Origin of the sequence: Campylobacter subantarcticus LMG 24377, from assembly GCF_000816305.1 — a bacterium.
Taxonomy (GTDB): domain Bacteria; phylum Campylobacterota; class Campylobacteria; order Campylobacterales; family Campylobacteraceae; genus Campylobacter_D; species Campylobacter_D subantarcticus.
This window is the reverse complement of sequence record NZ_CP007773.1, coordinates 576716-634386: the sequence shown is the minus strand read 5'-3', so window position 1 is coordinate 634386 and position 57671 is coordinate 576716. Positions and strand designations below refer to the sequence as shown.

Here is a 57671-nt window from a genome sequence, read left to right as displayed (position 1 = left end):
TTTGGAAATCCAGTTACCAATCTTACTTGTATGACAGATAGTGTATCTTCTCAGGCTAATGTAGCGCTTGATCCGTTGTTTTGGTGCAAAGGCTCTTGGGGAAATGCCTATCCTTTATCAGGAAACACAGGAAATAAAGATTATGTTGAAGACGCCGCAAGTGTCGCTGCAAGCATGATTTATAAATTACATAGAGAATTAATTCTTTGGGGAAGTGCAGGAAAAGCTGGCTTATGCGGGGAATTCCCTATGCCTATTTGGAAAAAATCATCTTATAGGTTGCAAATATTAGCCCCTATTGCACACCCTATTGCTTCAGCCATAGGACAAAGTGGCTTATTATGGAGTTTTTTGAAAAATCTTCCAGCTGGGGGAGATAATTTTACTTTTATGCTCTTTAAAAAAAGAGAATGTTGCATGTTATAAACAAGGAAAAATCATGAAAAGAATATTTATTTCAATAGCTTTACCCATTATTGTATTTTCAAATGAAACAAAACAAGAATTATTTGAAGATAAGTATCTTAAAAACAAAGAACAAATTCAAAGTCAAATCTCTGTTGAAGAATTACATAAAAATTCAAAAGACTTAAACCTTTCATATGTTCAAGAAATAAAAAAAACTGATTTTAATAAAACATATGAAGATATAACATTTATGAAAGATACAAATACTTCAAAAAGTGCTGAAGAAATTTCTTCATTGAGAAGAAGTGAAAGAATGCAAAATGAAGTTTTAAAAAATGAAAATTATATTCTACATGATAAAAGCTTTGGTTTTAAACAAAATTTAGAAGAATATTCAGATTACACAAAAAATATGATAAAACAAATGGAAGAAACAAAACACCTTATCAGTACAAATAAATACCTTAATCCAAACGAAAAGATATTTATTATTATCAGCTCATCTTTAAAAGATGAAACAATACAAAACTATTTCAAATTGCTAGAAAATGTTAATACAGATATTACTTTTGTTTTAAGAGGCTTAGTTGGAAATGATTTAAGATATATAAAACCTACTCAAGAATACATACAAAAGCTTTTAATTAAAAATAAAAATTCTGATCTTTCTAATGAAGATAATCATTATAAATTTAATATAGAAATTAATCCAAAAATAACACAACGATTTGACATCAAAAAAGTACCAGCGATCTTATATATACAAAATTATAACCCCATAGTTCAAGATTATCAAAATGTAATAGGAAAACCTGATGAAAATGAAAAATATTTTATTGCATACGGCGAAGTAAGTGCTGATTATGCACTAGAACAAATTAATAAAGAAGCTAAAAGTAGTGGAATAGAAAGATTACTAAAAAATATGAAAAATAATTTTTATAAATAATCTAAAAGGCTTACAATGTTAAAAAAATCTTTATATGCAATTGGAATTTTATCTATATGTAGTTGTTTTGTATTTGCAGAAGCAGTTTTAAATAAGAATTCTCTCATCAAAGAACTATTGGTTAATTCACCTTCTTATGCACAAAAAAATCAACAAGAAGCGCTAAAAGAAAATATCACTCCATTACCAAATAATATGCCTTTATACAGACAACCTTTATTTGCACAAATGGTTGTTTTTCCTTATGTTAGTAGCAGTGGTGTATATCATGATTATACAGAACACTGGTTTAAAATAAAACAAGGAGATTTTCAACTACAAAATACAAAACAAACAATTGTAAAAAAGAAAAAAGTAGATACTATTATTAACTGCAAAGCCGATCCAAATCACGAATATTGTGCCAATAACAGCATAAGCCAAATATCAAATTACAAAGCTACTGTTAAAGCCCATCGTATAGTTTCAAGAAATGAACCAAGTGCAAATAGTAATCAAGTTGAAATTTACAAACAAGGAAGGATACTAGATATTGAAAATATCATAACTAATGAAACAGGCACTAAGTGGGCTAAATTAGCTAATAAAGAAGAATATATTTCAGCTAAGTGGCTTGAGTTTGAAGAAAATAATTTTGATACTATTGAAGAAAACAATCATTTACAAAATGATAATAATCAAACTAAAGAACCAATTGTCATGGCACAAACTCAAGAGGAAAATACCCAAAGCACAAACACTATTCAATCACAAGAAACACAAGTTAATGAAACTAGTGAAATTATAAATAATGAAATTATAAAAGAAGAAAAAGATAGTAAAGAACTTAGTGAGCAAGAAATCTATGCTAAATATGCAAAAATAAACAAAGAAATCAGAAGTATAGATAAAGAATTAAGTAATAATTCAAACAATAATGAATTAATTGCTAAAAAAGAACAACTAATTCAAGAAAAAAATAATCTTGATGATAATTTAAAAGAAATTAATAACGAAGAAGATAATACAAATTTTCAAGAACAAACTATAAGAAAAGCAAAAGTAAAAGCCCATCGCATAATCTCAAGAGAAAAACCAAATGTAAAAAGCAAACAAGTTGAAATTTATAGAGAAAATAGAATATTAGATATTGAAAATATCATAACTAATGAAACTGGCACTAAGTGGGCTAAGTTAGCTAATAAAGAAGAATATATTTCAGCTAAGTGGCTTGAGTTTGAAGATGAAAAAATCATTAAAGAATATCCTAATACTAATAATTTTAAAGATAAAGAAATTATTAAAGAACCTTTTGAAAGCATTTATCTAAAGCACCCTACAAATGCAAATTATTATAATGAAAATTTAAAAACACAAGAAGCTTTAAATGATAGTAAAAAAGATGATAATTTAAGCAAAGAAGATCAAGAATTTTCAAATAAAGTAATGAAAGTTATTCAAACAGCTGGTGCTATTTATGATAGTGAAGATAGCAAAAGCAAAGAAGAGATTGTAAAAAATATGGCAAGTTCTTATTTAAATGCAAGTGCAAATGAACTAGCTAAAGAATTTATTGATTCATTAAATACTTCTATTAATACAGATTTTTCATTTAATTACAACGAAAGAAGTGGTTTTAGTGGTAATGCTAAAGCACTTTTACCTATTGTAAGTGAAGATAATCCAAAAATATCTTATTTTTTACAAAGTGGTATAGGCGAATTTGCTAATGATAGAACCATAGGACACTTTGGTGGGGGTATAAGATATTATCCAAACGCAATAGCTTTAAATAATTCAGGTAATATTATGTTAGGATTAAACTCAGTCTATGATCATGATTTTAGCAGAGGGCATAAAAGAATGTCTTTAGGTGCTGAAGCTATGGTAGATACACTTGCATTTAATGCAAATGTATATCAAAGATTAAGTAGCTGGATAGATAGTTATGATTTTGAAAAAGATTATGTGCAAGAACGCCCTGCAAATGGTTGGGACGCAAAAATAAAATATGCCTTTCCTTCTCTTATTAATGTTTCAGTTTTTGCAAAAATGGGACAATGGTATGGCGATAAAGTAGGCGTTTTTGGAGCAAATAGCGTTGATGATTTAGAGAAAAATCCATTAATATATGAAGGGGGAATTTCATATTCTCCATTCCCTGCACTAACTTTTACTTTAAGTCATAGCAGAAGTGCAGAAAGTTCTAAAAAGAATACTTCAATTAATGCAAACATTAATATACCACTTGATGAAAAAGCTATGAAATTAGCATTTGAGCCAAAACTAGCAGGAATTAGTAATACTATTGAAGGCACTAGAACTCAATTAATTGATAGAGATTATTCTATGGTTCTTGAATATAGAGCAACTCAGGATAAATATCATATTTCTTATTGTGGGGATTTAGGTAATGATAAACATTGTATATTATTAAAAAATGGCTTTGATGAAGTAATAAAAAATACTCCTATGAGAGTTACACCAACTCATTCTTGTGTAGTATTTGAAAAAGGTTTTGACTATATCACAGACAATAGCGGAAAAGTTTATGTGCAAATTATTCGTTCTTGCACTCCAAAAACTGATTTAAATGCAGTAGCTGGCGAATCAAATGGTAAATTTCCTATTTCAATTATAAAGCTTGATTTTAAAATTAAAGCAGATCCTGAAAAAATAGAAAGATTTGAAGAAAGTCTTATCACTTTAGCAGGTGGAAATTTAGCTAATAATTTAAAAGTTGTTTGGAGATTAATAGGCAAAGGTGAATTAATTAAAACAAATACTTCAGATACAACTGATAACAATGGTGAAGCTATTATCAAATATAAAGCTGATGATACTATGAAAGATAAAGAAGAAGTTAAAGTTATTGCTAGTGTTAATGGAGTTGAGTTTAAAGCACCTGTACAAATTATGGTATTTGGTAATAACGATAATGATTTAAGTATTGATAAAGAAGTTATAGGAAATAAAGAAATAGCAATTGCTACTTATAAAAACTTACGCCCAAATAAAACTAATGTAAAGTGGAGATTAGAAGGCGAGGATAAAGCTTTATTTGTCTTAGAAAATGAAAACAAAAGCTCTACTGCTAAAGAATTACAACTTATTGCAGATAATAAAGGCGAAAGCAAAGTTAAAATTGTAGGTTTAGAAAATAATGGTAAGGTAAAAATCTTTGCTAAAAATACTAATGATGAATTAGTGAGTGAAAAAAGCAAAGAATTAGAGGTTAAAAATTATAAAGCCACTATGATTTTACCAACTCACAAGCACCCAATTACAAATACTCCATTTGAAAATGGAACAATTGATTATGTGAGTGAGTTTGAAGTTAAACTTACAGGATTAATGCCAAATACTAAAGTAGAATGGATAGCAAAAGATACACAGAATAATAAAACATTAAGAATTAGCAATAACAAAGAAACCACTTCAAATGAAAAAGGCGAAAGCAAAGTAGTATTTGAAGCAATCAAAGATTATAATGTTAAGAATTTAGAAATTACAGCTATTTATAATCAAAGTATCGCAAATAAAATTGAAGTTAAAGATAATATCAAACTTTATCAATATTCTTTAGCAATGGATAGTGAAAAAGATAAGCTTGACGCTTATAAAAATGGCTTACCTACAAAAGATTTAATCTTAGATCATACAGAAGTTAAAGTTATGGGTGGAAAACCTAACGAAAAAGTAGAATGGGATTTAACTGGCGATGGCACATTAAGCAATCAAGAACTAAGCTTTGATCAAAATGGAGAAGCTAAAGCCTTATTAACTTCAAAAACTCCATTTAAAACCCCTATTAAAATTGTTACTTCGGGTGTAGGTAAAAATTCAAATAAAGTTATAACATATGATTTAAGAACCTTTACCCCAACAATAGAATATCCTATTTTAAAAAATATCTATGGAACTTTCCAAAAAACTATAGACTATGATATAGATTACTCTATTAAGGTTAAAGGTTTATTGCCTGATAGTGAAGTTGAAATAGTAGAAAGTCCAAATGTAAGTGCTAAACAAACAAAATATCAGGTAAATTCAAGCGGAGAAGTTACACTGACATTTAATAAAATAAATCAAACAAATGTATTAAATATTGCTCCAAAATTTAATTTTATAAAAACTGGAGATATTAAAGAAACCTTTACTATGGAAAATATAGCAATTAAGCAATATCCATTAACAGCAAGTGCTTCAAAAGAAAAAATTGACGCATATATTAATGGAAAATCAAAAAATCTAATTAGAGATTTTTCTATCATCACTATAAGCGGAGGGAAACCAAATCAAGCTTTAACTTGGAGTGTAAGTGGGCATGGAACTTTAAGTGAAGAGCAAAGAACTTTCAATGCCCAAGGAGAAGCTACTGCTAAACTTAGTTCTAAAACACCTTATACAACTAATCCTAGTGTAACAGCCCAAAGTATTAATAAAAATATTTCAAAAGCAATTACTTATCAACTTAGAACATTTACGCCAAGTGTAAAAACATTTCCTAAATATAATGGAGAAGGAATTTATAGTCCTGTTGATAAACAAGTAACTTACGGAGAGAATTACAGTTTTGTAATACAGGGATTATTACCAAATTCTAATGTTACACTTCTTTCAAGTGGAGCATTTATTCCTACTACAACAAGTGTAAAAGCAAATGCCCAAGGAGAAGCTACTTTGACTTATAAAGCAATTAATGATTATTCAATTAAAGAAGTTAATCCTTTATTTAAATATATTCAAAAAGGAGATACTTATGTAAATTCTCCTGCAAACTTATTAAAAACACCTATTCATCAATATAGATTATCAATTCAAAGCGATAAAACTGAGCTTGTAGGCGATGAAACATTTGAGGTAACAGTGAGAGGTGGAAAGCCAAATGCAAGTGTAGAATGGACTTTAAGTGGAGATGGAAAAATTACCTCAAAAGATAACAAATTTAATACTAAAGGCGAGGCTTATTTAAGTGGACAAGGAAAATCACCCTTTAATAACAGCATTAATGTAGTTTTTAAAAGCTTAGGAAAAGAGCTAAATCAAGAAATTAAAATCATATTAAAACTTGTTAATCAAAATATTTATATTGAAGCTGGAACTGGAAAGCTACCTGAAAAAGTTATTATTAGTGGAGGTGTTTATCAAGAAAGTATTGAATTGAAAATAGTTGATTATAAAGGTGTTGGAGATCATATAAAGCCTGAACATTCTAATATATCAAAAGAAAAATTTTATTTTAATGAAAAAGGTATTATTGAAATACAATCAACTAATTCTTGTGTGGAAGGTAGCCATAGAAATGGTTTTATAAAATATGAATTTGAATACCATAAGAAAAAATATTATATTTTTGAATATTTTATTTGATTTTCTAGTGTTTTCTTTGAACCCTTTAAAAACGACATAGATGTAGAATTAAAAGCTATTAATCAAACATTGAAAGTAAATGCCAAGATTAGTGTAATTTTTACATTACCTGAAAAATTATATTTAGTAGATTTTTTAACTAGATATATTGGATACTATGAAAACAATGGACTTACAGCAGTTATTACGAGCTATACTTCGCATGGTGGTGTTCCTTATTTAACTATCGCTGGTTTTGATAAAAGAATGATTAATCAAAAAGTTATTGTTCAAGTAGATAGAGATGGGTTAGGTTTTAGAGAAAAAGAATTTGAAGTTAATTTATTATCTGCGTGGAGTGGAGATCCATACTATAATTTAGACGGAACTTATATGGGATACAATCCTATTGGTTTTCTTGTTCTTGGTAATCATTTTCCAAAGGGAACTTATAACTTTACTTTTAAATACAAAGGAATGATATCTAAAATGAAACTTATTAAAAATTTCTAGTGTTATCTTTGAACCCTTTAATAACAGCATTAATTTAAAAGTAAGTAGCAATAGAAGTGATGATAAACTTATAAAAAACATTTCTATAAAGCCTTATTTTCAACCAAATATACCGATAAATGCTTTTGCTAATTATACTTGTAATGGAGGTTGGTTGGCATGGCAACCAATAAGTTTAGGAGACTATAATATACCAAATCCTGAAAAAGTAAAATCAGTTACAATTAAATGGAAATATAGTGCAGTTGATGATTATTTTGCTATTCAAGTTCATGATATTTATACGCATAGCTATGATAGCCCTAAAGCAATGGAAAATGGATTTATAGGAGTTAATAAAAAAGTAAATTGGAAAGGAGTTAATAAAATTAATATAAAAGCAGGAGCTGTTAATACTCAAACTGTAAGATGTTATTTATATGGTGCTGAAGTTCAAGTGTTAATTAATTATGATAAATAAGCCCTCAACCCTGCTAATATGAAGGCTTATGTTTTAAGGATAAACTAAGCAGGGTTTTTCTAAAATGTTTTTTAAGAAATTAGAAATTAGTTCTTATCTTAGTTTTTAATGACTAAGATAAGAGTGATTAAAGTGATCATAAAGATAACAACTTCACTCATCTTAACCTCCTTTCGACTTTAATAAAGCCTCCATTTGGTTAAATCCTTAAAACAATAAAATTATAATTATTTTTGCTTTAGTTTGTGATTAAATTCTAATGTTTTCTTTTAACCCTTTAAAACCGACATAAATGTAGAATTAAAAGCTATTAATCAAACATTGAGAGTAAGTGCTAAAATACAAGTTTCAAATTTGTTTTTTACTATAGGAGAAACAAGTGTCTATGGTTGTAGTCAAGGGGGATTTTGTAATATAGGAGAATTTGGTAATAATGGTTATGGAGGGCAAGGATATTATAAAAATCATTATAGAGAAATACATATTACTAAAGCTTATAATTATCATCCTACTATGGAATTATATATTTTTGGTTTTAATGATAAAGAAGAAGCAAAAAATGCTTTAATGAATTTTACTTATCAACCAGCTTATGGAGGTAACGTCAAGTATCCATTTAAAAATGGAACAGAAGGGAGATTTTATATTTTAGAAGGCGATGGAAAAAGTGAACAATTTCCTTCAAATAAATGGGGAATATTGATTTGTAATTTTGGAAATAATCATGATACAAACCAAATTCCTGTTCACAAAAAACACAACGGAATATATACTTTCAAAACTACCTATAAGGGTAAAACCTATACGAGTATTTTGCACTTAAAATTGAGTGAATAAACATTTAGCCTATAAAAAATTAAATTTTATATAGGCTATTTTAAAATTCATATGATTTTCAAGGTAATTTCAAGTGCAAATAGGTGGGCTTTATGTATTTATTATTTAAATCTTCAAACTTATATATGCCGTTGTTTTGTTTGGTTGGAATAGAAGCTTCTTCTTTGCTAAATAATAAATAAGTATAATGATTCATATCAAAAGGAAAATAAGTATTTCCTAAATGATAAGATTTTGAATTAATAAAATAACTTAAATTCCATTTTTGACTACCTCCATAAGCTGGCGTATAGGTTATTTTCACATTTGCATTCCATATATCATTCGTGTTTTGATAACCATAAATTCCTAAATCAAAATTACCATTATGATTTGTTAATGTAAAAGTAGAATGTCCATTAGTATAATTTCCAAAAACTTGCCCATCTATCCCATTATTAGTTCCTAATAATGTAGTTCTTCCATTCCCTCCATTTCTATTTCCAGTAGGGTGTCCTAATATCCCCCTTGTTTGAAATACACTAATTTTAGCACTAGCTTTTAATACCTGATTAAAAGCTTTGGCTAGTATATTTATGTCGTTATTAAAGGGTTAAAACAAATCAATAAAAAATAGTCATGGTTGCGTTAACTCCTCCACCTCCATTATAATTTGCAACTCTAACTTTTATATTGTTATTTCCTTCTCTAATAAATTTAATTTGCGATGGAGTTAAAGTATAGGAAAAATATCCATGATTATTCCCTGATGGAAAATAACTATAAACTACTTTATCATTAATTTTTATTTCTATCCCTTCATCTCTAATTCCTGCAATTTCAACTTTTTTTATTAAATTTACATATCTAATATTTTCATTTATATCTACTAAAGTTTCATCAAAAATACATTCACAACCTTTCCATTTTTGCAATTTTATTTCATGATTTTCAAGTTTTATCACTAATGCTTTATTCATTCTTTGATTTAAAGCATTAAAAACTACATTAATGCTGTTATTAAAGGGTTAAAAGAAAACATTAGATTTTCAAGGTAATTTCAAGTGCAAATAGGTGGGTTTTATGTATTTATTATTTAAATCTTCAAACTTATATATGCCGTTGTTTTGTTTAGATAGTTTTAACCATGGCAATTCGGCAATTGATCGTCCAAATAAATTGCTTAAAAAACCATCTTGTCCATTTCCTTTTCTAATAACTACTAAATTTTCATATATACCTATCAAACTACCATTGTAAGCAGGAGTATAAGTTATTTTAATATTTGCATTTTGTGCATCTTCTATGCTTTTATATCCAAAAATGGTTAAAGTAGTATTATAATGGTCTCCAGTATTACAATAAGAATACATTTCAAATGAGCTTTTATTATCTATATATCTTCCATTAACACAATAAATTTTATCTAATGACAAAACTTCCTCGATAATATCTCCAAGTATCCCTCTCATCTCATAAACACTAATTTTAGCATTAGCCTTTAATACCTGATTAAAAGCTTTAGCTAGTATATTTATGTCGTTATTAAAGGGTTAAAACAAATCAATAAAAAATACAACTTATTTATTTAACTTCAAATGTAAAATACTCGTATAGGTTTTGCCCTTATAGGTAGTCTTGAAAGTATATATTCCATTGTATTTTTTTTGTCCATTTGGGCAACCCCCTAAAACATAATTTTCTCCACCAAAATCAACAAGAGTTATTCCAAATTTATTTTTTTCAAAATTATTTATTCCAGCACCATTAACAATAAAATAATCTACATCTAAATAGCATTTTATAGGATATTTGGTATTACCGCCATAGGCTGGTTGATAAGTAATATTTATATTATTCATTAATTCTGGTGTAATATCTTCTCGCTTCTCAAATCCAAAAATTATAACTTCTGTCGTTGGTGGAAAACTATTAAATACACTGGTTAAATGAACCTCTCTATCATAATTTGTATAATAACCTGTTTCTCCGTATCCACTTTTACCATATTTATCTGCTAATTTATTACTCCAGTTTAATGTTCCTAAAGTAAGCCATAGATCTGAAACTTGTATTTTAGCACTTACTCTCAATGTTTGATTGATAGCTTTTAATTCCACATTTATGTCGTTATTAAAGGGTTCAAAGATAACACTAGAAATTTTAATCGGTAATCCAACTTATTTCCACTTTAACTTCATCAAGTTTTAGCCATACTTGCCCCACCTCTTGACGAACATTTTCAGCTTCAAAGCTAATAATGTTATTTATGGATTCTAAATTTAAATTATTTAAAGATACCTTTAAAGGAGATAATATAGGGCTACATTTGATATTGTTATAATCTTGACATAAAGTCCAGCCTCCTTTATGCTTTGAAATAATTTTATTATCATTCAAATAAATATTGAGATAATCATCAACATAACCTTTAAAATTTAAAACAAGATTATAATCATTTGTTTTGTTTAAGTTAGGAATATTAAAATTTATTTTATATTTTGGAGAAAAAACATACCCGATTAATTTTCCACTATCATAAGAACCTTTTGCAAGCAACATAGAATATTTTATTCTAATTTTATTTTTACTTGTAACTAAATTTAAACTCTTAGCTTCCACATTAATGCTGTTATTAAAGGGTTAATTATTTTAAACTAGAAAAATCATACCTTTTTTGATATAAACAATCTTTATTTTACTAAAAGGAAACATCAATGATATATGCTTATATAAGAGTTAGCACTGATAAACAAAACACTGAAAATCAAAAATTTGAAATACTTCAGTGGAGTAAAAGAAATGAAATTAAAATCAATTATTTTGTGCAAGAAGTTGTTAGCGGAAAAATAGCAATAGATCATAGAAATTTAGGAAGATTATTTAAAAAATTAAAAAATGGAGATTCCTTAGTTGTCACAGAACTTTCAAGACTAGGAAGAAGTCTTTTAGATATTATGGAGAAATTGAACTGGTGTATTAAAAATAATATCACTATATATTCTATCAAAGAAAATTTTGCTCTTAATGATAATATTAATACAAAAGTAATTGCTTTTGCTTTTTCTTTATCAGCTGAAATTGAAAGACAATTAATTTCACAAAGAACTAAAGAGGCTTTAGCTAGAAAAAAAATGGAAGGTGCAATTTTAGGGCGTCCCAAAGGCAAAAAGAATAGAATTGAAGTAAATCCATGCTATCCAGCATTAAAACAAATTTTAAAATGGGACAAGCAAGGCTACTCGCACTCAAAAATAGCAAGAAGAATAGGTGTTCATAGGGATACTTTAAGAAAATTTCTAATTACAATGGGATATGCCCATTTATTAAAAAGATATAAAACTGAGATTTAATACAACATTTGACTACACATTACAACAAAATGCTATAATCAATAATAAATATAAAAGGATTTTTATGAAATTAAAGCACATTCTTTCTTCTTTTTTACTACTAAGTATCATATATAGCAACTTTTATGCAAAACCTATTATATACAATGATATTTTTACTGCCCAACAACAAGCATTAAAAGAGGCTAAAATCATGGTTTTCTTTGTAGTATCAAATACTTGCAAATATTGTCATAAACTTCTTAATGATGTAATGAATAACACAACACTAATGAGTTATTTTGATGAAAAATTTGTAGTAGCAATATCTGATTTAAATAATGGTGGAAAGATTCCAAGAGATTTATTGTTTGATGGCACAACACCTACAACATACATCATAACGCCAACAGGAAAAGTCATAGGAGAGCCAATAAAAGGAGCTATTGACTCTAATATGCTTTTAGGTTTATTAAAAGGATTAGAGGATTACAAAAAGACTAGATTAGGTTTTTAATTATTGACTTTAAACTGTAAAAACAATATAATCAATTGAATTATTTTTTAGCACTCTAGTTATCTTTTTTTTAGATAATTAGAGTTTATTAATTAAGATATTCTTTTAGCTTATCATTCCAGCCAAAAAAATATCTTGAATCCATTTTATTAAGAATTTTCAAAATAAGCTGTCCTGTGCAATCTTTTTCAAAATATGCTTTTTCAAAGACAATCAATCTAAGATTATCTTGTCCAACTATGTAAAATATTTTCATATGCCGTCCCAAAATAGGTGTATCTAAAAGACTAAAAAATTTCCATGCATTTTTTTCGTGGGACATAAAAATTTCATATTTCTCTATCAACTCCGATATAACTTCCCTGTTAAGTTCTTGATTTTCCACTAAAGCCTTGATATAAAATTTTTCGTTAGCATTGCGCAAATGGTATAAAGCAGTAGCTAAATGATGTGAGCCATTTGAATTATTCCATTCATACCAATCATTCCACTTATAATATGTAAATCGTAATACTTCGTTATTTATAGAATGCTCCAAGCATGCTTGTAACTCCCATTCTGATTTTTTTTCACTTGTCTTGTAATTATTAAAACCAAACAAATATAAAATATCTTTTGGTTTAATATGAGCGTTTCTAATATCAATATTATAAAAATAATTACCTATATTGTTAGACTTAGAACACGAAATAGATTTAATTAAGCATATATTAAATTTTTCAACCTCTTGATACTTTTCTATAATTATCATACGATTAATTAAATCTTCAAATGCTTTCCAATTATCATCATAACTAGTTCTTATTCTTAATAGCTTTAAATCTCCTCCATGAAAAGCAAAGCAATTGATTTTATTTAATTGAAACACATTATAACTTTCAAAATCCTCTTTTAGTAGAGCTACTATTGTTTTTATACAAAAATATTTATCTATTAATCTCTCTATAAATTTCATTTTATACCATTTAAAATATTTATATTTTATTTATTATATGGTAAAATTACCAAAAAAATAATCATTTTACAAAAAAAGGAAAACCATGAAAGATTTATACACCCTATGGGGGGGGGGATCGGTATTTTTTGATTTAACACCTGCCCTAAAAAACACTTCTAGAACAGCAAAATCAAACTCAACAACAGTCTTATTTCAACTATTTAAAGACTTCAACAATGCAAATAATGAAAACAAGCGCATAGATATATTGCTAGATATTGCTTTTTTTATTATCACTAATAAAAATATCACAATCAATAAAATATCCATTGACCCAGATGATGAATATTTGTTTGAATACATCAATCAAGACTTTTTAGATATTGCTAATAATATACATAATGATTTTAATCAAAACTATGCGCTTATAAAAACTATAAAAATAATTTATAATTTAGGTTATGAGGCTAATGAGTGTCTAAAATTAAAACTAAATAACAATAAAAACTATTCTTCTGCTTTAATTTTTACAGATGATATTTTAATCTCATGTTAAGTGAAGGAATGAAAAATGATTTTTAAGTTTTTAAATTTTGATGATAAAACGGCAAAAATGATTTATTTTGATGAAAGCTCTCATCTGCTTTTAATAACCAAGATAAGAGTGATTAAAAATTTATTACTTACTAGACTTTTCTCTTATAATCCTTTCTTTTTCGCTCATAGGATATTGTTTGTCCCAAGATTCCATAAGTTTTCTTTCTTGATCTGATAATCTAATATTATATGTTTTACTCATATATAAATAGCTTCTTGCAATCCAGCCTTTAGAATAATTAGCAGGATAAAATCTTTTTGCTTTAAAGTCTGTATATACTTTGCAATTTCCATATTGAGTATATTCTAAATTCAAAGGAGCCTCAGCATATCTAAAATTACTTCTATCACCATTAACTTCACCTATAGCAGGAACTAGGTTTTGTTTATCAGCTTCCATTTTTGCAAAAAGTGGATCTTTTTGACAAGCTTTTCTACCACCTTCTCTCCAGCAAGGTAAATGCTTTCCAAAGTTTTGTGCAGGCATAATATGCTCCCATTCTATGCGTTTTGCTCTTTGATTGATTTTACCTTTTTTAGTATATTCATTGCGTGGAGTGTATAAATCACTTTTAACTACTTCAAACTTAGTGTATTTTCCTTTTTTATTTGCTTTAAATGGAGCATTACAATAAAAATCATATTGATAAGTACTACCTAAGCTCTCATAAAGCTCAACTAATTCTTTCTTGCTTTCATTAAAATTATCACTAGCTAATAAAGATAAAGATGAGAATAATAGAATAGATAAGAGTTTTTTCATTGTTTTTCCTTGTTAGAATAAAAAAAAGCCAAAGGGTTTCTAATCTTTCCCTCTAATTAAAGAGGGAATCAAAGCTAATAAGCCTTGACTATTATTATACAAATAAGTATAATAATAAAGATTAGATTTTGAAAAGTCAAATTAACTCACCTCATTTCTAAGGCAAGATTTGATTAATCAAAGGCTGGGAACCCTTTGGTTAATCAGCCTTAGAATGATTATACCGTAAAACACTTTACAACCAATTTATTTAGTTTTAATCCTCAACAATTAGACAATCAAACGAATTAAGCTCATTTATAATTATTTTTTCAACATCTTTTCTTAAATCAATAAATAAAGCATTTACATCGATCTCATCTAAGTTGTTTTCTACCCACTCTATAGTATTTATTTTGTCTTTTTCACTTAAAATTAAAGAGTATAATTTGATATTTTTTAAAGAAATTTTGAATTTCTTTAACATGTTTATAAAATCTTTTTTACTCATTGTTGTGTGGCTTAATTCTATCTTGTTTAAGTGTTTGATAAACAAAAGAAGAATTAAAAGCATTTTCTCTCCGTTTCCACTCCAGCTTTCACTTAATTTCTCTATAAATCCTACATCTTTGAGAGAACGAATATGTTTAGATATTTTTTGAAGTTGCATATTTACAATGTTTGATTTTAAAAAATCATTTAAGCTATTTTTTAGCTGTAATTCTATTGTAATTTCTAAGATTTCTATGTAATTCCATATCCGCTAAATTATTTGCTAGTAGCTCATTTGGACTAATTTGAAAATGCTCACATATTTTTAATATTGTAGGAAGTGTAATATTGTTATTTCCTTTTTCCCACATACTTACTGTTTTTTGTCCTACATTTAAAATTTTGCCCAACTCTTGTTGTGTTAATTTGCGTTGTTTTCTTAAAAACTTAATATTTTCTTTTATCATAATAGAATTATATCATACAAAATTATTAAAATAGAATATAATATTTTTATACAAATACGATAAAATATTATATGTTTTTTTAAAAAAGCATTTATAATTCTAAAAATAATATATAGAAAATATAAAAATTAAAAACTGTTTGCTTTTATCACTCTTGATCTTCTGGCTTAAAACCTATTATTTTTGCCATTATACCCCTATAGCTTTCAAAACTATTCATTGCTTGCATATTGCTAACTCTAAGAAGTCTAACTTTGTGATCTTGTTTGTAAAAAACTTTAAAAACACAACCACTTTCTTTGTGTTTTACCATATCATCTAAACCACACTTTTCTATAAACTCATAATCTTTAGCAAAAACTTCATTTTCTACATCAAATAAATCTTGAGAATAGCCATTAGGATTAGCTGGATCATAAGTATAAGAACTTACTACACATTCTCTCATAGCTTTTTGTATTTCTTCTTGGGATAATTTTTCCATTTTACCTCCTTTTTTCTTTCTATTATGATATAAATAATTTAATGTATAGTTGAGAATTTTATTTTTTAAATTTCTTATATATTTCTCTTCGATGTCCTATTTCGAATACAAAAATAAACAATTCATTATCATTAATTTCAGCAAGCATTCTATAATTACCCACTCTAAATCTATAAATACCTTTTAAATTGCCCTTAAGTTCTTTTGCTAATTTTTTTGGATTATCTGATTCTATTAAATTTTTAATAATCCAGCTCTTAATAATCCTTGCTACTTGCTGATCAAGTTTTTCAATTGATTTTTTGGCACTACTTGAGAATTTTATCTCATACATTTTTAAATACTTCTTCAAAGCTATAAATATTATCTTTTTTAGCTTCTTTGAGTGAAATTAAAATTTTATTTTCATCTAAATTTAACTCATCTTCTATTTTTTCTAAAATAGTATCTCTTATAAATTTTGATAATTGCAAATTATTAATTGCTAGATATTCTTTTAGTAAAATATCTTCTTGATCACTAATTCTTAACGATATTGTTCTCATGATTTTACCTTTGTATTATTTGTAATACATTATAACACATTTTATAATCATCACAAAATAATATTTTATCTTAGTGCTTTTAATCTTCACATTGAAACAATAAAATAAGTATAAGAAATTAATTTAAATTGATTAAAATACAATATAATTATATTATATGATTTTGAGAAAGGAATTTCATGACTCTTATTATTGAAAATGTCAGTGAAGATTTTTTGCCTGCATTTAAAGGTTTAGCTAAAAGTATAAATGCTAAATGTAAAGTTTCTAAACCTAAACTAAGTAGTTTTGAAAATAAGATATTAAATGCAAGCAAAGAGCTTAGTAAGGAAAAAAAAGATAACACTGCATTAAGCTTTAATTCACATCAAGATTTTGTGAAAGCTTATCAAGATGGCAAAATATAAAATTTATTATCATAAAGATTTTATAAAAGCCTATAAAAAAATAAGCAACGAAGAGCGTAAAATAACAGATAAAGTCATTACAAAGCTTTCTAATGATGAAATTTTAGAACCCAAATATAAAGATCATCAATTAAAAGGCGCATTAAAAGATTTTAGAGAGTGTCACATAAAGTCTAATTTATTATTGATTTATCAAAAACATGATAAAGAACTAGAGTTAAATATTTTAAAACTAGGCAGTCATAGTAAATTATTTAAAAATTACTGAAAAGAATAATATCAAAATAACTCACAAAGAATTAAAAATACAATCTTAATCTATACTCTCTCTAAAGCTAATAAAAATAACAGCTTTTATCTTACAAAAAATATTTTTTATCTTACCAATATTAATTTTAAAGTTAAAATTAACAAATTAAATTATAAAACAGAATAAATACTAATATATCAATATTTAATGCTTATAAAAAAGACTTTATAAAGGACATTTGGGGGATATATAAAGGACATTTAGGGGCGAAATAAAGCACTTTTTTGGTAGATTTTAAGCAAAAAATAATAAAAAAAGAAAAAATGGACTTTATAAAGGACATTCAGGGGATATATAAAGGACATTTATGTGTAAAAAATACGCTTAAAAAGAACTTAAAATAAACTTTATAAAGGACAAAAATGTAAAATATAAAAAACCCTTGCAAAATACTATAAAATAGGCATTTAAAAGCACTAAAAAACTTGATTTTTATTGTGAATTTTGGTATAATTTTAATATTAAATGTAAAGGAATTTAAATGTCAAATGAAATAAGATTAGAAAACATAAAAAGATTACAAAAAGTTACAAATGAGATTAATTTAATTTATCAGCAAATCAAAGATGAAAATGTATTAAAAACATTGCACGATGAAAATGCACAAAGATTTATTTTTGTTTCTCTAATTAAAATCAGTGAAAGCTTTAAAAAAATCAAAGAAAGTGCTGATGATGAAATCTTATCTTTATTTGACAAAAAAGATTTAAAAAGAATAAATGATACTAGAAATTTCGCAGCTCACGATAATGAGGAAATTAGATTAAGTGCTGTTGCTAATGTAATTAAGTATGATTTATTTAGAGTTAAAAGAAGTATAAATATATATATGGGAAAATTAGAAAATCAAAAACAAGAGGTTGAGATTATGGAAAATGTGGTAAGGAAAAAAGGTTTGAGTTTAAATGCAAAGATAGTTACAGCATTATTAGTTGCTATTGTTTTAGCTTTGTCTTTGTTGTTGAGTATGGTAGATACAATGAATACCACAAATATAATAAAAGAAAAATTTGTAACATTCATAGATAGGTTATCATATTCTGAAATTGTTTTTTTGTCTATGATTGCTTTTATATCAATTGTTTTTTGTTTAGTGCTTATTGGAGTTTTAAAAATATCCAAAAATACCCCTTTAAGTGATTATAAAGACTATGAATATAATCAAAATTTTAAAAAAAATGACACTGGCAACTCTTATCCAACCGACGCTCTTAATCCACTTAGTTTTACTCAAGGGCTTTATAAAGATTAAAAGTTAATTTTAAAAGAAATGGAAAAATATTCCATTTCTCGCCTTTAACCTTTTTTATCTATATTAGAACTAGAAATAACCTCTTTAATATCTTTAGTATTTGGTATATTAGTACTATTTTTCATATTTGTTGCTCTAGTATTAACCTGCTCTTGATTTAGATTATGATTTAGTAAAGTATTACCACCTACATTTGCAAATTCTTTATTTAAAGCGTTAGGACTTGCTATTGTATTTTCTCCTACATTACTACCTGCTCCATATTGAGAAGCATAATTTGAAATTGAAGTAGGATCGTTTTTAATCATATCAGAAATTTGATTTCCTGCTTTTGCAAAGTAAGTGTTTTGCTCAGCAACACTAAGAGTATTAAAGTCTTTATTGTCTATTGTAGCTAAATCTCTAGCATAAGCATTTACAACATTATCCATATTATTCGAAGTAACTGCTTGAATAGCAGATTGAGTTTGACTGAAGCTATCTGCATACCCAACCATTTTAGCATAAGCGGTACTATCACTATTAGAAAGACTTTTACTCCATTCGCTACTTATATTATGATTTTCAGCTAAAGTTTTAACAGAAGCTTTTTCCATTGCTTCTTGATAAGCTGCTTTCTCAGTATCAGATAAAGTTATATTTTTTCCAAGTCCTATAGATACCTCACCTCTGCTACCAATTGAAGCACCATTTCCTGCCAATTTAAAACCACCGCTAGCCTCAGCATATGCGGTAATATTAGCTTGTGCTTGCGCAGTTAAATTATCCATTTTTGATATTTCCTGAGCTAAATTATTAGAGAATGATTTTCTAAACGACTCATTATCGCTTTCCATAATAGATTTAGCTTCACTAAGTGCGCTATTTCTACCACTTTGACTGATTTGTCCATAAGTATCATTGAAATTCTGATTCCAAGTTTTAGCACTGCTTTCCCCTAAGGAATTAACCATATTTAATGCCCCAGCAGTTAGTTTAGCTCCATTTATCATACCATTAACATTAGTTCCAGTAAATGCAGAGTTAGAAATTTCAGAATTGTAACTATCGTTTCCTGAAGTACTTTGGGTATTATATCTAGTTATTTGTCCATCTGCATTATATGCCCCCAAATAAGAAGTTACACCAGCATGTTTAGCAATAACTTCTTCACCTAAAGGAGAAGCTATTTTGGTTTCAGTAGATAAAGCTTGCTGATTTGTAAAACTTCCTGCACTTCTTGAAGCACCTTGTAGGGTTTGTGATAAAGATGAAGCCACTGACACAAAACCTTGCTCACTAGCTTTAGCTACTGCAAAAGCTAATAATGGAGTAAGCATTACAAGATAATTAATGAAATTGGTTTGCTCAGATATTTGTTTAAAGAAAGATAAGCTATTACTCATAGAAAAGCTTAATGAGCCATCTAATAGCACTTGAACGCTTTTTGATAGATTTAAATCATTGAAATAATTAATAATACTTAATATAGGAGTCCATAACACTATCCATATACATAAGGTAAAAAACATTTTTATATGTCTAAAATCACCAAACATAATAGAGAGTAAAGCCATAATCCATGATAAACCTATAATTAAAACTGTTAAATAAGCTTTAGCTAGTGGTAAATAAGTTTGAGCCATCATACCTTGAGTTAGCATACTTGACATGAAGTTTTGCTCAGCTACTGCTGTATTTGTAGCTACTGCATTTGGATCAAGTCCTACCATTTTTGCAGTATTAATTAAAGAATCTCTTGAAGCATTAATTAACATAGCTTGCATTAATTGAGATCTTGCTTGTGTAGCTTGTCCTGAGAAAATTTCCCAAACACCCTGCATTGAAGCTCTATAAGCGTTTTCATCTTTACTACCTAAAATACGCGCATGGATAGTTTCTATTTTTGGAGCTAAAGAACCTAAATCTTGCTTAATCAAAGCACCTGCTTGAGTACAAGATCTAATATTACCTTTATCTTTTTCCCCAAAATATAAAGTTAATTGACTACCCTGCCCTATTTCAAATAAATCCTCATATAAATTATCACTATGTCTAAAATTAGTATCCATTCTACCTTTATTTAAGTCCATTCCATAAATAACACAGTTTCTAAAAAACAAATCAAGATTTTTTTGTGTTCTGGGGCTAAATTGACTTAATTCTAAATCTGGCAAATCCATAGTAGATCTTAAAGTAAAACCAAATCCAGCATTAGAAAAATTAGTAGATTGTGGAGTAGAATAAAATTTTTCCATAGCTTTAGTAATGGAATCTTCCATTCTTGACATAAAAGAAAAAGTCAAACCAATACCAAGTGGAACTTGAGAAACTATATAGTCTTTACCTGTTACATTATCATGTATCATATATCTATGCTGAGCGTCATTTGGCGCTCTTAAAAAGCATTGCCAAATAATAACCATGATAAAAATCATTTTACCAAATTCAAATATAGGGCTAGTTCTTTCGTCCATTACTTTTTTAATAGCAAAAGTAAAAAAGGCAATAGCCATAACAATCTTAACCATATAATCAGCACCACTTGTTATACCTTTTATGGCTTGTAAAATATCATTTGCTACTTCACCATAGCCCCAAGTAAAGATAATATGATTATCATCTATATTTGTAGCACCAAATAATAAAGAAGGTGCAAAAATTAAAACACTAAGGAATAAAATGTAAAATCTTTTCATCAATTATGTTAAAGAAGTTAAAGAGTTTGTTTGGTATAATTATAGAAGGGTTTGCCACAAGGCTGCAACCCTGTGGCATAATCACGCCCTAGAGAGGGGGTGAAATAATTATGTTTCGTTTCGTACTTATAATTATACTTGTTTGTATGATTATAGTCAAGGCTTATTAACCTTGCCCCTTTTATAGGGGCGAAACTCCCTTGTGGCTTTTACCAAACAAACTTTTAACTAAACTCTATCTCCTTTCTATAATTTTATTTTCTTTTTAATTAGTAGGCTTTCTTGTTAAATTCTCAAGATTGCTTTCAATCTTTTCTTGTATTTTTATAGAATCAGCTTGTATTTTATCTACATCAATACTTCCAACAATATCAGCAATAAATTCACTTAAATCTATTTCACTAAAATCTAACTTTTGAAATTCTTCTGGAGTAAATCCTCTACAATCAGGACTCTTTGGAGAACCCCAACCTCTTCCAATTTGTGGGCGTCCTTGTTCATTAAATATTCTTGCTAATTTTGAATTAAAACAACAATGTGTTTTTTTATGCTGAATGCAACCTATGAATTTAATTTTTTTAGAGCAATATTCACCAACTTCTACACATCTATTTTGCTTATTGAGTTTTGCTAGCTTTTTTTCATCTTCTTTACAAGGTACAAGCCCTATAAATACTTTATCTTTATCACAGCAACCACCACCAGTTAAGCCAAAAAATTTATCTTTAGAGCGACATCTATTATCTTTTCCATTAAAAATAAAAATTTGTCCTCCGCAAGAACCATCATCTTCCCAACCATTATTATTTTCGTCATTAATACCAACTTGAGTATCTTCATCTTCAATATCGCTAGCACCTTCTATGCAAGGAAACGGGGAGCATTGATACTTATTATCTGTTAAAACACATTCTCTTTCTTCATTAAATGGACATACCTTCCTACTTTTAACACAATTGTTTGCAGGTGGTATTGAAGAATTACAACTATCACCTATTCCATCACCATCTGTATCAATTAAATCATCAGTTGAAGTTGGGTGGCAATTTCCACCTTCATCTTTTGGAGTATAACCACTAGGGCAAGTATATTTATATGTAGAATAAGGTATAATCACTTCTTCTTGAGTACAAGTTGTTTTACCAAAATCAGCACATTCAATATTTTTTCCATAAGCTTCATATGTTACATTCCAACTGCCAGTTCCAACTGTAGCAAAAAATGCCACCCCTTTGTTTAATCCATTTTTCAAATATTGTTTTAATTCTATATTGAGAGATTTTCCACTATATTTACTAAGTTCTCCATAATATTCAGGGCGATAAGGTATATATACCAATGCCTTACCATCATCTTTAACACCATTAACATAAGGGTAATTATCAACAACACCTACAAACGAATTAGGCGCAAACACAGCAACCCAATCATCAGCTCCAGCATAAGACAATTTAAAACTATCTATTTCTTTTATATCTTTAATAAAAATATCACTTTCAATAACTTTCCAACTGTTATAGCCAATATGCCCAGATGAAAATTTTAGAGTAACCTTTTGTATTCCAGTTCTAATTTGACCACCTTCTACTTTTTCACTTCCACCATCAATAGCATGTTCTTTATCAACGCATTTGGTTAGTTGCAAAGGACAAAAATAATTTTGTTTAGTACTATCTTGCAAGCATGCTTCGCTTTTACCTATATTTTCAGGTTTAAAATTTGGATCATCTGAAATTGCACTATTGCAAAATAAACCGCTTAAAATAGGATCTTCAGGATCAGGAGTTGGTTTATCATAGCATGGAGGCATAGAATCAAATTCATATACTGCATAATGTTTAACAGGATTATTCATATCACCAAAGTGATTTCCAAAATCAGCCCATTCTCCACTAGGTGAAGCTAAAGCAACCCAATGCTCACCTAATGGACTAACCCTTTCTTTACCATCTACAATATCATATTGTTTTAAAAGATTATCAGGTTGTTTATCAGCCCAATTTCTATAAGTTAAAGAGCTATTTTTTACAGTTTTAAACCTACTATCATCATAAAAACAACCAGTATTCCCTTCTTTGCAATAATTACTTGTATAATCAGGATCGTATATACCTATCCAAGCATATTCACCACCTTTCACCAAAGAAGTAATAAAATTATTTTCATCTTTGGTATTAGGTATTGCTAAATAACCACCACTTTTTTCAGCTAAAGCTTGCGCGTCTAAAAAAGTAAGCTTTTTAACACTTACCGTATAGTAATGGTTGCCAAATTTTCTAAAATCATTATAATCAGTACATTGAATTCCAGCTTGAGAAAAGCTAAAACTCATTGAAAGAATTGCGGTAAATTTTAAAAAATTCATTTTAATTTTAAAAAAATCAATCAATGTATCTTTGTAAAAAAGCTTTGACAAAGTATTATATTTCATATTTTTTTTCCTTTGAAAACAGACAAAATACTTGTTTTTTTTGATTCAATAAGAAATTTAAAAGTAAAACCATCTTTTATGGTATTTATGAATGCAAGTTCATTTTCTGAATTAAGAGATTTAAAAGTAGCAATATCTTTAAGTAAATTATCTGCGTAAAAATCCAATATATCACTTTTCAATTTTTCATTAACAAAGCTAAATATTTTATTTTCAGAATTTGCTAAAATCAAGTTTGCTACATTTGATAATTCGTATTTTTTATAGTTCAAGAATTCTTTAATATTTAAGAAAATAGAAATTACAATAGCTTTAGATTTATACGATGCAAGTAATTTTTCATATTCAAAATCACAATATTCAACATTTTCGTCTTTTCTAATCCAATAATCTAAAATAAAAGAAGAAAGATTTGAGGTAATAACGATTTTAGTATTTTTGTTTTTAGCTCTTATATATTGATATAAAAAGTCTATGATATAACTATAACCTGCACCACTTGTACTAAATATACATGTATTTTTACTTAAATCAATATCATTTAAATCTTTTTCATTAAATAAGAAATTTGGTTGCCTTCTTTGACTTTCAATAATTTCAAAATTACAGTTAAATGTTTTCATTATTATTCCTTTTGATGATTTTGTGCTATAATAAATCTATCCATGTGGTAAATGGACAATAAAGGTTTTACAGAACCTTTTAGGTGTGATAAAAGCTCGGTTCTTAAAAGGAATCAAGCTTTTTTTGGAAGACTTACCTCCTTTGGGGTAGTTATTATTTTGAACATACCATATCCTTACTTGCTTCATTTACAGCTTCTAAACCAGCCAAAGCTTCACCCATATCATTAATCTTTCCACATTCATGCTTTATTTTTTCGCCAGCATAAACAGGACATTTACTCCAATTGTCTGTGCATTCCCTAATCTCCATTTGATACATAATTGTATTATTTGTTGAATTACCCCTATGAGATCCATCATCAAACGCAGAAGTATCTATTTTTTCATACATAACTTCACAATATCTTGCCTTTTCTATATCTTTTAATTGTAAAGAATCATTAACGCTTTGAGAGTTAATAGTGTCAGTATATGAATAGTTAAAATTTTTATCAACTTTAGCAGTAGCTTTAATACCTTCAGCATTATTTGTTAATTCATTTTTAAAATCCTTATCTAGTTTATGAGTATTATCAGTCCCACCACTAAATATATTATGCACTCCATACTCATTATCGCTTTCTTTTAAAATTTCTTCTTGAGCCATAGAACCTAAATCACTAGACGGGCTTACACTAGGAGGGTTTGCATAAGCTGTATTGCAAGATGAGTAATCTTGAGCGTAATAATCCAAAGAACCACTTGAAGAAAATGTTTTTGTAATAACTTTTTGATCTTGAGTTGTTAAAATTGATGAAATACTAGCTCCAATATCATTTAAAATATTAGCCCTATCATTAATAGATCTGCTTCCGCAAGTATTATTGATACAATAACAACCCGAAACTTCTTCTTTTCTAACTTGTTTTAAAGAAAGCGTATTTCCTTTTAAAATATATTGATGATATGTACAATTATTCCAAGTATTTGAATTACACTTAACCACTCCATTAGCACAAATTCCACTAACGCCTATAAAATCCCAATTATGATCTATCCTTCCATCTAAATCTTTGTCCATTTCTACTTTAATATTTATATCACTACTACCAGTATAAGAAAAAGAAAGATACTTTGCATTTTTACCTTCTTCACATACTAAACTAGCATTCCCTTTATTAGAACCATCAACACTAGACATTTCAGCTCCACTTGTTAAAGGAGCATTGATAGCAGAGTCTTTATTATTTGTAAAATATCCCTTTAAAGAACCACCTAAAGAATATCCTTCATTGTAAGAATCAACAGCAAGCGATGAGCTTGCTATTAAAGAAATTAATAAAATTTTATGTATTTTATTCATAAAGCACTCCATTATTTCGCATTATACGAATCACTTAACTTAAAGTATTCTCTAAGTAGCTTTCTAACTTCATCTAGTTTTTTATTTTTAGTAGAATCTTTAAGTTGAATTTTGTCCATTAGCTTATTAATTTCAGCTCTAATTGAGCGAACCTGAGTATTCATTTCTCTAATATCTTCTTGATGATCTAAAGCAAATTTCTTATCTTCGTTTTGGATAATAAAAAGCATATCAGTGTATTCTCTAAAAAGTTCTTGAATAAAAGCGTCAAACATTAAAAGGGCAACAAATTCATATATTTCATCACCAAAAGTCATTCCTATTGCTTCAATATTTAAAATATCCACAACAGGTAAAGGCGCAGAAGAAATAAAACTCATATCCTCATCATCTAAGGCAGTTTGAGCTGAAATTTTAGTAACAATAGTTCTAAAGCTTTCAATTAGTATATCTCTCATACTTTTGTCCATTTTTAAAACGGCTTTTTTTCCAACAGGTTCTTTATATAAACCATTAGCCTCTTCAGAAATAGTATAAGCTGTATAATCTATTTGTTTGCTCTTAATATCTTGATTATTGCTATTCCAAACAAGATCTATAAAACGCTCTGCGCCGATTGTAGGGCGTATAATCAATACTTTAGTTTCTTTATTAGCTTCACCAGTTGGGGAGGTTTCTGTTGTAGTGTAAGATACAATATCACCTAATAATCCTCTTCCTATATCTTCATATTCTTGCTCGCCAAATGCTTTTTTAAAGAAAGCGTCTTTTCCATTTTCTAAAGCTTTCTTGAGTAAAGAACCTTGCGATAGCAACTGTTTAGCAGGTTTTTCTTTGCTTGAAGGATTTGTTCCATTAACCCAATTTACAAAACGATCTACTGTAGCTTGAGTTCCTTCAGAAACATTTTTAAATCCTGTAAGCCAACTATCGCTTTGTCCGCCTTGTAAATCAAGATTTAGCATACCAGCTATATTATTAGTCCAATTATTAGTCATCTGACAAGTATCAAAGTTCATGCTATTAATAGCATTAGCGATTTTTTCAAGTTCGCTCATAATCGTATCACAATCTTTACAAAGCGTAGAAAGCGCTATTTTAAAAGCAAAAGCAGGTGCGGCGGCTGCAATCTTCTTTAATTTCTCAACTAAATGTTCAAAATTTAAGTAAGAAAAGCCACCAAAAACCATATCAATACCACTACAACCAACATTAAAACTAGGAGCTTGTACGCTAAATGGCTGAATAGTTTCACCACCTCCCCATCTTACTCTAGCACTTCCACCGCTAATAAATCCAGACACTTGAGATTTATAATAACCTGCATTCTCACTTGTAATAGTAGTTCCTAAGTTATTTTGCACAAAACTTGACATACTAGAGTGAGCAGATGAGGCTATACACACACTCGCTATAAAAGATAAACTGAGTTTTTTTATATTTTCCATATAGCTACACCTTTAATCAATTCTTTATCAATAAAACCCCAGTATCTACTATCATAGCTTCTAGGGTGTGTTCCTAAAACAAAATATTTATTTTCAGGAATAACTCCGTTAAAAACAAAATTTTCAACCTTATTATTCTTAGAATCAGTAGTTAAAGCAGAACCTAAAAATTTTCCATTGCAATAATAGTTTAAAAAAGAAGTAGTAAGCACATCACCTTCTTCACATCTCACATATTTTGCAAATTTTTCATTTTTCTTATAATATGGAGTATCTTTTGGAAAGACAAAATAAACAATCTTGTCTTTAAAAGATTTCTCTTTAGAAATATCTCTTTTATAAATTACTATATATTCAGAAATGCTTTTGCTTTTTACAATTCCAAAACCATAATCTTTTCCTAGATATTTTATGCAAAAACTTCCGATTAAAAAGAAAATAACACCTAAAATAAAAATTCTAATTGCTCTATTTGATATTTTATTCATGGCTTTCCCTAAGCACCAAAGTTTCAACAGCTTGAGCAAAACTAAGTCCTTCTTTTTGCATAAGCTCTTTAATTTTTGCCTTGTCATTTGCGTCTGTAGTGGTAAGATAATAAAAGTATTTGTCCATAGCTAAGCGATAAGGAAACATAACCTCATCAGGGGTAATTAAAAATAATTCTGAATATTCACCTTTTACAGTTCCAATGGATTTTAAAATTTGCTCATCTATTTTAGAGAAACTAAAAATATTTGATTGAATTAAAAGATTGCTTGAAACATCTGTTTGCTTCATAAAAATTTTATATGCAGAGTTGTTAATAATAACACTACCTGCCCTACTTAAACCGCCTCCATTTTTTACACTATAAATATCATCAAAACCTTGCGTAGCAATAATAGCAGAACCATCATATTTTCTTGCTCTTCTATATAGTTGTTCGATAAAATCGTCCATCTTTGGATTTTTGCCTAAAAACTTATGAGCCTCATCTATAATAATTTGGATTTTTGCCTCTCTATCAGGACTCATATACATTAATTGATTGATATGATAAATTAAAAGCATAACCAAAGGATCTCTTAAATCAGGATCATTATCAACACCTTTAAATTCAATTACTATAAACTCTTTACTTATATTAAACTCATTATCTCCAGCTAAGAATTTCTCATAAATACCGCCTTTACAAAATGGACGCAAATGATAAGCAAAGTCTTTAAATCTAGGATCATCTTTTTCTTGCATGATTTTTTGAATATCACTAATATCAAATTTATTTTTCTTTTTTTTATAAAGCTCTTTTAGAATTTCTTGCAATTCTGATTTTATAAGTTTTTCATGCTTATCTGCTTCGTTTTGATTTTTAGAACTACCAAGCATATAAATAAAAACACTTAAATATTCCAAATCTTCATGTAAATCTTTAAAACTTTTAATCTCGCTAAAAGGGTTAAAGCTAATAGGAGTTTGTGGATCTAAGGATACATATTGTCCTCCTATAGTATTACACAAATTCACAAAAGAATTGTCTTGATCAACTATAAAAACCCTATCCCCTCTTGCAAAGGTATTAAAGGCTACCATGTTTAAAAATACAGATTTACCAGCACCTGAAGTTGCAACTAAAAATCCATTAAAATTTGAGCTAGAAACAAATAAATCAAGCCCACATATTTGTCCTCTTCTTGAAAAAAGTAACAAATTAGCATTAGTGCCAGCATAATCTGCTTCTAAAGGCACAAACTGAGAAGCTTGATCAGCAAACATTGTTCTAAACTTAGCAGTTACATCAAATACATATTCTTTGTTAATACCCATAGGTAAAGAAGCAATTAAATTAAGTTGATGAATACCCATAGCTTCAATTAAATTAAGAGCTTTATTATCACCACCCTTATTCCAATAACTCATAATAGTATGTGCATTTTTAGAAGCTTCTTCATAATTATCACCACCAATAACAACATTCATATCAATAGCATACAAAAGTTCTTTGTTTTGATTAATTCTATCTAGTATCCCAACGCTTTCTTTTCTAGCGGCTGCGAAATTCCTAAATAAAGCTTCACTCCAATTTTGAGTAAGTATAAAAGAGTGTATTTGAGACACCTTATTAGCCTTAGATTTTGGTAATTTACAAATTGAAGTAGTGATTAAAAAGCTATCTTTAAACTGATTAACATCTAAAGCATTTGATAAATAATCCCCTAATTTTTCCCCAAAATCAAAAATAGAAGCTTCTTTTGGAAAAGTTTGTGGAACAAGAGTAACAAAACTTCTTTTATCTAATTCAATATGTGTATCATGTACTAAAATTTCGCTATCAGGTGCAATAATTTGTCTATTGATATATAAACTATCATCGTATTTTGGAATATGGTTAATATCATGATTTCCATTAAAAATCTCATACAAAATAGGTTTTAATAAATAAGGATTTCCCTCTTGTGGATAAAAACCTCCAGTAGAAAGAACATTGCGTAAAAAATCACGAGTATGTAAAATAGTATCTTTAGATTCTGATCTAATAGAAATAATCAAAACAAAATTTTTAATTCTTGTTTGCATTGAGTGAGAAACACCTTGTTTTGTTTTGGAAAAATAAAAACGACTCATACTCTCAACTGCTTTTTTTAAAAGCTCATTGTTTTCTTTATCAGCTCTTTTTAAATGCTCTCTCTTCCAAGTTTCAACTACACGGTAAATATTTTTACTACCAAATAAAGAAAATTGAATAAATAAATCATCAGGAAGTTTATTTAAAATTTCTTCTATAGAATCAGCTGTACTTTTGCCCATTCTAATGCGTGGGGAGCATAAAAATACACAACCGTAGCTATTGTCATTATTATAATAAATTCCCTCATCTTCTTTATACACACAATATGGCAAAAAGTCTGAAAATTTATATCTTTTTAAAGTACTATCCCAAATTTCTTTTTGTAAAGAAGAAATATCTTCTTTAGATTGAGAAATGCCAAATAAATTATCTATAAAACTCATTATATTCCTTGATTACTAACTTCATTAAAATCAAATATTTTTTCACTTTTTTTATCTTTTTTTGGATCAGATAATACAAACTCGCCTTCTTTAATTTTTACCCAACTTTCACTATATCCATGATATATACCATTATCACCTACATAAGGAAAAACAACCATTTGTGCAAATAAAGGTTGTCTGTATAAAGGCATATTATTTGGTAATGGAGTGATATTTTCTTTTAGCGCTTCTTGTTGATTTTTTTGCGCATAAGAAGGTGAATTAACTAAGAGTTCTTTGATGAGTTGGTTTTTGTGTGGTTGTTTTAAAGGTTCTTTGATAAGGGTTTTTAACTCACTTGTATTTAATTCTTGATTAGATTTTTTAACCGCACAAGCATTTAAAAAAAGAATGCCTAAACAACATACACTAATACTTAATATTTTTTTCATTATTTTCCTTCTTACTTGAAATATCCAACAAAAGATGAATCTATAAACATGCCATCTTCTATCTTGTACCAATTTTTACCATCAGCAGTTTGCACTAATCCTTTTATGTATATTTTGTTATTTGTTTGAATACTTTGTATTGTTTTTGAATTTTCATAAGGCTTATTTTTGATTTTTGCATTCTTAATAGTTTTAGCTCTAATAATTTTCTTGCCATCTAAAAAATCAAGTTTTACTTGATCTAAAAATAAATCGCTCTCACTATTATTTTTACTTTTGTCATTGATATTTTGTGTAGGTAATTTTCCTTCCTCAAGTTTGGCAAGTCTTTGCTTGATTTGTTCATTTTCTTTTAAAAGTTTAATTATGGCAGTTTGCAACAATTCATAATCTTCTTTTTCTACTGCGTAAGAATAATTTAAAAATCCAAAACATAACAAGCTAGCAATTATCTTATTTTTCACTTTGCACCTCCACAATGCTTTTATGAATAAAACTACCATTGCTTAAAGCTATCCAACCATCTTGCTCATATAATGCAAAAAAACCATCACCTTCTTTAGCTATGCTCAACACTTTAGCTTTGCAAGAAGGTTTTTCTCTTATATTCGCACTATAAACACACACTTTAATTTCTTTATTAAGTATTGTTTTTTCAGATTTTGAAGAAGAAAAGCATTCGCTTGTTTTATCTTCACTCAAAGTCTGATTACTGCCTTGATTAGCTTTGCTTGCGTCTTGATTATTAGAAATATCTTTTTTGACTTTGCTAATTGCTTTAGCAGATGATATTGTTTTATCAGTTGATTGTGCTGAATGTGAAATACTGCTTGATGATTTTGATTGTGTCGTTTTATCTTTTGATGAATCATTATCTACCATAACAACTGTATATCTAAAGATAGTTGGAGTATTGTTTTGAATATTTCTAATTTCAACCGCTTCTATAATATCTTTCATGTTTTTAAATTCATCATCATAAAAGCTATCTTTATTATCATCTTGTTTTTTTATCTGCTTGTTTTCTTGTTTTTCTGCTATAGGATTTCCATCTTCATCTTTGATAGTTCTTTTTCTTAGTTCTTCTTTATCATGACTAAGCTCATAAACATTACTCACAGAATCGCAAGTTCCATTATTTTTACCTTTTTCACAAGAAAAATCATTTTTATAAGGCAACATTGCACAAGCATTAAATAAAAAAGCGCAAGCTAAGGTTGAAAAAACTATCTTATTTTTCATTCTTATCCTTTGCTAGATAATCTTGAAATTTTTTAATATTTGCACCATCAATAGATTCAACGATTTTGTTTTCTTTCTTATCAATTACAAACAATTTAGGAGTTCCTTGAATATTTAATTTTTCGCCCAACTTCATCATGTTTTCTAAAGTATTTTTTGCTTCAGTAGAAACACTAACATCTAAATCTTTTTTATTTTCTCTAAGCTCTTTCATAGCTGTTTTTATATCTTTGGAGGATAATATTTGCTCACTCCATTTTTTTGCATTAGGGTGAAAACTAAGAGGATAAAAATTAACATACAAATCAACATTTTCTTTTTCAAAAAATTCTTCAGTTCTTAAGCAAAACGGACACTCAGGATCAGTAAAGATAACAAACTCATATCTATTACTTCCTTTGCCATGTTTTACTTTTTTTGCATATTGTGTAAGCTCTTGAATTTTGGTATTTTTTAATAGTTTGTTATCTAGCTGACTTTTCCACTCTTGCATATCATTTGCAGTTAAACTCACACCCGTTGTTGTATAAAGCTCGCCGATAAAAATAACTCTTTTAAAAGGATTTAAATAAAAAATATTTCCATTTGAAAGATAAGCTTTATAAAAACCATCAACTTGACTTCTCTCAACTTTTTCAATCTTAGTGGAAGGAAGCATTCCTTTAACTAAACTTTCTTCTTGTTGCTCAATTAATGTTTGAGCATTTAAAAATACACCTAAACTTGCTAATACTAATAATGTTTTTTTCATTTTGTTCCTTTATTATCTTCTTTGTATTGTTGTTCAATTGTTTTTAAATCAGTAGTTGCAGTAGTAATTACATCAATTTCTCTACCAGCTGAAATTTCTATTACAGGCGTAACTTGATCAGCCATTTTTAAATAAAAATCAGCTAATTTTTCAGCAGATTTTGATAGCCCTTGAAAAGCACCTGCTTGAATACTTTCACTTGGACTCATAGTATTATTTGTTGTAACAGTGCCGCCCCAACCTTGTGTTACGATTTCATTTTGTTTTGCAAAGCTTTCACCAACACCTTCTAAAAAGCCAGCTACTAAAGTTCTTGCAAGTAATGCACCCTGCTTAGTAACAACTTCACCTTTTAAGCCAAGTTTGCCATCTTCTCCAGTAGCAACACCTTTCATAAGCATGTCTATATGCTCACCTTTATCTGTAATACAAGAAATATTATTTATTCTTATATAAGCTCTTTCACTTGTTAAATCACCATATCCTTCACCCATTAAAAAACATTCATTAATGTTATATGACCAACGATTAGGCAAAATAGATAAATCACTTACCTTCATCAAAACAGGAAGTGGTGAAGTTTTAGCTTGAGCCATAGTTGGAGCGTCCATACCACTTAATAAAATTGCCTTGATAATAGTTCCAGTAGGTAGAATATGCTTTATAAGTTCTTTTTTTGGCTCTTCTTTTGGGCTAGGTTGAGCTACATTTGTATAATTTAGAGTTCCTTGCATAGGAGTATATCTTATTTGTTCAACCTGCTCTATTTGTGGAATAATACCCAAATGACTTAAGCCGTAAGTATTGTTTTGTTCAAAATTTGGCTGAGGAAAATTATTATAAAGATTATCAGTTTGTTCTTTTTTTTCTTCTTGCTGATTTTTTACACTTTCAATGTAAGCTTTCATCTGTTCAGCATTTTTATAATTATTATCAGCTTGATCTCTTTTTAAATCATTTATTTGCTTTCTTAATTCTTGCAATTGTTGTTCTAATTTTTGGTTTCTATTGTCTAAATTATCTACTCTTTTTTTAGCTAAAGATAAATCATCAACAGCCTCGCCAACCCATCTTGTTTTAGCAGTTGTATCATTTTCAACAAGATCAAAACTACCAATATTTCTTTGTTCTTTTTTACTATCATCAGTTAAAAATAAAAAAGCGAGAAAGATAGTTAATAAAACAATACCTACGATTAATTTATTATTTTTTTGAACCTTTTCTATATTATTTTTATCTTTATTGTCGTTTCCAAAATACTTCAAAAAAGACTTTATCATTTATTAGCCTTTGTGATAATCACCATATAAGCTTTTGCATAAGGTAATAAATGATTCACTTCATTATCATAATAAATGCTAATAGACTTTGGAGATGATTTTGCAAATCTTATATAATCTTTTGGGTTTAATTGCATAGCCTTGCTTGTTTTATTTTTTATTTCAAAATAATTTGCATTAAATACTACGCCTTGATATTCATTTAATTCTAAAATATCATAAACACCATTGCTTTCAACCTTAGTATTAATTTTAGATATTTTATAACCATTAGGTACGCCACCTTTAAAAATTGACTCGGTTATTTTTGCTAAGGTAGCCACATAAGAATCATCTGTTTCATACTTTAAAATTTTTTCTTTACTTGAGCTAAAATCATTAATGATAATAGTTTCAGCTTCTATATTTTTTGGGTTTAATCCTATAGAATATGTTTTTGTTTCTGTAATAAAAAACACTTCAGATGATTGCGCTTTATCATAAACAATCTCAGGTTCTCCCACTGTTTCATACTTATCTCTACCAGTAATTCTTACTTTTTCTTTTTGTATAGGCAAGAATTTAATAAAAGCCTGATTATCAACAATTTGGATATCCACGCCTTTTTCTTTTGAATAAGCAACATCTAAAATTTTTGAAGGCAATACAATACGATTTACACTTTTATTAGATACATTAACATTTATAATACCATTACTTGGATTATCAATAACGGTAATAGCAAAAGATTGCACTACTAAAAAAGCAAACATTAGTACTTTTTTAAACATACTCTACTCCTATTTTACTTCTTTTTTAAAATTTAAACTATTAATCCAAAACCTACCTTGATTAATCTCATAACCTATAATCAAAGTATTATTATTTGAATTAACAACCTTATCAGAGATAATGTCTTTAATAACCCCATGTACTTCAACAACACCTTTTTTATTTGCGTCAATAGCAGTAATAAAAAATGTTCTACTTATGGAATTATCAACGATATATCCAGTTTGTTCTAAAAGCTTTATTTTTACATCTTGATAAAATTTTGGATCAACTAAAGTTAAAATGTTTTCTATATTATTATGCGCATTTTCTCTTGTAATATTTAAAAGATTAAAAGCAATGAATTGAGATATTTCTTCTATATAGGTTTTAGATACTTCATTTCCTGCTACCCAAAACTCTTTAGCAATAGCCTTAGGAGGCATAAAAACTACTCTTTGTGAATCTGTTTTATTAGCTATAATCCAAACCAAAAATAAAATAACTAAAGACAAAATCACACTAATAATTCTAAAAGTTGTGTTTTCTAAAATATAACGATCTAGTTTATTTTTATATTTATCAAACAACATTTAAGCTCCTGCAAAATATCTCATATAAGAAGGCATTAAACTTTTAGGTTGTTTGATACCTGTCATATAAAGAATATGAAAGAAATAACCTTTTGTTTTTGCCTTTTTGATCTTTTCAAAGGCAATTGCATTTAAAACACCAAATAAAAAAAAGACACTAAAAACCAAAAAACCTTTTTCAAAAATAATTCCCAAAGCAAACCAAACAGAAAAGACCATCAATACATCTACTTCCCAATCGCCAAACATAGGTTTAGTATCTATATATTTATTAATTTGGACATAGCCACTTTCGCTTTTACCCACAAATACTCCTTTGATAAAAGAGAGGTATAATCCTCTCTGAAATTAGAATAGACCTGAGCCTAATGCCTCGATTATATTTTTTCCATTCATTGCCAAAACAGCAAAACCTAGCATGAGAAAAAATTGTAATATTGAACCAGCATAAGCTCTCCAAACACCAACACAAAACAAGCCAGCAGCGATTAGTTTTGATACATAGCCATCTTCAAACCAAGAACCTACAGTATCCCAAGTGCTTTTTAAACCCAATGAGTCAGTAGTTCCAGCAAGAGCATAAGTACTAAGTCCAAATAGCACTAAACACAGTAAAAATATTTTTTTGCCCATTTTCAACCTTTTTTATGGATTAGTGATTCTCAGCCCATATATAGGTTAAATGGATATTTATTACTAATTAAGAAAATAATAGTAATTGCATAATTATACAACATTTAAAGCTTAATATAATATTAATTTTTTTAGACAATATTTGATTAAATATTGTATTTATAGTTCTTTATGCAAAATTAACTATATTTGATTTTTATAACATTTTGTTATATAATTGAATACAAATATAGAAAAAAAGGATTTATTTGGAAGCTATCTTGTTTGATAAAAGCGAACTAATTAACATTAAAAAAAATAGTACTTGTACAACAATGGAAATTAGACTTCCGATTTTTGCTCCCATCAACAAAGCAACAGGTAAATCTAAAATTTTTATTGAATTTCAAAAAAATAGAAGAACAAGACAAATTACCACTCAATGGGGCGAAGTGTTTATTAAAGGAAGTCTTTTGACACAAGTGCATAAAGATATATTAGATTTAATCGTTAGTTCTGCCAAAAAAATCATTGAAACAAAAGATGAAAGATTATTGATTGAATTTAGTATTTCAGAAGTATTAAAAAAATACAAAGACACTGGAAAAAACCATAAATGGTTTAAAAATATTTTAGAAGACATAATAACAACAGTGGTTAAAATCAAAGATCATAATAATGTAGAATATTATTTTCATATTATAGGCTCTATGAAATATGATGAAGGTAACAATTTTGTAGGAATTATACTAAGTAAAGAGTATTTGCAATTTTATAAAAAAACACTATCTATTAATTATAATAAAGAAGTAGAAAATATAGTTCATATAGAAAACTCTTTTATCAAATCTATTATTAGATTTTTTATCTCGCATAATAAAATAAATATTGAATTTGATAATTTACTAACCGCACTAGGCATAGATTGTAATAAAACAGAAAGAAATTATAGAAAACTCAGAAAAGAGTTAGAAACCCATATAGATTGCTTAAATCAATTTAATATCAAGTACGACAAATTTAAAGAAACTTTAAAATATAATGGAAATGACAATGTCAAATTCATTTTTAACTAAATTAACACCAGAGCAACAAGAAGTTGTCAAGTGTGATTTTGAAGATATTTTACTTGTAAATGCTTATGCTGGCACGGGAAAAACATCTACTTTAGTGCAATTTTGCAAAGCAAGATCAGAATATAATATTTTATATCTTTCATACAACTCTTCCATGAGAAAAGAGGCAGAAGAAAAATTTAAAGAATTAAAGAATGTAAGTGTAAAAACTATGCACTCATTAGCATATGAAACACTAGAAATGTCAGATTATAAAACAAGACTTGGAAATTTAAGAGCTTTAGATATAACACATCTTTTTAGTGATTTAAATGCAGATTATAAAAATATGTATGCTAATACTGCATTAAAACTCATTAGAAAATTTTGCAATTCAAGTTTTGATATGGAAGGTTTTATTAAAGATTTTTATAGCAATCCAAAAGATTATTCTCTCAACGATAATATGAGAAAATACATGAAAACTTTTATAAAAGAATTATGGAATAAAATAAAAACTAATGCAGAATTTGTTTATGAACATGATTTTTATTTAAAAGAGTATCAACTCTCAAAACCAAAACTTGATTATGATTTTATATTAGTTGATGAAGCACAAGATATAAACCCATGTGTTATAGATATAGTTTTAAATCAACAACACGCCAAAAAAGTTTTCATCGGAGATACCTATCAAAGTATATATAAATTCAGGGGTGCTGAAAATTCTTTAAGCTTTTTATCTAAAAAAGAAAACTCAAAAACATTATATTTGACTCAAAGTTTTAGGTGTCCTCAGGCTATATCTAATATAGCCAATAATTATTTGAAACTACTTAATGCTCCAAGAGATTTTAAAGGGACTTTGAAAACACAACAAATAAATACAAATCAAAAAACAATAATAGCTAGAACAAATGCTATTTTATTTGATTTTGCGATAGAAAATATAGATAAAAAAATGTATTTTGTGGGAGGTATAGATAGTTATAGTTTTGATGAATTATTAGATATTCAAAACATTGTTTTTAAAAAATTTGATTTCATAAAAAATAAATTTTATTTAAATTTCCAAGATTTAAAAGAATTAAGTTCTTATGCAACAGAGGCTGAAGAAATAGATCTAAAGCAAAAAATAAATATTTTATTTAAATATATACAAAGCGACATTATAAGTTTAATCAAAAAAATTAAAAGTCAAAGCGTTAAAAAAGAATCTCAAGCAGATTTAATCTTAACAACTGGACATAAAAGCAAAGGTTTAGAATGGGATAATGTAGAAATTTTAGATGATTTTATAAATATCAGAGAAAAACTTTTAGAAAGTGAAAATTTTGAACTACAAAGAGAAGAAATTCATCTTTTTTATGTAGCACTAACAAGAACAAAAGGGAAATTAAGCATGAATGAAGATTTTATCATAAAAGACAATGAAGTAAAAGTAATTCAAGAAAGGTTAGAAATAAAATGAACACAATTAAATTTTTAAATAGCAATGGTGATTTTGAAGAAAAGAATGTTTATAACATTAAAGAAGTATCTGAAATACTAGGAATTAGCACAACAACTGTAAAAAAAATAATACAAAAAGGAGAAATAAAAGTGGTACAGTTTCCAACCAAAAAGCTTAAGTATATAGAGCAAGAAGAATTAATTAGATTTCAAAATAAAATAAGAGGTGAGTAAAATGGATAAAAACTATTTAGAAACAAAAGAATTTTTGTTTGAGAAGTATAAAAAAATGACTTTAAGCAAAAAAGAATTTGCTGAAGTATTAGGCGTTTCTTCAGGAACTATTGACAATCTAAGAAGAAAAGGTAAAATACAATCTATGGAAGTATCTCGCTATGTATTATTTTCCATTGAAGAAATAGCTAAAGTTGTATCAGGGGTTAAATCTTTAAAATGAGATTTAACCTACTTTAGCAGATCATCTGATAATAAATATTCTATTTTTGAAATTATTTCTTGAATATATTTAAACACTTGCTCTTTATTAGTCAGGCAGTATTTTTCTTTGTTAGGATTTAAATCTACAATATTCTTTCCTTGAAATTCACACTCTAAAAATTTTAATATATCACCTATTTAGCAAAACAATATCACTTTTTTACACATTTTTACAATAAAATACAAAGTATGTGCAAAAGTATGTGCAAATGAAAAAATATTTCATTAAAGTATGGATATTTAAGGGCTTGATTAGTGAATTACACGCCTGCTAAATCCACCATTATTTTTTCTTTAACCTCACTTTATTTATTCTAAATTATAAAGAAAACACCATTTTATTAGAATCTTTTAAATTACATCATTGTTTTGGTATTTTTTTGTATATTTTGTATTAAAATAATTTTAAATTTCTAACATGTTTAATTAAAGTATCAAAAATACTCAAATGTTGATTTAAATCATTTAAAGTAAGATTAATATAGATTTTTATTTATTTTATAGTTAATTCAAATTCTTTGAAAAAATTTTATAGGAAATTGGTTGCGAAGGGGAGATTTGAACTCCCGACCTTCGGGTTATGAGCCCGACGAGCTAACCACTGCTCTACTTCGCGGCATCATATGAAGTGGATGGGGTAAAGGGATTCGAACCCCTGAATGACAGGACCAAAACCTGTTGCCTTACCGCTTGGCTATACCCCAATAAACGAAGTAACATATTTTTGTAAATTAGAAATGGTATTATATATTATTTTTTACACAATGTCAAGAAAAATGCTATAATATTTTTAAAAAATATTATTATTAAGGACTAATTTTATGGGATATATAAGTATAGAACAAGCTATAAAAGAACTTCAAGATGGCAAAATGTTGGTAATGGTAGATGCAGAAGATAGAGAAAACGAAGGGGATTTGATCTTCCCTGCGCAATTTAGCACTCAAGAAAAAATCAATTTCACCATCACTCACGCAAGAGGTGTAGTGTGTGTAGCATTAAGTGAGAGTTTAGCTAAAAAATTTGAACTGCCTTTAATGGCACCCAAAAACACATCAAATCACGAAACAGCTTTTACTGTCACTGTCGATGCAAAAAATGCCACAACTGGAGTAAGCGCTTATGAAAGAAATATGACTGTGCAAATTTTTGCTGATGGTAATGCAAAAGCAAGCGATTTTGTTCGCCCTGGCCACATCAACCCTTTAATAGCAAAAAAAGGTGGGGTTTTAGAACGAACAGGTCACACAGAAGGCACAGTGGATTTGTGTCGCTTAGCAGGGTTAAAAGAAGCATGTGTAATATGTGAAATTATTAAAGACAACGGAGATATGGCGAGAAGAAGCGATTTGCTTGAGTTTTGTAAAAAACATGATATTAGTATGATTACCATTTCAGATTTAATCGAGTATCGCTTAAAAAATGAAAGTTTGATCTCTTTAATCAAAGAAGAAGAAAGTATCCTAGCGGGTTTTAAAGCAAAAAAAATGACTTTTAAAGATCACAACGAAAATGAGCATATAGCTTTTAGCTTTGGAGCTTTAAACGAATGTGAAAATGTTAAATTTTATCTTAGTGGGAGTGATTTTGAGCTTTTAACTTCTAATAAACTAAACGAGCTACTAAAACAGATTGAATTTTTAAGCCAAAAAGGTGGTGTGATTATTTTCATGAAAAATGAAAAACAAGAAAACACACAATTTAAAAACTACGGCATAGGAGCGCAAATTTTAAGATATTTGAAAATTTCAAAAATCAAACTTCTAAGTCAAAACACTGATAAAGAATTTATAGGCTTAAAAGGCTTTGGGCTTGATATTACAAGTAGTGATTTCAAAGCTTAAATTCTAAAAATTTAAACTTATCACCAAAGTTAAACATCAAATTTTTACTTTGGTTGATAAAATTTTTATAAATTTTTGGCTGTGTATTTTTAGCTTGCTCGATAATTTCCTCTAAATCAAAATCAATAAAAGCTTGATTTTGGTTTTTGTATTCTACTATATCAAAACCCTCTTCTTTTAAAACTTGCATAAGATGGCTAAAATTTACATTATAAGTAATATCACTTTTAGCAAAAAAATCTTTTAAATTCTCTTCAAAAAGATTATATACTTGATGGTTTTTATACATTCTAATGCTAATTTTTTCTTCTTTTTTTGCATAGTCAAAACATGCAAAAGTTAGTTTTTCACAGGCTTGTTTTAGTTGATATAAAAAAGGTTTATAAGCAACGCAAAATTCACTATGAGTGATAGCATATGTTTTACACTCTTTTAAAAACTCATCATTCATAGGTTTAAAAATAATATTAAATTCATCATCAACATATGCCATTGTTTTGTCTTTTATGAGTTCACATGCAAAACAATCAAACAATTCATTGGCATAAAAAAAAGCATTTTTAAAATGGCATTCACTTAAAGAATTGCAAATTTTTACATCTAAATCATATGCATTAAAAAGTTTTCTTTGAGCAGTCCTTAACTTTTCATGTGGCTCGATAATATAGCATTCAATTTGCTCTAAAACATCTGGACTAAGCGTATAGAGTGCTTGTATAAAATCAAGCATTAAATGCCCTTCATTTGCTCCTATTTCTACAACTTCAACCGGTAAAGTTAGTTTTTTGTCATTGATAAGTTTTAAAAAATGATTAGCCAGTAATACACCAAAAAGATTTCCCACACTAACTGCAGTATAAAAATCTCCATTTTTGCCAACACTCACAGCTTGGGAGTAATATTTATCAATCCAATTTTGAAAAAACTCACTAAATGTTATCATTATAAGGCATTAAATTTAGCTATAAAATCAAGTGGATCAACTTGCACACCATTGACTAAAATTCCAAAATGCAAATGCGGCCCAGTAACTCTACCACTAGCTCCACTTAAACCTATAAGCTCACCTTTTTTAACCTTTTGCCCTACTTTTACATTAAGCTTTAAAAGATGATAATACTGTGAATAAATTCCATACCCATGATCAATCACTACTGAATTACCTGCATAATAACGGTTTGAAGCAATTCTTATAATACCATCATTACTAGCATAAATTTTGGTCCCATTTGCCGCTCTAAAATCAGTCCCACTGTGATAGCTTTTGAGCGTATCGTTAAACAACCTTGCTTTTCCAAAATCACTAGTAATTTTACTTTCTAAAGGGTATGTAAAATTGCCTTCAAATAAAGCCATATTAGTATAAGTATTATAAACCTTAATAGCTTCTTCATACTCTTTACTAATGCGTTTAAGCGTTTCTTTAGGCGGATTTACCTTAGAAGCGCTAACCTTTAAAAATTCTTTTTGATAGTCTCCTTCGCTAAATTTTATCGTAATTTTTTCTTGAGAATAATCTTTAAATTGAACCAACAATTCCCTATCTTTAGGATTTTTATAAGGCATAGCTACACTAACAATGATTTTATTTTTATATTCAAAAAAAGGTAGTTTTTTAGAATCTGAGCTAATTTGCAAAAAGTTATTTTTATCCAATTCTAAAAAAACCACTTGCCCTTTAACAAGCTGAATTTCTCTAGCATCTAAACTAAAAATCAAAAAACACAAAAAGAAAAGAATTTTTCTCATAAGCTAAGCTCTTTAATATCAGCTATTTTTAAAAACTCACGATAAATTGCACATACTAAAGCTTGACGATTATTTTTGATATTTTCATCTTTGTCATTAATCATCACTTTATCAAAAAACGCATCGATCTGCGGTTTTAACGCAAAAAGATTTTCTAAAAGCTCTTGGGTATTATTTTCTTTTGTTTTACACTGCATAAAAGCTTGGTATAAATCTTTTTCCTCTTGAGTGTTAAACAAATTTTCATTAATTTGAACTTCGCTTAATATTGCAATATTTGCCAAACGCTTAAAAGTTGCAAAATTTTGATTAAAATCTGTCTTACTTGCACTTTGAATTAAAGTTTTTATACAAGAATCAATATATATCACATCATAAGTCTTAGAACAAAGTACAGCTTTAATAAAAGAAGCATTCACTTCATAAAAAGTATACAAGCGCTCCAAAATAAAATCTAGCAGTATTTTAAGATCAAAACTTTTATACTCACTAGATATAGCCTCTAAAAACATTTTAAGGTCAAAACTTTTATTTAATGCTAGAAGAATTTTTAAAACACCATTTGCTGCTCTTCTTAAAGCATAAGGATCTTTTGTACCACTTGGAATTTTTCCTATAGAAAAAAGTCCCATAAGTGTATCAAGTTTACAAGCTAAAGCTACAATAGAACTAAACTCATTACTTGGCATTGCTGAATTATCACCATTTGGAAGATATTGCTCTTTAATCGCCAAAGCAAGCTCATCGCTCATACCCATAGCCTTAGCATAGTAAGACCCCATAATGCCCTGAAGATCGGTAAACTCATACACCATTTGGGTGCTAAGATCGGCTTTGGAATATTCCAAAGCTTTTAAAATTTCATCTTTTTGAGTATTAGCAAAAACTTCACAAAGTTTAGTAGCGATTTTTTGTTCCCTAGTGATTTTATCTTTTAAAGTACCAAGCCCTTCAAGATAAACCATTTGACTTATTTTATCGTTATTTAAACCTTGTGCTAAATCATTTTTCCAAAAAAACATCGCATCGCTTAATCTTGCTCTTAAAACTCTTTCGTTTCCATTGATGATTTTAGAATAATCCTCACATACTGCATTAGAAACCACCACAAAATGATTGCTTAAAGCATTATCTTTAAATACTGCAAAATAACGCTGGTTTTCTCTCATAGAAGTGATAATCACTTCACTTGGGATTTCTAAATATTCTTTTTCAAAATGTCCTAATAATGCTTTTGGGTATTCTGTGATAGCTACAACTTCAGCCAAAAGCTCATCATCTTCTGCAATTGTAATACCATTTTCACTTTCAAGCGCCTTTAGCTGATCCAAAATAATCGCTTTTCTAGTTGCTTGATCTAAGATAATATAATTTTGTTCTAAAGTTTTAAAATACTCATCAGCATTTCCAAAAGCTATCAAATCATAGCTAACACTTCTGTGTACAAAAGTACTTTTTGCACTTTTAACACCATAGCTTTCAAATTCAACCAATTCATCATTTAACATACAACAAAGCGAACGAATAGCTCTAATAAATTCAAAGCAACCATCACCCCATCTCATAGTTTTGCCAAAACTCAAACTTTTCAAAAAAGTCTCGATCATTTGCGGTAAAACCACTTTGCTTTGTAGACCTTGTACTTGTTTTTGGCAATATAATACCTCTTTGCCTTTGATTTCTTTAAACTCAAGCTCTTCTTCTTTTAAGCCGCTTTTTTCTAAAAAGCTAAATCCTGCCTGAGTAAGCTTTCCATCTTTATAAGCTATTGCTTTGGGTGCGCCAATAAATTCCACAAAAGAATCATCTTGTTTTTCTTTAAAATTTTCATGCATAAAAACCAATCTTCTAGGAGTATAGAAAAATTTAAATTCAGATTCTAAATGATACTCTTGTAAAATCTTTTCCCATTTTTTACTAATATTTGGAAGTTCTTTTAATAAAGGAATAGCAGGAAGTTCTTCTGTGCCTATTTCTATTAACAATTTCATTTTACACTCTTTTTTAAAAATTTTTAGTGTATTTTACCTATTTTTTTTAAAATCTTTCTTTGTTTTTTGTTTTTCTTCTCTTTGTTTAGCTTTTTCTTGCATTTGGCGGTTAAAGCCAAACACAAGAAAAACCATAAAAGCTATAAACAAAGTTACAATAATATAATCTAGCATCAGTCCCAGCACTCTGCATTTTTAATACCAAGCTTTGAAGCACTAAATACAGGATCTCTACCTTGTCTTTTTTGTTCGCTAAAGTCTTTTAATACTTTTTTCACTATACCACCAAGTAATAAAATAGAAATGATATTAATCGTAGCCATAAACGCCATAGTAGTATCAGCCAAATCCCATGCAAATTTTAAATCCATGTTAGCACCGATAAAAATCATAAGCACTGCACTTGCTTTAAAAAGATTAATAATAATAGGATTTTGAGTAAGGTATTTAATATTTGCTTGTGCATAGTAGTAATTTCCAATCAAAGAAGTAATAGCAAATAAAACAATACTTACAGTAGTAAAATGCACTCCTAAATTTCCATAGTACTCTCTCATAGATTCTTGCACTAAAGGTAATGCTATTAAAATAGGCTTACCATCTACACCGATGTTATTTGCATAAGCAAGTGAAAATAATACTAAGAATCCCGAGCTTGTACAAATAATCACATCAATTAATACAGAAAACGCTTGAATAACCCCTTGTTTTGCAGGGTGAGTTGTCAAAGCCGAAGCTGCAGCATTTGGAGCTGAACCCATACCTGCTTCATTTGAAAACAAGCCTCTTTTTATACCTATAACCAAAGCAGAACCAGCAAATCCACCAAAAATAGCTTCAAAGTCAAAAGCACTTTTAAAAATCATAGAAAATACTTCAGGAATTTTATCAAAATTCATAAACATTGCTATGATTGATAAACCTACATAAATCATTGCCATAATAGGAACAATGACTGAACTTACTTTGCCTATTTTAGTGTGATCACCAAAAAACATATAAGCCGCAAAAACAGCCAAAATAGATCCAATTATTATAGGCCACCAACTTTGTGCAAAACTCACTTCGCTAGCATCAACCATACCTTTATAATAAAACTCAAATGCTGAAGTCATGGTCTGACTTTGAAGACCATTAAACCCGTAAGCATAAGTGATGATTAAAATCACCGCAAAAACAGCTCCAAGCCATTTTAAATTTAAAGCCTTGCTAATATAATAAGCAGGACCACCTTTAAAACTTTTGCCATCACGACTTTTATAAACTTGCGCTAGAGTGCTTTCTGCAAAAGCCGATGCACCACCAAAAAATGCCATAACCCACATCCAAAATAAAGCACCAGGTCCACCTAAAACAACTGCCACTGCAATACCTGCAATATTTCCTATACCAACTCTTGAAGCTGTTGAAATCATCAAAGCTTGAAAAGGAGTAATATGGTGTTTTTCATGCTTTTCTTGCTTTTCTGTCAAAATATCAAACACATAAGGAAGCATTCGAAATTGCACAAAACCAGTCAAATAACTATAATAAAACCCTACAACAATAAGCAAAATAACCAAAATGGAATAATACTGATTATTTACAAATCCAACAAATTGGGATATTAAATCCATATCTTATCTCCTTTTTTAATTTGTTGGCGTAAATTTATCATAAAAAAATGAATTTGCTATAAAAAAATATAATTTTAGGTTAAATTTATTTTATTTTTTAAAGCTATGTGAAAATTTAACTCACAATACAAGCAAATTAGTCATATAAAAAACTTTTAAGTAAAAAGAAAACTTTATTTTTATACACTTATTGTTTTAAATTTTATATAAAGGTGTAAAGATTGAAACACAATACAATGAAAATCTTTGTATTTTTTACTATTATTATTTTTTGGGCCTACTTTTCTTTTCCGGTTGAAATTTTACAAGTAAAAAACCCAAATGGCTTAGCTACAGGAGAATATGCTTATACTATAGAAGCTAAAGCTTATGTTTATAGTTATTTCACAACACTTGGTTTAACAGTGGGTGGAATTTTAATAGGAATAGTACTTGGTTTTTTTATCGCTTTTTTAAGATGTTTAGAAATTCAAAGCTTAAATTTTATCATAGATGAATACATCGACATTATACGTGGAACACCAATTCTTTTACAACTTTTAATTTTTTCTGTAGTTATTTTTGCAACTTGGAGTGATAATTTTTATGTGGCTATTATCGCACTTGGTCTTAACAGTTCTGCTTATGTAGCTGAAATCGTAAGAAGTGGAATTCAAAGTGTGGATAAAGGGCAAATGGAAGCAGCAAGAGCAATGGGGCTTAATTATTCTGCATCTATGAGACTAATCATCTTCCCACAGGCAATTAAAAACATTTTACCTTCTTTAATGAATGAATTTATTTCTTTATTTAAAGAAACTTCAATAGTAGGTTATATTAGTGTTATGGATATTACCATGCAAAGTAAAAGCTTGCAAGCAATCTATTATAACCCTAAACCTATTATTTTTACAGGACTTGTATATTATGTAAGTGTTAAAATTTTAACACTCATTGCAAGAATTATAGAAGAAAGATTAAACAAACATGATTAAAATAGAAAATTTGATTAAAAAATATGGAGATTTAGAAGTTTTAAAAGATATTAGTGTTGAAGTACATAAAGGTGATATCATTGCTATTATAGGGCCTAGTGGAGGTGGAAAAAGCACTTTTTTACGCTGTTTAAACAAACTTGAAACACCAAATAGTGGTAATATTTATATCAATGATGTTAATATACTTGATAAAAAAACAGATATCAATAAAATTCGTCAAAAAGTAAGCATGGTATTTCAAAATTTTAATCTTTTTAACAATAAAAATGTTTTAGAAAATTTATGTTTAGCGCCGGTACAAACTAAAATCATGACCAAAGATGAAGCGGCAAAAAAAGCAAAAGAGCTTCTTCAAAAAGTTGGCCTAAGTGATAAAGAAAACTACTATCCACATAAACTTTCAGGCGGACAAAAACAGCGTATTGCCATAGCAAGATCATTAATGATGAATCCTGATGTAATTTTATTCGATGAGCCAACTTCAGCATTAGATCCTGAAATGATAGGTGAAGTTTTAAACATCATGAAAGAGGTAGCTAAAGAAGGTTTAACTATGCTTGTAGTTACGCATGAAATGGGATTTGCAAGAAATGTCGCAAACCGAATTTTCTTTATGGATAAAGGCGTTATAGCAGTAGATGAATGTCCTAAAATAGCTTTTGAAAACCCAAAAAATGAAAGATTAAAAGAATTTTTAAATCAGGTGTTAAACCATTAATTCTTTTCAAACAAGGCAAAATTTTGCCTCAAAGCCTCATAGCTTACTATACCCACACTTGTTGCTAAATTTAAACTTCTACCACATTCTTTCATTGGTATAGTAATGGTATTTTCCCATTTTCTCTGTATAAGATCCATAGGCAAACCAAAACTTTCACTACCAAAAAATAAAAAATCACCTTTTTGATAATTCACTTCGAAATAAGTCTGATTGGTTTTGGTTGTCGCGAAGAAAAATCTATCTTGAAATTTTCCATATTCATTTAAAAAATCTTCCAAACTATCCCACAATAAAGGATTTAATTTCTTCCAGTAATCAAGCCCCGCTCTTTTAACTGCTTTTTCATCGATACTAAAAAGTGGATTAATAATATGCAAAATAAACCCTGCGTTATAACACATTCTACCAATACTTCCAGTGTTTTGTGGTATACGTGGCTCAACTAAAACAACATGAAACATTACCTTCCTTTGGTGTCCCCAGCAAGACTTGAACTTGCGACCTCAGAATTAGGAATTCTGCGCTCTATCCAGCTGAGCTATGAGGACAAAATACTTTTATTATTTTAAGTTAAAATTTATTTTATAGAGCTTAAATTTTTAGCTCTATAAAAAAACATTTTGGATTTTCATCAAATCCCAATACTCCATTATGTGCATCAATGATTTGTTTGGACAAAGAAAGCCCCAAGCCATTTCCTTTTAATTTAGTAGTCTTAAAAGCCTCAAATACCATTTTTTTATCTTTTATACCTACTCCGCTATCATAAACTTTAATAAAAATTTTATCTTCTTTTTGCTCACATTGGACTTTGATACACCCCTCATCATTTTCACTTTCTTCGATTGCATCTATGGCATTATAAAGTAAATTTTGTAAAACTAAAGCAAGTAAAGATTTATCTGCATTGATTTTTAAATCTAAAAATTCAAATTTAAAATCGATATTAGCTAGATAATTATAAGCTCCAATAGCTTGCTCACACTCATTTTGTAACTCCTGTAAATTAAACTCATTTAAATTAACATGTACCCCTTTTGTAAAAAGTAAAGTAGAATTTACAATACGCTCTACTCTTGAAATTGCTTTTTGGATTTCTAAAACTATATGCTTGTTTTTTAACTCACTTCTTTCAAACAAAGTAGAGCTTAATAAAGAAATAGAACCTATAGGATTGCGTATTTCATGCGCTAGGTGCGCTGCAACCGTTCCCATACTAGCCAATCTTTCGTTTCTTTTTTCATCACTAATATCTGTTGCATTCACTATAAGTTTATCGGTATGTGAGGTAATCTTGATTAAATAAAACTTATGATCAAACTCAAGCTCATAATGTGTTTTATCAAGGTCAATACATTCTAAAAGTTTTGGCTTTTGTGTAGCTAGGTTGTTATGTAAAATAATATTTTTATTTGCATCTAAAATCCATAAAGCCATAGGCAAAACCTCTATAATTTCACTTACCATTTGTCTTAACGCAGTGTAGTTTTCATTAAGTTGTTTATATTCATTTTCTATAACATAGGTTTGCTCTATTAAGGCTTTTAACCCTTGTTGTAAGTTTTCTTTTTCACTAGAATCTAAACTTTTTAAAATATTTTCATCCACACTTAATCCTTAATTAAAAATTGAAAATCTTCTAAAGTATATAAAAGCAAATTATACTCCTTATTTAAAACAAACTCTTTACTAAAGCCACTCTTTGAAAAAAGCACATATAAATTAGGTTGAATTTGCAACTGTTTTGCTTTGTTTTTTAGAATATTTAAAATATTTTTGCAAACCTTTCTTTCTTTAAATTTAACCTCACCTAAAACACAAAAATTCTCTTTTTTATAATAAAGATCTATCTCACAATAATAATTCCAAAAACTATACACCTGCTCTACTTTAAGCTTTTTTGTTAAAAATTCTTTACACAAAAGTTCAAAAGTGAAACATTGATATTTTTCTAAATTTTCTTGGATTATTTCTATTAATTCATTGTATTTTTTCATTGCAATTAAGTTTAAGTTGGGGTATATAAAATAAAAGAAAAATCTTAACCCTTGGTTTTTAAAAACAACCTTATCTTGAATGCTGTAAGAGTACAATTCTTTTTTGATTTTTTGTCTTTTATTTTTTACAATAGGCTTTTCTTGGCTTTTTTCCAAAATCAAAATATTTTTTTCTAAAAGTTTATTAATAAGCCCTAAAGCTTGAAAATGCGGAATGGATTTATTGATAGAATACCGTTTTCTATCATTTTTACTCAACACACTTAAAGCTTTTAAGCTATTTTCATCTAAATTTAATTGACTTAAAATATCAAAAGCATGATTAATAAAAACATTTGAAATATTCTCATACAAGCTTAATTTCAAATCAAAATCAAATTCATCAAAAACACTATAAAAATCAAAAATCTTTTCAAGCTCAAAACCTTTACAAAGTTTTGAAAAATCACTAAAATTTATAGCTAGTTCCTTAATTTTAAATTTTTTGTATGATATAATTTTAACAAATTTTTAGAGGATTTTTTTTTGAATATTGAAACATTAAAACAAGATATTATTTTAAAAAAAGGAATACATTATTTTGACTTTACTGCCAGTGCTTTGGCACTAAAGAGCATAGAAAAAGAAATCAAAAAAATACTTACAACCTACGCCAATACACATTCTGATAGCTCTTTAAATTCTTTTATCACACAACAATACTACGAAAACGCAAGGGCGAATTTAAAAAAATACCTTGAATTAGATGATAGTTTTGCACTTATAGCTTGCGGAAGCGGATCTTCAGCAGCTATTAAAAAATTTCAAGAAATTTTAGGTTTATATATACCCCCGCTCATTAAAGAAAAATACTTTAAAAATACAGATAAAAACACCTTGCCTTTGGTTATAGTAGGACCTTATGAACACCATTCTAATGAGCTTTCTTTTAGAGAGGCATTATGCGAATACATTAGAGTGCCTTTAGATAAAAATGGCGAATTAGATTATGATTTTTTAAAAAAATTACTACATAAATCCAAAGATAGAGAAATTATCGCGAGTTTTAATGCAGCTTCTAATGTTACAGGAATTTTAAGTGATTATAAAAAAATCTATACTTTAATCAAACAACATAATGGCATAGTTGCTTTTGATATTTCTACCTTAGCTCCTTATGCTAATTTAGATCCCAAATTTTATGATGCAGTCTTTATTAGTTCTCATAAACTACTTGGAGGTGTAGGGTCATGTGGTTTACTTGCTATTAAAAAAAATCTATGTGGCGATACTCCTAGTTTTGCAGCAGGTGGAACAGTGGACTATGTCTCGAGAACTTCTCAACAATATTTATGTGAAGTTGAAAATTTAGAAGAAGGTGGCACACCTGGAATTATCCAGCTAATTAGAGCAAGCTTGGCTTTTAAAATACGTAATGAAATAGGCTTAGATACTATAGAAAAAAAAGAAAAAGAACTTTGTGAATATTTTTTCAAACAATGTGCAAATTTTCCAAAAATGATCTTATATGCAAAAAATATCACTCATAGATTACCTATTTTTGCTTTTAATATAGAAGGAATTTCTCCTTTTGATTTAGCCTACAAGCTAAGCAAAACTTATAAGATAGAAACAAGAGCAGGTTGTGCTTGTGCAGGGCCTTATGGGCATGATTTACTCAATTTAAAAGACAATCAAGAATTAAAATTTAAACCAGGTTGGCTAAGAGTGGGTTTTCACTATACGCATACAAAAGAAGATATAGAATATTTTTTTAAAGCCTTGAATACAAGTATCAAGGCTTTAAGTTAATTATTGCAAATCGTATTTTTCTACGATTTTTTGGTAAGTACCGTCAGCTTTTACTTTTTCTAAACCAGCATTGATTTTTTGAACAAGTTCGCTTTGTTTTCCTTTATCAAAAGCTATACAAAACCCTGAGCTTCCATCATTTTCTTCTAAAAATGCTTCTAGCTCTTCATTAGTTTTTAAATAACCTTTACCAATATCTTTATCTGTTAAAACCGCATCTACTTTGCCAGCTTTTAACGCTAAAATTGCTGCTAACATTTCCTCACTAGCTACCACTTGAGCATTTGGAATAGCTTTAGCAGCACTTTCTTGAATAGTTCCAAGTTGCACACCTATTTTTTTACCTTCCAAACTTTGTTTATCACTAATACTAGAATCTGTTTTTAACTTTAAATATAAATTTTTAGTATCAAAATAAGTATCACTAAAATCCATACTTGCTAATCTTTGAGGAGTTGAACTCATAGCAGAAGCTATCATATCAATCTTTCCAGCTTTCAAAGCAGGAATTAAACCATCAAAACTCATATTTACCCATTCAAGCTTTAAATTTTCTCTTTTAGCAATTTCTTCTAACAAATCAACATCAAAGCCGGTAATTTTTGCATCTTTAATAAAATCAAAAGGAGGATAATTTGCAGCTATACCTACTTTATAAACTTTTTCACCAGAAACACTAGCTTGATTTTTATCGCTTGAACAAGCACCTAAAGCTAATACACTAAATAACGCTAAAACAACATATAATATTTTTTTCATTTTTTTCCTTTGTTAAAATTAAAATAAAATTGATAAATGATTATAATGTGTTTAAACGCCTGTATTTCTTCATATCCACCTCCTTTATAATAAATGTGAGCATAATTATAGCAGAAAAAAGTTTTTTGTAAAGAGTTGTTATAGAATATTTTTTATTTAAGTTAATTTTTATATATTTTAATTAATGAGTTTAAATTTTTACCTTTTTGCTAATCATTAGCACATATCCTAATCCAAGACAAATAGACCACATGGAACTACCTCCATAGCTCAAAAGCGGAACAGCAACTCCTTTTAGCGGTGTCAAAGAAATAATACCAAATGCATTCATAAAAAATGAAAATAATAAAATCAAAGCTACACCTGAACAAAACAAAAAATGAATCTTATTTTCACAACGTCCAGCAATTCTAAAAATTCGAAGGATTACCAACAAATAAATCAAACAAATAATACTTAAACCCAACAAGCCTATTTCTTCAGTTATACCTGATAAAACAAAGTCTGTATGCACTTCACTTAAAAAGCCTAGCTTAAATGTACCAAGCCCCAAACCTTCTCCAAAAAAGCCACCGTGAGCTATAGCATTTAAACTGTGTGAAATTTGATAAGGTTCTGAATTATGGCTTACTCTTAAAGCACTTGCTAGCCAATCAGGAAAAAAAGGTAAAAACGCATCTTGGATATTTCCCCACCAAGCAGAAATACGCTGAATTCTTCTTTGATTACTTAAAATTACCAAAACCCCAATCATTCCAACAATAACCACACCAAAAGCAAAAAGTCTTTTACTAGCTCCTGCAAAAAATGCTAAAGCAAAAACCAAGAAAAAAGAAATAACACTTTGACCTAAATCATTTTGTGTCATATAAATATAACCAATAACAAAAGCAGCTAAAATAAAATAAGGAATTAAAATTAAAACTTCGTGTTTGATTGCTTTTTTGCTATCATCAATTCTTCTTGTGTAAGACCAAGCAAGGAAATAAATCAAACCTATCTTAAAAAATTCAACAGGAGAAATAGATAAAGGACCAAGCCTGATCCACCTTTTAGCACCACCTGCCGCAGTAGCAAGAAAGGTAGGTAAAAAAGGCAAAATAAGTATAAATAAAAAAGAGATTAACAAAACACTTATCATTAAATAATGTGCCATTTTACTATCAGGATTTAATCTTGAAACAAAATAAATAATAGCTATACCACTAAGTCCAAAAAAAAGCTGTCTGATAAAAAAATGAAATTCATTATATTCTAAATAAAGCACAGTAAAAGCACTTAAAGAATATGAAAAAAGTATCCCTATAGTTATTAGAATGCAACTTAAAAAAAATAATTTTCTATCAGCAACCAAAATTTCTTCCTAGAATTTTATAAAAATTAATTTTAATAAATTGCAACTTAAAATGATGTTATTTGGAAATTATGTATTGTTTTTATATAAAGATTTTAAACTCTCATAAGCAAGCTGAATTTTTTCAAATTCCTCACGACAATAAGCTTGTTCGATTTTGCTTTTACCTTGATGACGATCAGGGTGGTAAATTTTTACCAAATTAAGATAGTTTTGCCTAATAGTAGAAAAATCATCGCTAGAATTACACCCTAATGTTTGAAAATAATTCTCAAATAACTTAGCCAAGGCGTTAAATTTCCAATTTGTACTAGCCTTATTTTTCATTTTATTTCTAAATTCCAAAAGCTGAGTTTCATTGATTGTAAAATCTACACAGTATTTTAAATGCTCATTAACACTTGCTAAAATTTCTAAAAGATTTAAAGTGTTATCGTCTTTATACTCTAATGAAAAAATACAATTTTTCTCATCATATACGCTTTTATGGTCTTTAAAGTATTGCTCCAAATACACCGCAAATAATTTCTCATTCGAACTTAACGTGATCAAAATATTTTTTTGTGCAAAACCTATTTTAGCAAAGATTACCGGTTTTAAGGTATTCGCCTGAGCAAGATTTAATTTGAAGGTTTTATAGTGCGCAAAAGCAAGATTATCGATTTGATTGCCTGTATTTTTTTTATATTTATGATTTACAAGCTTTAAAAAATATCTTCTTTGAGGAATTTCATTTTCCACAAAAAAAGACAAAGTTTTGTTTTTATTTCCAATAACTTTGGAAAAATTTTTACGGATAAGATCTTGAAAATATTTAAACATTAAAAAATCATCAGTATTAACACTAACCGATTCTAAAGTTTGCACTACTTGCATAAAATCCTCTCTATAAAACTAACTCCACAAAAATGCTTGTTCATTTAAAGCACTAGTGTGTTTTAAAATTTCATTTGGACTATAATCGGCTTTATACGATAAAGATTGACACCCTTTTACAAAATATCCTAAATAAATGTATTTTAATTTTTTCAATTGTGCTAGTTTAATTTCGGTTAAAAGTGAATATTTTCCGAGGCTTAAGTGTGAAAAATCAGGATCATAAAAACAATATATACTAGAAATTCCATCATCTAAAATATCAATCAAATCAACACAGACTAATTTATTATCAACATAAAAATCTAGCTCATAACCAAAGGTACCCGCATTATCTACGTAGAGATTGTAGTATTTTCTAAAATTGAGATCATAAATTTTCCAATTTCTCTTATCTTTTTGATAATGATGGTATTTTTCGTATAATAACAAATGCTCATCACTCAAAGAAGGTTTTTGCAAGATGATCTTAGTTGCAGTATTTTTTTTCAAAACCCTACGATAACTTTTACTAAAATGAAAATCATCCACTACGATACGTAAATTTTGACATTCATTACAACCATCGCAAACAGGTCTTGAAAAATACGAACCAAAGCGTCGCCAGCCTCTTGAAACTAATTCTTGGTTTTGCGCCTTAGTGATAAAAGAGACATAGTTGTATTCATTTCTACAATACCTATCCTCAAGATAAGGACATTCTTCTTCTAAAGTACAAAAACCAATAATATTATTCATTGGATCTTTTTAATATCACTATTTTTAACAAATTCCATAAATTCGTTTGCCAAACGCTCTTCTTTGGCAAACATTTCTTCAAATTCTTGTTCTTGTTTTTTTAGCTCATTTTGTTTAGCTAAATCTTTTCTTACATTCTCTAAATCAGTATTTTTCATACTAATTCCACTTTTACTTGCCTTGTTTTTTTCTTTTTTAACTTGACCTTGTTCTTTTTGAAGTACTTTTTTAATATCTTTTAATTCATCTAAAAAACTCATTATTCTCTACTTTCTTTTATTTTTTGTAAAGCAGCAGCAATCGCAGCAATCACCTCTTCTTTATTTTCTTGATGCCTATCTTCTGTTTTTTCTAAAAGTTCTTCCATGTGTGTTTCTATAAAAGAAGTATCAAAATAACCTCTTCTAAATTCCCTTATTTTGGTAATTGCGATCAAAAATGGCACAGTAGTTCTTATATCATCAATCACAAATTCCTTCAAAGCCCTCTCAAGCCTATTAACCGCACTATCATAACTTGAACCTTTGACGATTAATTTTGCAAGCAAAGAATCATAATAAGGCGGCACCGTATAGTCTTTATACAAATGACTATCCACTCTTACAGATGGACCTAAAGCCGGAAAATATTCGGTGATTTTACCTGGACTTGGAATGAAATTTTTCCACACATTCTCTGCTGTAATTCTAGCTTCTATAGCAAAACCTCTTGGTTTAATATCACTTTGTTCTAAATCTAAAATTTCTCCATTAGCGATACGAATTTGTCTTGTGATAAGATCAATTCCTGTGATTTCTTCTGTGATAGGATGCTCTACTTGAATTCTCGTATTCATTTCCATAAAATAAAATCTATTATAATCATCAAGCAAAAACTCAACAGTCCCAACATTCGTATAACCTACTGCTTTTGCAGCAGCTACAGCGGTTACTCCTATGGTTTTTCTAAGTTTTTCTGAAATACTCGGACAAGGTGCTATTTCGATAATTTTTTGATGTCTTCTTTGGATAGAACAATCTCTTTCACAAAGGTGAATGATATTTCCATAATTATCCGCTAGAATTTGAAACTCAATATGTCTTGGATTGATAACATATTTTTCCATAAACACTTCATCATTTTTAAAAAAGCTAAGCGCTTCTCTCTTACAAGCTTCAAAAGATTTTTCCAAATCCTCTTCTTTATGCACAACACGTATACCTCTACCACCGCCGCCGCCACTGGCTTTTAAAATCACAGGATAGCCTATTTTTAAAGCTTGAAGTTTAATTTCTTCTAATGTACAATGATTTAATTTTTCAGTTCCAGGCACCACAGGGATCCCATTTTTTTTCATCAAATATCTTGCAATGTTTTTATTTCCCATTTTGCGAATAACATCTGATTTTGGGCCTATGAAAATGATCCCCGCATCCTCGCATTCTTTAGCAAATTCATAATTTTCGCTCAAAAATCCATAGCCAGGATGTATTGCATCAGCTCCACAAGCTTTTGCGATCTCTACAATTCTTTTTCCATCTAGATATCCTCTTATAGCATCCGTTCCTATTCTATATGCTTCATCTGCAACTTTTACATGCAAACACTCATGATCAGGTTCGGTATAAACTGCAACACTTTTTATGTGCAAATCCCTACAAGCACGGATTACTCTGACTGCGATCTCACCTCTATTGGCTATTAAAATCTTATGTATCATTACCTTGCCTTAAGCTAAAATATTAAAGGAAGCTTAGCATAAAAATATAAAAATTCTATAAAATTATTTATTTTTGCTAATTTTAAGGATATTTTGATAAAATTACTTCTTTATTTTGCGCCCATAGCTCAGCTGGATAGAGCATTTGATTGCGGTTCAAAAGGTCAGAGGTTCGAATCCTCTTGGGCGTACCACCTACTTCTTTTTCTTTTTAATAGAAAATTCATCTAAATCTAATTCTTTTTTATCTTTCATTTGATACCATAAAAATAAAATGAAAAATATAGCTAATATCATAGCTAAAACATAGTAAGTTCCATTTTCACTTTCAGATAAAAATAAATTTTTAGTATTCATACCAAAAAATCCAATGATTAAATTTAAAGGTAAAAAATTGCAGACATAATACTTAAAAAGTAAATATTTTTATTTATTTTTCATTTCTTGCAGTATTAAGATAAGTGTAAATTCCTTCTAGTCTTGATATATTTTCTTTAATATTTTTTCTAAAACAGCTAAATTAAAATAATTGTTTTTAAACTTTTCTTTATAAAATGATGCTTGCTATGACAAATTTTGCAAGCCTCTAAAACAAAAGAAGCCATCTTATAACTTTTACTAAGCTTGACTTTTAATATAAAATATTTTGTCAAGAAATTCTTTACTTTTTTATTTTATAAAATTAATTCCTCTCTTTTTTTCTATAGAAAGGTTAATAGTATTATTTTTCTTTTTCGTTTTGCAAAATTTCTTTTAATATAGCTATAAACTCTATATTAGAAAATAAAATCAAATTTTCATCTTTATATTCAAAAAT

At 28.3% G+C, this 57671-nt stretch carries 63 protein-coding genes, 4 tRNA genes and 1 pseudogene (2 of these 68 running past the window's edge); 21 read left to right on the top strand and 47 right to left on the bottom strand.

The features are described 5' to 3' along the window. The 6 genes from CSUB8523_RS03385 to CSUB8523_RS03360 form a co-directional block, all read left to right on the top strand. On the top strand, positions 1-426 hold the 3' portion of the coding sequence (locus CSUB8523_RS03385) for a TraU family protein (RefSeq protein WP_043019613.1). Its footprint begins 570 nt before the window's first position; the window shows 426 of its 996 coding nt (coding positions 571-996); its start codon lies off the left edge, out of view; the stop codon is at positions 424-426. A gap of 13 nt (positions 427-439) precedes the next feature. After that, positions 440-1357, top strand: a complete 918-nt coding sequence (locus CSUB8523_RS03380) for a TrbC family F-type conjugative pilus assembly protein (protein WP_152822578.1) — start codon at positions 440-442, stop codon at positions 1355-1357. Between the two features lie 15 nt (positions 1358-1372). Beyond that, positions 1373-6709, top strand: coding sequence for an inverse autotransporter beta domain-containing protein (locus CSUB8523_RS03375; RefSeq protein ID WP_043019611.1), 5337 nt, complete (start codon positions 1373-1375; stop codon positions 6707-6709). A 69-nt stretch (positions 6710-6778) separates the two neighbouring features. Continuing rightward, the gene (locus CSUB8523_RS03370) at positions 6779-7201 is read left to right on the top strand and encodes a hypothetical protein (RefSeq protein ID WP_043019610.1); all 423 of its coding nucleotides are present in this window, start codon (positions 6779-6781) and stop codon (positions 7199-7201) included. Between the two features lie 154 nt (positions 7202-7355). Further along, positions 7356-7661, top strand: coding sequence for a DUF167 domain-containing protein (locus CSUB8523_RS03365; protein ID WP_043019609.1), 306 nt, complete (start codon positions 7356-7358; stop codon positions 7659-7661). A gap of 321 nt (positions 7662-7982) precedes the next feature. Continuing rightward, the gene (locus tag CSUB8523_RS03360; protein ID WP_043019608.1) at positions 7983-8498 is read left to right on the top strand and encodes a hypothetical protein; all 516 of its coding nucleotides are present in this window, start codon (positions 7983-7985) and stop codon (positions 8496-8498) included. Between the two features lie 58 nt (positions 8499-8556). Here the strand turns inward: CSUB8523_RS03360 and CSUB8523_RS10150 are convergent, their stop codons facing one another. The 5 genes from CSUB8523_RS10150 to CSUB8523_RS03335 all read right to left on the bottom strand — a co-directional run bounded on the left by CSUB8523_RS10150 (position 8557) and on the right by CSUB8523_RS03335 (position 11099). Further along, positions 8557-8802: a hypothetical protein gene (locus tag CSUB8523_RS10150; RefSeq protein WP_043019607.1), complete on the bottom strand. Its 246-nt coding sequence runs from the start codon at positions 8800-8802 to the stop codon at positions 8557-8559. Between the two features lie 298 nt (positions 8803-9100). Beyond that, on the bottom strand, positions 9101-9457 hold the full coding sequence (locus tag CSUB8523_RS03350) for a hypothetical protein (protein WP_043019606.1): 357 nt from the start codon (positions 9455-9457) through the stop codon (positions 9101-9103). A gap of 69 nt (positions 9458-9526) precedes the next feature. Next, a complete protein-coding gene (locus CSUB8523_RS03345) occupies positions 9527-9949 on the bottom strand; it encodes a hypothetical protein (RefSeq protein WP_043019605.1) in 423 nt (140 codons plus the stop codon). Between the two features lie 108 nt (positions 9950-10057). Next, positions 10058-10597 (bottom strand): hypothetical protein, encoded by a 540-nt coding sequence (locus CSUB8523_RS03340; RefSeq protein ID WP_043019604.1) that lies wholly within the window; start codon positions 10595-10597, stop codon positions 10058-10060. A 43-nt stretch (positions 10598-10640) separates the two neighbouring features. Next, a complete protein-coding gene (locus tag CSUB8523_RS03335; protein WP_043019603.1) occupies positions 10641-11099 on the bottom strand; it encodes a hypothetical protein in 459 nt (152 codons plus the stop codon). A 95-nt stretch (positions 11100-11194) separates the two neighbouring features. Here CSUB8523_RS03335 and CSUB8523_RS03330 point away from each other — a divergent pair, with 95 nt between their 5' ends. Together CSUB8523_RS03330 and CSUB8523_RS03325 are read left to right on the top strand one after the other, a co-directional pair. After that, positions 11195-11830 carry a multiple promoter invertase gene (locus tag CSUB8523_RS03330; RefSeq protein ID WP_043019602.1) on the top strand — a complete coding sequence of 212 codons (636 nt, stop codon included), beginning with the start codon at positions 11195-11197 and terminating at the stop codon, positions 11828-11830. Positions 11831-11894: 64 nt separating this feature from the next. Further along, positions 11895-12326, top strand: a complete 432-nt coding sequence (locus tag CSUB8523_RS03325; RefSeq protein WP_043019601.1) for a thioredoxin domain-containing protein — start codon at positions 11895-11897, stop codon at positions 12324-12326. 88 nt (positions 12327-12414) lie between these two features. Here the strand turns inward: CSUB8523_RS03325 and CSUB8523_RS03320 are convergent, their stop codons facing one another. Then, on the bottom strand, positions 12415-13281 hold the full coding sequence (locus CSUB8523_RS03320; protein ID WP_043019600.1) for a DUF6685 family protein: 867 nt from the start codon (positions 13279-13281) through the stop codon (positions 12415-12417). 85 nt (positions 13282-13366) lie between these two features. Between CSUB8523_RS03320 and CSUB8523_RS03315 the strand changes: the two genes are divergently transcribed. Further along, the gene (locus CSUB8523_RS03315) at positions 13367-13819 is read left to right on the top strand and encodes a hypothetical protein (RefSeq protein WP_043019599.1); all 453 of its coding nucleotides are present in this window, start codon (positions 13367-13369) and stop codon (positions 13817-13819) included. A gap of 123 nt (positions 13820-13942) precedes the next feature. On the opposite strand, the gene CSUB8523_RS03310 is transcribed toward CSUB8523_RS03315, so the two are convergent. From CSUB8523_RS03310 to relB, 6 genes are all read right to left on the bottom strand, one after another. Continuing rightward, positions 13943-14623 carry a DNA-specific endonuclease I gene (locus CSUB8523_RS03310; RefSeq protein ID WP_043019598.1) on the bottom strand — a complete coding sequence of 227 codons (681 nt, stop codon included), beginning with the start codon at positions 14621-14623 and terminating at the stop codon, positions 13943-13945. A gap of 256 nt (positions 14624-14879) precedes the next feature. After that, positions 14880-15272, bottom strand: coding sequence for a hypothetical protein (locus CSUB8523_RS10145; protein ID WP_043019597.1), 393 nt, complete (start codon positions 15270-15272; stop codon positions 14880-14882). A 34-nt stretch (positions 15273-15306) separates the two neighbouring features. Beyond that, a complete protein-coding gene (locus CSUB8523_RS10140; RefSeq protein ID WP_167333020.1) occupies positions 15307-15561 on the bottom strand; it encodes a helix-turn-helix domain-containing protein in 255 nt (84 codons plus the stop codon). Positions 15562-15709: 148 nt separating this feature from the next. Beyond that, positions 15710-16045 (bottom strand): hypothetical protein, encoded by a 336-nt coding sequence (locus tag CSUB8523_RS10095; RefSeq protein WP_039628369.1) that lies wholly within the window; start codon positions 16043-16045, stop codon positions 15710-15712. A gap of 58 nt (positions 16046-16103) precedes the next feature. Further along, on the bottom strand, positions 16104-16379 hold the full coding sequence (locus CSUB8523_RS03290; protein ID WP_039628374.1) for a type II toxin-antitoxin system RelE family toxin: 276 nt from the start codon (positions 16377-16379) through the stop codon (positions 16104-16106). Further along, a complete protein-coding gene (relB, locus tag CSUB8523_RS03285; RefSeq protein ID WP_039628375.1) occupies positions 16372-16590 on the bottom strand; it encodes a type II toxin-antitoxin system RelB family antitoxin in 219 nt (72 codons plus the stop codon). The genes CSUB8523_RS03290 and relB overlap by 8 nt, the downstream gene beginning before the upstream one ends. 179 nt (positions 16591-16769) lie before the next feature. Between relB and CSUB8523_RS03280 the strand changes: the two genes are divergently transcribed. The 3 genes from CSUB8523_RS03280 (at position 16770) to CSUB8523_RS09505 (ending at position 18559) form a co-directional block, all read left to right on the top strand. Beyond that, positions 16770-16997 carry a hypothetical protein gene (locus CSUB8523_RS03280; RefSeq protein ID WP_039628376.1) on the top strand — a complete coding sequence of 76 codons (228 nt, stop codon included), beginning with the start codon at positions 16770-16772 and terminating at the stop codon, positions 16995-16997. Continuing rightward, positions 16984-17265 carry a type II toxin-antitoxin system YafQ family toxin gene (locus tag CSUB8523_RS03275; RefSeq protein WP_043019596.1) on the top strand — a complete coding sequence of 94 codons (282 nt, stop codon included), beginning with the start codon at positions 16984-16986 and terminating at the stop codon, positions 17263-17265. The genes CSUB8523_RS03280 and CSUB8523_RS03275 overlap by 14 nt, the downstream gene beginning before the upstream one ends. 523 nt (positions 17266-17788) lie before the next feature. Then, positions 17789-18559: a HepT-like ribonuclease domain-containing protein gene (locus tag CSUB8523_RS09505; RefSeq protein ID WP_052243657.1), complete on the top strand. Its 771-nt coding sequence runs from the start codon at positions 17789-17791 to the stop codon at positions 18557-18559. A 44-nt stretch (positions 18560-18603) separates the two neighbouring features. Here the strand turns inward: CSUB8523_RS09505 and CSUB8523_RS03265 are convergent, their stop codons facing one another. The 16 genes from CSUB8523_RS03265 to CSUB8523_RS03190 all read right to left on the bottom strand — a co-directional run bounded on the left by CSUB8523_RS03265 (position 18604) and on the right by CSUB8523_RS03190 (position 35758). Then, positions 18604-21237, bottom strand: a complete 2634-nt coding sequence (locus CSUB8523_RS03265) for a conjugal transfer protein TraG N-terminal domain-containing protein (protein ID WP_069107227.1) — start codon at positions 21235-21237, stop codon at positions 18604-18606. A 265-nt stretch (positions 21238-21502) separates the two neighbouring features. Continuing rightward, the gene (locus CSUB8523_RS03260; protein ID WP_043019595.1) at positions 21503-23668 is read right to left on the bottom strand and encodes a conjugative transfer mating pair stabilization protein TraN; all 2166 of its coding nucleotides are present in this window, start codon (positions 23666-23668) and stop codon (positions 21503-21505) included. Next, positions 23665-24291 carry a hypothetical protein gene (locus CSUB8523_RS03255; RefSeq protein ID WP_043019594.1) on the bottom strand — a complete coding sequence of 209 codons (627 nt, stop codon included), beginning with the start codon at positions 24289-24291 and terminating at the stop codon, positions 23665-23667. Before CSUB8523_RS03255 ends, CSUB8523_RS03260 begins: the two co-directional genes overlap by 4 nt. Before the next feature lie 154 nt (positions 24292-24445). Continuing rightward, complete coding sequence (locus tag CSUB8523_RS03250; protein WP_052243656.1) at positions 24446-25636, bottom strand: hypothetical protein; 1191 nt, start codon at positions 25634-25636, stop codon at positions 24446-24448. 11 nt (positions 25637-25647) lie between these two features. Further along, positions 25648-27084, bottom strand: a complete 1437-nt coding sequence (locus CSUB8523_RS03245) for a conjugative transfer pilus assembly protein TraH (protein WP_043019593.1) — start codon at positions 27082-27084, stop codon at positions 25648-25650. Continuing rightward, complete coding sequence (locus CSUB8523_RS03240; protein ID WP_052243655.1) at positions 27072-27572, bottom strand: S26 family signal peptidase; 501 nt, start codon at positions 27570-27572, stop codon at positions 27072-27074. Before CSUB8523_RS03240 ends, CSUB8523_RS03245 begins: the two co-directional genes overlap by 13 nt. After that, positions 27565-30075: a conjugative transfer system ATP-binding protein TraC gene (locus CSUB8523_RS03235; RefSeq protein ID WP_043019591.1), complete on the bottom strand. Its 2511-nt coding sequence runs from the start codon at positions 30073-30075 to the stop codon at positions 27565-27567. The genes CSUB8523_RS03240 and CSUB8523_RS03235 overlap by 8 nt, the downstream gene beginning before the upstream one ends. Continuing rightward, on the bottom strand, positions 30075-30509 hold the full coding sequence (locus CSUB8523_RS03230; RefSeq protein WP_043019590.1) for a conjugative transfer system lipoprotein TraV: 435 nt from the start codon (positions 30507-30509) through the stop codon (positions 30075-30077). Before CSUB8523_RS03230 ends, CSUB8523_RS03235 begins: the two co-directional genes overlap by 1 nt. 11 nt (positions 30510-30520) lie before the next feature. Beyond that, the gene (locus tag CSUB8523_RS03225) at positions 30521-30973 is read right to left on the bottom strand and encodes a hypothetical protein (protein WP_043019589.1); all 453 of its coding nucleotides are present in this window, start codon (positions 30971-30973) and stop codon (positions 30521-30523) included. Then, positions 30963-31751: a TraV family lipoprotein gene (locus CSUB8523_RS03220; protein WP_043019588.1), complete on the bottom strand. Its 789-nt coding sequence runs from the start codon at positions 31749-31751 to the stop codon at positions 30963-30965. Before CSUB8523_RS03220 ends, CSUB8523_RS03225 begins: the two co-directional genes overlap by 11 nt. Further along, positions 31741-32502, bottom strand: coding sequence for a DsbC family protein (locus tag CSUB8523_RS03215; RefSeq protein WP_043019587.1), 762 nt, complete (start codon positions 32500-32502; stop codon positions 31741-31743). The genes CSUB8523_RS03220 and CSUB8523_RS03215 overlap by 11 nt, the downstream gene beginning before the upstream one ends. Continuing rightward, positions 32499-33782 carry a conjugative transfer system protein TraB gene (locus tag CSUB8523_RS03210; protein WP_043019586.1) on the bottom strand — a complete coding sequence of 428 codons (1284 nt, stop codon included), beginning with the start codon at positions 33780-33782 and terminating at the stop codon, positions 32499-32501. The genes CSUB8523_RS03215 and CSUB8523_RS03210 overlap by 4 nt, the downstream gene beginning before the upstream one ends. Continuing rightward, positions 33779-34552: a conjugative transfer system protein TraK gene (locus tag CSUB8523_RS03205; RefSeq protein ID WP_043019585.1), complete on the bottom strand. Its 774-nt coding sequence runs from the start codon at positions 34550-34552 to the stop codon at positions 33779-33781. The genes CSUB8523_RS03210 and CSUB8523_RS03205 overlap by 4 nt, the downstream gene beginning before the upstream one ends. Positions 34553-34561: 9 nt before the next feature. After that, on the bottom strand, positions 34562-35125 hold the full coding sequence (locus CSUB8523_RS03200) for a conjugative transfer system protein TraE (protein ID WP_043019584.1): 564 nt from the start codon (positions 35123-35125) through the stop codon (positions 34562-34564). After that, complete coding sequence (traL, locus tag CSUB8523_RS03195; protein ID WP_043019583.1) at positions 35126-35431, bottom strand: type IV conjugative transfer system protein TraL; 306 nt, start codon at positions 35429-35431, stop codon at positions 35126-35128. Positions 35432-35473: 42 nt separating this feature from the next. Then, positions 35474-35758 carry a hypothetical protein gene (locus CSUB8523_RS03190; protein WP_043019582.1) on the bottom strand — a complete coding sequence of 95 codons (285 nt, stop codon included), beginning with the start codon at positions 35756-35758 and terminating at the stop codon, positions 35474-35476. Positions 35759-36006: 248 nt separating this feature from the next. Between CSUB8523_RS03190 and CSUB8523_RS03185 the strand changes: the two genes are divergently transcribed. The 4 genes from CSUB8523_RS03185 to CSUB8523_RS03170 are packed head-to-tail and all read left to right on the top strand — an operon-like array spanning position 36007 to position 38701. After that, positions 36007-36813, top strand: coding sequence for a hypothetical protein (locus CSUB8523_RS03185; RefSeq protein WP_152822351.1), 807 nt, complete (start codon positions 36007-36009; stop codon positions 36811-36813). Continuing rightward, complete coding sequence (locus CSUB8523_RS03180) at positions 36791-38263, top strand: UvrD-helicase domain-containing protein (RefSeq protein WP_235362569.1); 1473 nt, start codon at positions 36791-36793, stop codon at positions 38261-38263. The genes CSUB8523_RS03185 and CSUB8523_RS03180 overlap by 23 nt, the downstream gene beginning before the upstream one ends. Then, entirely contained in the window at positions 38260-38478 is a 219-nt protein-coding gene (locus CSUB8523_RS03175) for a helix-turn-helix domain-containing protein (protein ID WP_043019580.1), read from the top strand. The genes CSUB8523_RS03180 and CSUB8523_RS03175 overlap by 4 nt, the downstream gene beginning before the upstream one ends. 1 nt (position 38479) lies before the next feature. Further along, on the top strand, positions 38480-38701 hold the full coding sequence (locus CSUB8523_RS03170) for a helix-turn-helix domain-containing protein (protein WP_043019579.1): 222 nt from the start codon (positions 38480-38482) through the stop codon (positions 38699-38701). A gap of 581 nt (positions 38702-39282) precedes the next feature. On the opposite strand, the gene CSUB8523_RS03165 is transcribed toward CSUB8523_RS03170, so the two are convergent. Beyond that, a tRNA-Met gene (locus CSUB8523_RS03165) sits at positions 39283-39358 on the bottom strand. Between the two features lie 13 nt (positions 39359-39371). Further along, a tRNA-Gln gene (locus CSUB8523_RS03160) sits at positions 39372-39446 on the bottom strand. 117 nt (positions 39447-39563) lie between these two features. Between CSUB8523_RS03160 and CSUB8523_RS03155 the strand changes: the two genes are divergently transcribed. Further along, positions 39564-40586 (top strand): bifunctional 3,4-dihydroxy-2-butanone 4-phosphate synthase/GTP cyclohydrolase II, encoded by a 1023-nt coding sequence (locus CSUB8523_RS03155; protein WP_043019578.1) that lies wholly within the window; start codon positions 39564-39566, stop codon positions 40584-40586. On the opposite strand, the gene CSUB8523_RS03150 is transcribed toward CSUB8523_RS03155, so the two are convergent. Genes CSUB8523_RS03150 through CSUB8523_RS03135 form a run of 5 tightly spaced genes read right to left on the bottom strand, consistent with a single transcriptional unit; the run spans position 40576 to position 45942 of the window. Continuing rightward, positions 40576-41526 (bottom strand): SAM-dependent methyltransferase, encoded by a 951-nt coding sequence (locus CSUB8523_RS03150; protein WP_039664782.1) that lies wholly within the window; start codon positions 41524-41526, stop codon positions 40576-40578. The genes CSUB8523_RS03155 and CSUB8523_RS03150 overlap by 11 nt on opposite strands. Before the next feature lie 2 nt (positions 41527-41528). Then, a complete protein-coding gene (pgp3, locus tag CSUB8523_RS03145; protein ID WP_043019577.1) occupies positions 41529-42335 on the bottom strand; it encodes a peptidoglycan metallopeptidase Pgp3 in 807 nt (268 codons plus the stop codon). After that, the gene (gene glyS / locus CSUB8523_RS03140) at positions 42332-44326 is read right to left on the bottom strand and encodes a glycine--tRNA ligase subunit beta (protein ID WP_043019576.1); all 1995 of its coding nucleotides are present in this window, start codon (positions 44324-44326) and stop codon (positions 42332-42334) included. The genes pgp3 and glyS overlap by 4 nt, the downstream gene beginning before the upstream one ends. A gap of 33 nt (positions 44327-44359) precedes the next feature. Further along, positions 44360-44500, bottom strand: coding sequence for a hypothetical protein (locus CSUB8523_RS10135; RefSeq protein WP_167333019.1), 141 nt, complete (start codon positions 44498-44500; stop codon positions 44360-44362). Continuing rightward, positions 44500-45942 carry an alanine/glycine:cation symporter family protein gene (locus CSUB8523_RS03135; RefSeq protein WP_043019575.1) on the bottom strand — a complete coding sequence of 481 codons (1443 nt, stop codon included), beginning with the start codon at positions 45940-45942 and terminating at the stop codon, positions 44500-44502. The genes CSUB8523_RS10135 and CSUB8523_RS03135 overlap by 1 nt, the downstream gene beginning before the upstream one ends. A 221-nt stretch (positions 45943-46163) precedes the next feature. On the opposite strand from CSUB8523_RS03135, the gene CSUB8523_RS03130 reads away from it, so the two are divergent. Both CSUB8523_RS03130 and CSUB8523_RS03125 read left to right on the top strand, forming a co-directional pair. Then, positions 46164-46916, top strand: a complete 753-nt coding sequence (locus CSUB8523_RS03130; protein WP_392389805.1) for an amino acid ABC transporter permease — start codon at positions 46164-46166, stop codon at positions 46914-46916. Next, positions 46909-47637 (top strand): amino acid ABC transporter ATP-binding protein, encoded by a 729-nt coding sequence (locus CSUB8523_RS03125; RefSeq protein ID WP_043019574.1) that lies wholly within the window; start codon positions 46909-46911, stop codon positions 47635-47637. Before CSUB8523_RS03130 ends, CSUB8523_RS03125 begins: the two co-directional genes overlap by 8 nt. Here CSUB8523_RS03125 and CSUB8523_RS03120 read toward each other — a convergent pair. The 4 genes from CSUB8523_RS03120 to CSUB8523_RS03105 form a co-directional block, all read right to left on the bottom strand. Then, positions 47634-48101 (bottom strand): tRNA (cytidine(34)-2'-O)-methyltransferase, encoded by a 468-nt coding sequence (locus CSUB8523_RS03120; RefSeq protein ID WP_043019573.1) that lies wholly within the window; start codon positions 48099-48101, stop codon positions 47634-47636. The two genes, CSUB8523_RS03125 and CSUB8523_RS03120, sit on opposite strands and share 4 nt — an antisense overlap. 10 nt (positions 48102-48111) lie before the next feature. Continuing rightward, a tRNA-Arg gene (locus CSUB8523_RS03115) sits at positions 48112-48188 on the bottom strand. 43 nt (positions 48189-48231) lie between these two features. Then, positions 48232-49248 carry a fla regulon two-component system sensor histidine kinase FlgS gene (locus CSUB8523_RS03110; RefSeq protein WP_043019572.1) on the bottom strand — a complete coding sequence of 339 codons (1017 nt, stop codon included), beginning with the start codon at positions 49246-49248 and terminating at the stop codon, positions 48232-48234. Positions 49249-49250: 2 nt separating this feature from the next. Beyond that, positions 49251-50003, bottom strand: a complete 753-nt coding sequence (locus CSUB8523_RS03105) for a DUF234 domain-containing protein (protein WP_152822348.1) — start codon at positions 50001-50003, stop codon at positions 49251-49253. Positions 50004-50162: 159 nt separating this feature from the next. Between CSUB8523_RS03105 and CSUB8523_RS03100 the strand changes: the two genes are divergently transcribed. After that, on the top strand, positions 50163-51428 hold the full coding sequence (locus tag CSUB8523_RS03100; protein WP_043019571.1) for a cysteine sulfinate desulfinase: 1266 nt from the start codon (positions 50163-50165) through the stop codon (positions 51426-51428). Here the strand turns inward: CSUB8523_RS03100 and CSUB8523_RS03095 are convergent, their stop codons facing one another. The 6 genes from CSUB8523_RS03095 to CSUB8523_RS03070 form a co-directional block, all read right to left on the bottom strand. Continuing rightward, positions 51429-52187: an amino acid ABC transporter, permease/substrate-binding lipoprotein gene (locus CSUB8523_RS03095; RefSeq protein ID WP_043019570.1), complete on the bottom strand. Its 759-nt coding sequence runs from the start codon at positions 52185-52187 to the stop codon at positions 51429-51431. 190 nt (positions 52188-52377) lie between these two features. Further along, positions 52378-53541, bottom strand: a complete 1164-nt coding sequence (gene ftsW, locus CSUB8523_RS03090; protein WP_043019569.1) for a putative lipid II flippase FtsW — start codon at positions 53539-53541, stop codon at positions 52378-52380. Between the two features lie 69 nt (positions 53542-53610). Next, on the bottom strand, positions 53611-54417 hold the full coding sequence (locus tag CSUB8523_RS03085) for an adenylosuccinate lyase (RefSeq protein ID WP_043019568.1): 807 nt from the start codon (positions 54415-54417) through the stop codon (positions 53611-53613). An 18-nt stretch (positions 54418-54435) separates the two neighbouring features. Then, positions 54436-55155: an arginyltransferase gene (locus tag CSUB8523_RS03080; protein WP_043019567.1), complete on the bottom strand. Its 720-nt coding sequence runs from the start codon at positions 55153-55155 to the stop codon at positions 54436-54438. Then, positions 55152-55415, bottom strand: a complete 264-nt coding sequence (locus CSUB8523_RS03075) for a hypothetical protein (RefSeq protein ID WP_043019566.1) — start codon at positions 55413-55415, stop codon at positions 55152-55154. Before CSUB8523_RS03075 ends, CSUB8523_RS03080 begins: the two co-directional genes overlap by 4 nt. Further along, complete coding sequence (locus CSUB8523_RS03070; protein WP_043019565.1) at positions 55415-56854, bottom strand: acetyl-CoA carboxylase subunit A; 1440 nt, start codon at positions 56852-56854, stop codon at positions 55415-55417. The genes CSUB8523_RS03075 and CSUB8523_RS03070 overlap by 1 nt, the downstream gene beginning before the upstream one ends. A gap of 117 nt (positions 56855-56971) precedes the next feature. Here CSUB8523_RS03070 and CSUB8523_RS03065 point away from each other — a divergent pair. After that, positions 56972-57048: transfer RNA gene (locus CSUB8523_RS03065), tRNA-Arg, on the top strand. 1 nt (position 57049) lies between these two features. Here CSUB8523_RS03065 and CSUB8523_RS09750 read toward each other — a convergent pair. Both CSUB8523_RS09750 and CSUB8523_RS03055 read right to left on the bottom strand, forming a co-directional pair. Further along, positions 57050-57235: pseudogene (locus tag CSUB8523_RS09750) on the bottom strand (magnesium transporter CorA family protein); the annotation flags it as partial. Between the two features lie 340 nt (positions 57236-57575). Continuing rightward, on the bottom strand, positions 57576-57671 hold the 3' portion of the coding sequence (locus tag CSUB8523_RS03055) for a hypothetical protein (RefSeq protein ID WP_043019564.1). Its footprint extends 138 nt past the window's final position; only the last 96 of its 234 coding nucleotides appear in the window; its start codon lies beyond the right edge, outside the window — the gene reads right to left on this strand; its stop codon occupies positions 57576-57578.

Coding starts and splice junctions, on each gene's coding strand:
- CSUB8523_RS03380 (WP_152822578.1), top strand. CDS start 440: ATGAAAAGAATATTTATTTCAATAGCTTTACCCATTATTGTATTTTCA.
- CSUB8523_RS03375 (WP_043019611.1), top strand. CDS start 1,373: ATGTTAAAAAAATCTTTATATGCAATTGGAATTTTATCTATATGTAGT.
- CSUB8523_RS03350 (WP_043019606.1), bottom strand. CDS start 9,457: ATGAATAAAGCATTAGTGATAAAACTTGAAAATCATGAAATAAAATTG.
- CSUB8523_RS03345 (WP_043019605.1), bottom strand. CDS start 9,949: ATGAGAGGGATACTTGGAGATATTATCGAGGAAGTTTTGTCATTAGAT.
- CSUB8523_RS03330 (WP_043019602.1), top strand. CDS start 11,195: ATGATATATGCTTATATAAGAGTTAGCACTGATAAACAAAACACTGAA.
- CSUB8523_RS03325 (WP_043019601.1), top strand. CDS start 11,895: ATGAAATTAAAGCACATTCTTTCTTCTTTTTTACTACTAAGTATCATA.
- CSUB8523_RS03320 (WP_043019600.1), bottom strand. CDS start 13,281: ATGAAATTTATAGAGAGATTAATAGATAAATATTTTTGTATAAAAACA.
- CSUB8523_RS03315 (WP_043019599.1), top strand. CDS start 13,367: ATGAAAGATTTATACACCCTATGGGGGGGGGGATCGGTATTTTTTGAT.
- CSUB8523_RS03310 (WP_043019598.1), bottom strand. CDS start 14,623: ATGAAAAAACTCTTATCTATTCTATTATTCTCATCTTTATCTTTATTA.
- CSUB8523_RS10145 (WP_043019597.1), bottom strand. CDS start 15,272: ATGCAACTTCAAAAAATATCTAAACATATTCGTTCTCTCAAAGATGTA.
- CSUB8523_RS10140 (WP_167333020.1), bottom strand. CDS start 15,561: ATGATAAAAGAAAATATTAAGTTTTTAAGAAAACAACGCAAATTAACA.
- CSUB8523_RS10095 (WP_039628369.1), bottom strand. CDS start 16,045: ATGGAAAAATTATCCCAAGAAGAAATACAAAAAGCTATGAGAGAATGT.
- CSUB8523_RS03290 (WP_039628374.1), bottom strand. CDS start 16,379: ATGTATGAGATAAAATTCTCAAGTAGTGCCAAAAAATCAATTGAAAAA.
- relB (WP_039628375.1), bottom strand. CDS start 16,590: ATGAGAACAATATCGTTAAGAATTAGTGATCAAGAAGATATTTTACTA.
- CSUB8523_RS03280 (WP_039628376.1), top strand. CDS start 16,770: ATGACTCTTATTATTGAAAATGTCAGTGAAGATTTTTTGCCTGCATTT.
- CSUB8523_RS03275 (WP_043019596.1), top strand. CDS start 16,984: ATGGCAAAATATAAAATTTATTATCATAAAGATTTTATAAAAGCCTAT.
- CSUB8523_RS09505 (WP_052243657.1), top strand. CDS start 17,789: ATGTCAAATGAAATAAGATTAGAAAACATAAAAAGATTACAAAAAGTT.
- CSUB8523_RS03265 (WP_069107227.1), bottom strand. CDS start 21,237: ATGAAAAGATTTTACATTTTATTCCTTAGTGTTTTAATTTTTGCACCT.
- CSUB8523_RS03260 (WP_043019595.1), bottom strand. CDS start 23,668: ATGAAATATAATACTTTGTCAAAGCTTTTTTACAAAGATACATTGATT.
- CSUB8523_RS03255 (WP_043019594.1), bottom strand. CDS start 24,291: ATGAAAACATTTAACTGTAATTTTGAAATTATTGAAAGTCAAAGAAGG.
- CSUB8523_RS03250 (WP_052243656.1), bottom strand. CDS start 25,636: ATGAATAAAATACATAAAATTTTATTAATTTCTTTAATAGCAAGCTCA.
- CSUB8523_RS03245 (WP_043019593.1), bottom strand. CDS start 27,084: ATGGAAAATATAAAAAAACTCAGTTTATCTTTTATAGCGAGTGTGTGT.
- CSUB8523_RS03240 (WP_052243655.1), bottom strand. CDS start 27,572: ATGAATAAAATATCAAATAGAGCAATTAGAATTTTTATTTTAGGTGTT.
- CSUB8523_RS03235 (WP_043019591.1), bottom strand. CDS start 30,075: ATGAGTTTTATAGATAATTTATTTGGCATTTCTCAATCTAAAGAAGAT.
- CSUB8523_RS03230 (WP_043019590.1), bottom strand. CDS start 30,509: ATGAAAAAAATATTAAGTATTAGTGTATGTTGTTTAGGCATTCTTTTT.
- CSUB8523_RS03220 (WP_043019588.1), bottom strand. CDS start 31,751: ATGAAAAATAAGATAGTTTTTTCAACCTTAGCTTGCGCTTTTTTATTT.
- CSUB8523_RS03215 (WP_043019587.1), bottom strand. CDS start 32,502: ATGAAAAAAACATTATTAGTATTAGCAAGTTTAGGTGTATTTTTAAAT.
- CSUB8523_RS03210 (WP_043019586.1), bottom strand. CDS start 33,782: ATGATAAAGTCTTTTTTGAAGTATTTTGGAAACGACAATAAAGATAAA.
- CSUB8523_RS03205 (WP_043019585.1), bottom strand. CDS start 34,552: ATGTTTAAAAAAGTACTAATGTTTGCTTTTTTAGTAGTGCAATCTTTT.
- CSUB8523_RS03200 (WP_043019584.1), bottom strand. CDS start 35,125: ATGTTGTTTGATAAATATAAAAATAAACTAGATCGTTATATTTTAGAA.
- CSUB8523_RS03190 (WP_043019582.1), bottom strand. CDS start 35,758: ATGGGCAAAAAAATATTTTTACTGTGTTTAGTGCTATTTGGACTTAGT.
- CSUB8523_RS03180 (WP_235362569.1), top strand. CDS start 36,791: ATGTCAAATTCATTTTTAACTAAATTAACACCAGAGCAACAAGAAGTT.
- CSUB8523_RS03175 (WP_043019580.1), top strand. CDS start 38,260: ATGAACACAATTAAATTTTTAAATAGCAATGGTGATTTTGAAGAAAAG.
- CSUB8523_RS03170 (WP_043019579.1), top strand. CDS start 38,480: ATGGATAAAAACTATTTAGAAACAAAAGAATTTTTGTTTGAGAAGTAT.
- CSUB8523_RS03155 (WP_043019578.1), top strand. CDS start 39,564: ATGGGATATATAAGTATAGAACAAGCTATAAAAGAACTTCAAGATGGC.
- pgp3 (WP_043019577.1), bottom strand. CDS start 42,335: ATGAGAAAAATTCTTTTCTTTTTGTGTTTTTTGATTTTTAGTTTAGAT.
- glyS (WP_043019576.1), bottom strand. CDS start 44,326: ATGAAATTGTTAATAGAAATAGGCACAGAAGAACTTCCTGCTATTCCT.
- CSUB8523_RS10135 (WP_167333019.1), bottom strand. CDS start 44,500: ATGCTAGATTATATTATTGTAACTTTGTTTATAGCTTTTATGGTTTTT.
- CSUB8523_RS03135 (WP_043019575.1), bottom strand. CDS start 45,942: ATGGATTTAATATCCCAATTTGTTGGATTTGTAAATAATCAGTATTAT.
- CSUB8523_RS03125 (WP_043019574.1), top strand. CDS start 46,909: ATGATTAAAATAGAAAATTTGATTAAAAAATATGGAGATTTAGAAGTT.
- CSUB8523_RS03120 (WP_043019573.1), bottom strand. CDS start 48,101: ATGTTTCATGTTGTTTTAGTTGAGCCACGTATACCACAAAACACTGGA.
- CSUB8523_RS03095 (WP_043019570.1), bottom strand. CDS start 52,187: ATGAAAAAAATATTATATGTTGTTTTAGCGTTATTTAGTGTATTAGCT.
- CSUB8523_RS03085 (WP_043019568.1), bottom strand. CDS start 54,417: ATGCAAGTAGTGCAAACTTTAGAATCGGTTAGTGTTAATACTGATGAT.
- CSUB8523_RS03080 (WP_043019567.1), bottom strand. CDS start 55,155: ATGAATAATATTATTGGTTTTTGTACTTTAGAAGAAGAATGTCCTTAT.
- CSUB8523_RS03075 (WP_043019566.1), bottom strand. CDS start 55,415: ATGAGTTTTTTAGATGAATTAAAAGATATTAAAAAAGTACTTCAAAAA.
- CSUB8523_RS03070 (WP_043019565.1), bottom strand. CDS start 56,854: ATGATACATAAGATTTTAATAGCCAATAGAGGTGAGATCGCAGTCAGA.